We start from the raw sequence: 57,671 nt of genomic DNA, 5'->3' as shown, positions 1-57,671 counted from the left end.
AGTGAGCTGAGTAATGTTTCAGTAAAGTCGACTTGAGCTTGATCAACAGTAATATGTATTTGTAACCACTTCACAGGAATAACCTAATTTGTTTTTTCAAAAGGATATTGTAGCGGAAGGCAATCGGTTTCGCCTACCAATGTACAAAATAAAAAGGATGCCAGCGCGACATCCTCGGGTGAAAAAAGTACTTAACTGTTTGCCACCACAGGCTTGGGTTCAGCAATCGGCACAAAGCGGTTTAATAACATGCCAAAGATGGCAGCGAAGATATACATGAAAATAGAATAGACTGCCGCCGGCATGGCCACAGTTGAACTGGCCATAACGGTTAAGGCGATGGTCATGGCGAGGGTGCTGTTATGAATCCCGATTTCAAAGGCACTGGCACGGGCCTGGGCGCTATTAATCCCAAACAGGCGTGGGACGAAGTAACCAATCACCAGGCTGGAAATACAAAACAGCGCGGTAGCCAGGCCAATATCACCAATATAATTCAGGATATTGTGTCGCTCCTGCACAATAGCCCCGATGATAATTAAAATCAGAAAGATCACTGCAAAAATCCGTAACGGTTTATTCAGTTTCTCGGTCAGTCGCGGGGCATAATGACGAATTAGCATACCGATAATCACCGGCACAATAATAATCCCGAATACCTGCAAGATTTTACTGAATTGCAGGCCAATGCTTTGGTCAGCCTGTAAAAAGTGGGCAATTGCGAAATTAACGATAATGGGTAAGGTCAGTGCTGCAATGACCGAGTTAATTGCAGTTAAAGTAATGTTGAGCGCCAGATCACCCTTAAATAAATAACTGAACAGGTTGGCGGTACTGCCACCCGGCGAAGCAGCCAGTAGCATCATGCCGACGGCCAGTAACGGCGGTAGTGCCAGAATTTTACATAATAAAAAGGCTATCCCGACTAGCAGTACCAGCTGGCAAAATAGTGCAACCAGGACCGCTTTGGGATGTTTGGTGACGCGCGCAAAATCTTTGGGAGTGAGTTCCAGCCCCAGCCCAACCATAATAATGGCCAGCGCCAAGGGCAGCATAATGGTAATAATGCCTGAATCCATATAACCTTCCTGTCAAATTTATCCTTGTGTGAAAAGATAGTTGCTTCATGCAAAATATCTTTTACTGTTTATTCAAATTACTCTATGACTTTCTGTTTTACCGAATTTAACGGCATTCGTCTAGCCAGTAAATGTCCAAAGATCAAGGCAAACATATACATGAAGATGGTGTAAATAGCGGCAGGAATGGCAATCTGGGTGCTTTGCAGTACCGACAGTGCCAGGGTTAAAGATAGCGCGGTGTTATGAATACTCATAAAGAAACCACAGGAGCGCGCCTGCTGTTCGGGAATGTCCATTAGTTGTGGCAGCACATAACCAGCCACCAAGCTGATAAAAGCGTACAGGGCGGTGGCCAGTCCAACCTGTTCCATATACTGCGCCAGCTGATAGCGCTCCTGAAAGAGCGCGAAAAAGAACAGGGCAAAAATAAAATATACCGACATGCGCCGAATCGGTTTACTCAGCCGTTTGGCCAGCTCTGGAAAAGACGAGCGAATGGCCATTCCCAGACAGACTGGTACTAAAATTAGCAGGAAGGTATAGGCAATCCGCTCAATTGGCATGTTGATTTCGGTCTGATCGGCCATGAAATAGCGCATGGCAATACTAATCACAAAAGGCAGGGTTAAAATGGCCATCACCGAATTGATGGCGACCACGACAATATTTAAGGCCACATCACCTTTATAGACATAGCTGAACAGGGCAGAGGTGGAACCACTAGGGGTAGCTGACAGCAACATTAACCCCACTGCCAGCAAAGGAGGTAGTTCTAAAAACAGGCAGAGAATAAATGCCAGTCCAACCAGCAAGACCTGCCGGGTAAACAAGGCAATAAAAATGACTTTCGGTTGCTGATTGACCCGAATAAAATCTTTAGGGCTGAGTAGCAAGCCCAAACCCATCATTAATACCGCCAAGGTTAGCGGTAGAAAGAAGGTAAAAATGCCGCTTTGCATGGCATCATCCTATTTAATTCTTATTTTCCCCAGTTTCAGTGTAATTGAGTTGAGTTTTAAATCAACCATAAAAATAATAAAAACAGCCATTTACTTGGTAATAAATGGCTGTTTTCTTGATTGAGTTCACATATTTTGGCTAGATGTGAATAGGGTTGGAGTTTACATTTGAGCAGGACGCGGCGGGGTAAATCCAAGGGCACATTTACCACGAACTTCTGCACCGGAAATGGTTGCCGTGGTTGCATTCATGTCTTGGCCACAGGTGGTATACAGTGCAGCTTCATCACCCTGAATATCGAGTTTTCTGTCTGCCGGGAAGAACTGTGGCTGGCAGGTGCCGTTCCAGATAATGCCACGATAGGCAAAGCTGACAGCAGCACCTTGAGATTTGCCTTTACAGACATTCTGATAGCGCTGAGAATCGTACACTTTTTCAACTTTGTCATTTGCCTGTACAGCTGCAAATGGAGATAAACATAAACCGCAGAGGATGGATGAGAGGAGTATCTTCTTATTCATAATTCGTACCTGTGCTTGTTTGTAATGAGTACATGATTTAGGATAAAAAATAATCAAAATAAAACAACCTATATCTGGTTAATTTTTAATATGAAATGTTTTTATTTGCGGTATATCTGCAACGTTCATTTACATTGCCAGGCAATCAATCAGGTGAAAAACCACGAGAAAATCCAAATAAAATAGACTTAATCTGTCAACTTATACGCCGGCTTTTGCTATAATATTCTGTCATTTCTTTTTATCTCTCAATTTACCACTATGCATTATCCTAAAGTTTACGATGTCATTGTTATCGGCGGCGGTCACGCGGGTACGGAAGCGGCTTTGGCTGCGGCGCGTATGGGCCGACAAACCTTGCTCTTAACTCATAACATTGAGACTTTGGGGCAGATGAGCTGTAACCCGGCCATTGGTGGTATTGGTAAATCGCATCTGGTGCGTGAAATTGATGCTTTGGGCGGTGCAATGGCATTGGCTGCCGATAAAGGTGGGATTCAGTTCCGTATTTTAAACTCACGTAAAGGTGCAGCAGTGCGTGCCACACGTGCACAGGCTGACCGGGTTCGCTATAAAGCTGCCATTCGTGAGACTTTGGAAAACCAGGCCAATTTGGATATTTTCCAGCAAGCGGCAGATGACCTGATTGTAGAAGGCGATACCGTTAAAGGTGTGGTCACCCAAATGGGCATTCGCTTTGATGCCAAAACGGTAGTGCTGACTGCCGGAACATTCCTGGGTGGTGTGATTCACGTCGGTCTGGAAAAATCCAGCGGTGGTCGTGCCGGTGATCCACCCTCTATTTCTCTGGCACACCGTTTACGTGAATTACAGCTGCCGGTAGGCCGTTTAAAAACCGGTACACCACCACGTATTGATGCACGTTCAGTCGATTTCTCGGTGATGACCGCGCAACCGGGTGATTTTCCGTCTCCAGTGATGTCATTTATGGGCGATGCCTCGATGCATCCTGAACAGGTCAATTGTTATATCACCCATACCAATGAAAAAACCCATGACATTATCCGTGGCGGTTTAGACCGCTCACCAATGTATACCGGCGTGATTGAAGGGGTAGGTCCACGTTACTGTCCTTCGATTGAAGATAAAATTCACCGTTTTGCCGACAAGGATTCGCATCAAGTCTTCTTGGAGCCTGAAGGTTTAGATACCCATGAGTTGTATCCAAACGGGATTTCAACGTCACTGCCATTCGATGTGCAGTTTGAACTGGTGCGCTCAATCCGCGGTATGGAAAATGCGCATATTCTGCGTCCGGGTTATGCGATTGAATACGATTACTTTAACCCGCAAGCATTGAAATTCACCTTGGAAACCAAAGCCATTAATAACCTGTACTTTGCCGGTCAAATCAACGGTACGACAGGTTATGAAGAAGCGGGTGCGCAGGGTTTGCTTGCGGGCTTGAACGCTGCACGCCGTGCCTGGGATCAGGAACAGTGGACGCCAAAACGTGATGAAGCGTATATGGGCGTACTGGTTGATGACCTGATTACCTTGGGAACCAAAGAACCGTACCGTATGTTCACTTCACGTGCTGAATACCGTTTAATGCTGCGTGAAGATAATGCGGATCAGCGTTTAACTGCAATTGGTCGTGAACTGGGTCTGGTGGATGATGCACGCTGGAATGCTTACTGTGAAAAAATGGATGCAGTTGAGCGTGAGAAAGGCCGTTTACAGCACTTGTGGGCTGCGCCAAACAACCCGATGGGTAAAAAATTCGTCGAAATGACGGGTGCTGATCTGTCCAAAGAGTGTTCTGCAATTGACCTGCTAAAACGTCCAAACATCACTTTTGCGCAAATTGCCGAACTGACTGGTTCAGAAGTATCGCAGCAAGTCGGTGACCAGATTGAAATTGCGGTGAAATACGAAGGGTATATCAACCGTCAGCATGAAGATGTAGCGCAGATGAAACGTCTGGAAGAAACCAAAATCCCGGCTGATTTTGATTATGACGGCGTATCTGGTCTGTCGCGTGAAATCACCATGAAGCTGAAACAGGTATTGCCGGAAACTCTGGCACAGGCCAGTCGTATTCCAGGCGTGACTCCTGCGGCAGTTCAATTGGTGATGATCACCATTCGTAAAAATGCCCAATCCCGTAAATCTGCTTAAAAGATCCTAATTTGTGAAAAAGCCCGCGGTTGAGATCGCGGGCTTTTTTATGTGCTGAATAAATAAAGTGGAAATTGAGTTTAAGAAAAAAACAGATTTAAGCTGCAGATCTTATGATTTCACAGATGATATTGGAGCCGTTACAGTGATCTTATCCAAACAGAGAGGAGTGCACGATGACCTTAAAAACCATTCGTTATAATACGGCTGAATTGGCATGCTAACAGTAATCGCATCCTGTTCAACTTCCCTAAAAATCAGCAGCGATAACAAAAAAATTGAAAAAAATGATAAGCAAATGTTAGGTCCCGGACTTGGGACCTTTTTTATTCATTGACTTGATGCACAGCGTCAGACACTTCTGCCGGTTCAATCTGTACCAGTTTTTTGCCAAAACTGCGCAGCCACCACACCAGTTGCGAGGTAAATGGTACATTGGAAATGACCTGATACAAGCCATTGTCCAGCTGGATAATCTGCTGGTCTTTGCTTAAACGGGTTTCTTCAAAATAATGCGCATCGGCTTCTGACATGGTCAGTTTCAACTCGATATTTTCAGTCGGCTTGCTGTAATCGACTCTAAAGCCCAGCGCGCCGGATTCAATATAGGCATCAATATCAAAATTAACCGGATGCAGGGCGCGGGAATTTAATACCTCCGCCGATTTAAAGCGATGCAGGGCAAAGGTCTGAATATCGGTTTTGTCGTGTCGGGTGCAAATCAGATAAATCACTGCACCTTTTTGTACCAGCGCCAGCGGATTCAGAATATAGGTCTTTTCTTCCGAAGCGGTGGTACGTGGATGGTAAACACATTCCAGCTGTTTATCCTGCAATAAGCCTTCATAAATGGCCTGTTGTGCGCTTTTATCGACCACTGGCGGAATCAGCGGCTGAATGGCCGGCACAATCCGCACCCGGTTAATCCACTGGCGGACATTGTTCTGGGTCGACAGGCTGCGCCGTGCCAGATCAAACCACGGAGTCATTTCCTCAATCAGGCTAGGTGGTAACAGATGTTTGAGATGTTCTTCCACCATCATAAAGGTGACTGCCTGTGAGCTGGTCATGTGCGGCAGGCTTTGTAGCGGTGCATCGGAGCGCCAGCGCCAGCCTTGCGGGACGGTGCCATTATTTTCAATCGGGAAGCGCTGCGAAATCTGGTTTAAATCACGCTGGATGGTACGCAGGCTGATATCAATGCCTTCACGTTGCAGAATTTCCTGTAATTCACGGGTGCCCATCCATTTTCCGGTAGAAAGGCGGGACAGGATTTGCCACTGGCGATAGAGGCTATTGGACGTTTCTTTTTCTTGTGTCGACATATTGGAATCAGCGCTGAGATAAATATTGGAGAGTACATGGCTATAGTCCACACAATAAGAAATGTCATGCTTTTTGGCAAGTGGCAGGCACGAGGTCTGGCGATAAATTGATACAAGATGAAGCAAAATAAGATTTGTTTTATCTGTACAGATCGGCGATAAAGAAAGAGTGAATGCTAAGTCACAATTATTGGCACTGGAATTGCTTATATAAAATTGGAAAGGATAACAATGATGAGGTTTGTATGCTGAAAGAAAATCAAGATACAAATTCAATAGATACAATAACATCAGACCATCTTTTAGAGCGGGTGCAGGTCTCGGTGACCGATATTTCGCTGCCGCAGCAAAAATCATCTGTATTATTCGAACAATTGAAATCTGAATTTTTTAATGAATTGTCGGGCGAACAGAGCCTTGCCGATAGTGCCGCGCAGAAAATCGAACAATGGCTGACCCAGCACAGTTTAGAAGAACTGACAGCACTGAATGATGCCGCCAAAGCACATTTTCTGTATCAGGGAATTACCTTTACCGTGTATGGCGATCAGGAAGGCACCGAGCGCACCATTCCTTTTGATATTATTCCGCGGGTTATGGCCCGGCAGCAATGGAATACAGTGGCCTTGGGCTGTGCCCAGCGTACCCGGGCGCTAAATCTGTTTTTACATGATGTTTATCATCAACAGGATATTCTAAAAGCCGGTATCGTACCGGAACTGCAGGTGCTGACCCACGAAGCCTATCAGCCAAATATGCTTGGTCATGGTCTGAAGGGTAAGGTCTATAGTCAGATTAGTGGCATTGACATTATCCGTGATCAGCACGGTGAATTTTTTGTGCTGGAAGACAATTTACGAACGCCATCGGGTGTGTCTTATATGCTGGAAAGCCGCAAGATTAGCCAGAAACTGATTCCAGAGCTGTATCAGCAGAATAATATTCAGGGCATTGAGCATTATCCACAGCTTTTAAAAGAAATTCTGGCCGAAAATGCCTATGTCGATCAGCCTTTTATTGTGGTGCTGACACCGGGGCGTTATAACAGTGCCTATTATGAACATGCATTTTTAGCCCGTGAGATGGGTGTACCTTTGGTAACATCGAGTGACCTGTTTGTATTAAATGACAAGGTTTATGTGAAAACGGTGCGGGGCAAACAGCAGGTTGATGTAATTTATCGCAGGGTAGATGATGCATTTTTAGACCCGCTCTGTTTCAGACCGGACAGCACCTTGGGTGTACCGGGCCTGATGTCGGCCTATTTACAGCATCACGTCGTCATCGCCAATGCGCCGGGTACCGGGGTGGCCGATGACAAATCCATTTATCCTTATGTCGATAAAATGATTCATTTCTATTTGGGTGAACAACCAATCTTAAATAATGTCCCGACCTATCAGTGCCGCGAAGCAGATGATCTGGCCTATGTGCTGGAACATCTGGAACAGTTGGTAGTGAAAGAAGCACAAGGTTCAGGTGGATATGGCATGCTGATTGGTCCTCAAGCCTCTGAGGAGCAACTGGCCGAGTTTAAAATGAAAATTCTGGCCGCACCGCAAGCCTACATTGCCCAGCCGACCCTGAATCTGTCGGTGAGTCCGACCTTAACCGAACAGGGCATTGCCGAACGGCATATTGATTTACGTCCTTTTGTGCTCAGCTCGCCTTATCGTACTGAAATTGTTCCCGGTGGCTTAACCCGTGTGGCCAAGCAGGCCGGTTCGCTGGTGGTCAATTCATCTCAAGGTGGTGGCATTAAAGATACCTGGGTGGTTGATCCCTTACATTCATAACAACTCCCAAGGAGAATCATGTGATTTTACTGAGTCGTAATGCACAGCAGATTTTCTGGTTGGGTCGTTATTTGACCCGCATCCAGTATTTATGCAGTCAGTTTCCATTTAAATATAATGATGATGCCTTGCAGTATGCACACGCCTTCTGTTTGCCAGCCTTTGATGCGGCATCTTTAAATGAGCTGATTCTAAATCCGGAACAGCCCGCCTCTTTTCATCAGCAGTTTCAGTATGCCAAAGATAATATTCAGGATTTACGCGGGGTCTTGTCGGCACATGCCTATGCCGAATTAAACCAGTACATTAAAAATGCCAAAGAAAATCCGGCCTATATCTGTGATGTGGTCGGAGATTGTCATGAAGTCTTAGAAGCTGAAGCATCTGATATTTTTCTGTTCTTTAAATTGGGCCAGCATCTCGAGCAACTGGACCGGCAATTGCGCTTAAAGCAGGATATTCAGGGCACGGTCTATTATATTGAAGTGGTGGTGGGATTATTGACCCAAGCCGGCTGGGATTCTTTATCCGAAATCTGGATGAAGCTGAAGCAGCAGCCCGACAGCATGCATTTTTACCAGTTTAGTGACCATATCCAGCAACTGTTCGAGGCCGATGCATGAGGCTCATGATTAATCACCAGACCCATTATCATTATTCGGCACCGGCCTGTAACAGCATTCAATATATTAAAATGACTCCGCCAAACAATACCCATCAACAGGTCCATCATTGGGCGATTAGTGTGCCGGGTGAGTCCGAGATTAAACAGGATGCTTTTCATAATATCTGGATGACCAGTACCCAGCGCTTCAGCTATCAAAGTCTGAGTATTATGGCGCAGGGCATTGTCGAGTTGCGTCCGCAGATGCGATGGGGCCTGCAAGATCAGCTGAATCCCTATCTATTTTTACAACCAACAGCCAGCACGCTGTGCAGCCCTGAAATGCAGTGTTTTGCACGGCAGTATGTGTTGCAGGTGAATCGTGACAACCTGATCCGTTTGTCAGAAGCGATTTTAAGCCATATGCCATACCGTCCGGCCCAAACTTCGGTGCAGACCACCGCCATTGAAGCCTTTCAGGCCAAACAGGGCGTCTGTCAGGACCATGCTCATGTACTAATTGCCATGTGTAAATCTTTAGGCATCCCGGCACGTTATGTTTCCGGTTATTTATATAGCAGCAACAGTTCACATCTTGCCAGCCATGCCTGGGTAGAGGTATTTTTAGAACAGCACTGGTACTGTTTTGATGTCAGCAATCTGGCCTTTCAGCCAGACTCGCATGTCTATCTGGCCGTCGGGCGGGATTATTGGGATGTGGCACCGGTCCGTGGCGTAAGAGAAAAAGGCGGCATCGAGTATATGCAGACCATGGTGCAGGTTCTGGCCTGCTAAGTAATGGATGACAATTAAAAGGATAATGCTATGACGTATTGCTGTGCGCTGCGTTTAAAAGATGGTCTGGTGTTTATTAGTGATTCGCGTACCAATGCCGGGGTCGATCACATTTCGGTATTTCGCAAGCTGTATACCTTTGGCGTGGAAGGTGAGCGCCTGATTACCATTCAGACCTCGGGCAACCTGGCGACCACGCAGGCAGTCATCGGGCATTTAAAAAATCATCTGACTTTAAACCAGGAACCGCATTTATACAGTGTCAAAACCATGTTTGAAGTGGCAGAATTGGTGGGTTGTTTGCTGAAAAAAGTCATTCAGGATGTCACTGACGATAAAGACGAGCAGCATAATTATTATTGCAATTTGCTGGTGGGTGGACAGATCAAAGGCGAGCCGATGCAGCTGTATCATATCTATCCACAAGGCAATTTTATTTGCGCCACGCGCGATACCCCATTTTTCCAGATTGGGGAAAGTAAATATGGCAAACCAATTCTTGACCGGGCCTTACGTTATGATATGTCATTAGAAGATGCCTTGCGCTGCGGCCTGATTTCTTTTGATTCTACTTTACGTTCTAATGTGTCCGTGGGGATGCCGCTGGACTGTATGGTCTATCATAAAGACAGCCTGCATATTCCTTTGGGCAAACGCATTTACGAAGAAGACCCGTACTTTGAATATATCAGCAAGCAGTGGTCGGATACTTTAAGACGCGGGTTGCAGGAATTGCCGGTGCCAACCGAAGATTATTTGACTTAAAAGCTCAGTCCCTTTATTTTAATCAAGTTTTCCTTGAATGATAAATCCTTAAGAAAATCAAAAAATATTCGTACAGATCATGATAAGGACTTGAATATGTTTCAGCTTTGCTATGCCAGCCAGAGTACCTCGACGGCTGAAAATTTACTGCAAGATTTACGCAATATTCTGACCGAAGCGCGCAATGCTAATACCCAGCATCAGGTATCGGGTGTGCTGTGCTATGCAGAGGGTTATTTTTTTCAATGTCTGCAAGGTGATGAACAGGCTGTTCAGGAAATTTTTGCCGGAATTATTGGCGATCCTCGTCATCAGAATATCCAGATTTTTACCGAGAATCATGTCGCCCAGCAGCGTTTTCAGGATTGGGCCATGAAATATGTGATGCGTAATAGCGAGATCAAAACCTATTTCCAGCAACTCGGTCATGCACAATTTTTACCGCATCAGTTAAATGCCACACAGGTTGATGGATTACTTCAGGTTCTATATGAAGCGCTAAATCATTCAGTGGTGGATGAGGTGGCTTAAATCTGCTGCCTGCGTAATAAAATGAATAAAAAAAGAACCTCCATTGAGGTTCTCTTTTATTGAAAAGATTAAATAACTTTACGGTCCGGACGCTGGGTTAAGCGGCACAACAGCTCATAACCAATGGTGCCATTGGCCGCTGCGACATCATCCACTAATCGTTGCTTGCCCCAAAGCTCGACTTCCGTGCCTAACTGAACATCCAATCCAGTTACATCAATAGCAATCATATCCATGGCAACACGACCGACTACAGCTGCTTTTTGGCCTTTAATAGCGACAAAATTCTGCGCAAAGAAGGCACGTGGATAGCCATCACCGTAGCCAATGGACACAATAGCCAGTTGCATAGCTTTATCGGCAGTAAAGGTCGAGCCATAACCCACCTGTTCACCGGCCTGAATCTCATTTAAGGCAATAATTTCTGCGCTAAAGGTCATCACCGGTTTTAAATCTAGTGCATAAATATCTCGGTCTGCAAACGGAGTTGCGCCGTAAAGCATGATACCGGGACGGACAAAGTCAAAATGCAGTTCCGGATATTTATAAATAGCAGCAGAATTACAGCACGAAGCTAAAATCGGTGCGCAGTCGTTTTTTACTTCCAGAAACTGACGGATCTGTTCATCATTCAGTGGATGATCAGCATCTGCATTGGCAAAGTGCATCGCCAGAACACAGGTAAAGCCGGCCGATTTTAATTGCTGAATGACCTCTTTAATCACCTCAAGTTTAAAGCCCAGACGGTTCATGCCGCTGTTGAGCTTAACCCAGACTTTCAGATTTTTAGAGATATAGGCATCTTTGTGCGCAATGAGCCATGTAACCTGTTCAGGCTGATGCACCACAATCTCGATATTCTGTTCAATGACAATTGGCATTTCATCTTCAGTGAACACGCCTTCAATCAAGGTGATGGGTTGCTGGAACCCCAGTTCACGAATTTCCAGTGCTTCTTGTAAACAGGCGACACCAAAGGCATCGCTGTCTTGTAAGGCTGCTAAGCAGTCTTTAACGCCATGTCCATAAGCATTGGCTTTGACCATACTGACAATTTTGGCAGTCGGGGCAAGTTGTCTGACACGGTTTAAATTATATTGAAGCGCAGCACGATCAATATAAACTGTAGCTTGGCGCACCCTTATTTACTCCTACAGGGTCATGGAAAGGCAATGATGGGTGAATTATTCATCATCATCGTACTGAGCATAAAACTCAGGGGAAAGGTTACTAAAGCGGGTATATTGGCCTTCAAAAGCCAGACGCACGGTGCCAATCGGGCCGTTACGCTGCTTACCAATAATAATTTCGGCGGTGCCGGCTTCTTTAGATTCCTTGTTATAGACCTCATCACGGTAAATGAACATGATCAAGTCGGCATCCTGCTCAATCGCACCCGATTCACGTAAGTCGGACATTACCGGGCGTTTGTTGGGACGGTTTTCCAGCGAGCGGTTGAGCTGGGAGAGGGCAATGACCGGACATTGCATTTCTTTGGCCAGGGCTTTCAAGCTACGCGAAATTTCTGAAATCTCGCCGACACGGTTATCGCCCATGCCCGGTACTTTCATCAGCTGCAAATAGTCGACCATGATACAGCCGAGTTTGCCGCCGTGCTGTTTGGCAATTCGGCGTGCACGCGAACGTACTTCGGTTGGAGGGAGCGCTGATGAGTCATCAATATATAAATGCTTTTCCTGTAGCTGTAAAATGGTACCGGTGACTTTGGACCATTCATCGCCGCTGAGTTTGCCGGAACGTAAATTCCCCTGATGCACTTTGCCATACGAGGAAATCAGACGCATGGCAATCGAATCGGCTGGCATTTCCATGGAGTAAACCAGCGCCGGCAGGTCGTTATTGAACAGTACGCTTTCGACCAGGTTCATGGCAAAGGTGGTTTTACCCATCGACGGACGGGCCGCAACAATAATCAGGTCGCCAGCTTGCATCCCGGAGGTTTTATTGTCCAGCTCGACAAAGCCGGTGGTCAGACCGGTAATGTTGCCATCCATTTGCGACAGTTCATTTAACTTGTCGAAGACATCGGCCACCACGGTATTAATAGCTTTCGGACCGGCATTTTTCTTGTTGTTATTGTGCTGCTCGGCAATCTGGAAAATATTGGTTTCAGCCAGGTCTAGAATTTCACTGACAGTGCGGCCTTTGGTGTCATAGGCATTTTGCAGAATTTCCGAGCTGACTTTAATCATGTTTCTTAAGGTCGAAAACTCTTTAATTTTAGCGGCATAAGTTTCTAGGTTATAGAAACTCGATGGTGAATCGGCCATCAGCTGCATGAGATATTCTTCACCACCAATGGCATCAAGCAGATTGTGCTTGATCAGCCAGTCATTGACCAGAACGGCATCATAAGGCGAGTTTTCTTTGGCCAGGGTATCAATGGCACGGTAAATATATTTGTGTCGGGTGGCGTAGAAATCGGATTCCTGTAATACATCTCCGACCTGTTCCAGTGATTCGGCCACGGTCATGAGGGCAGCCAGAACGGCCTGCTCAATGGCCAGGTTATGCGGCGGGGTGCGAAACTCTTTGAGTGCACCGGAATCGTTGCTGGAACTCTCTGTTTTAACTGGAGTTGGTTTGGTGTTGGCCAGCGCCTGTGACATATAATTCCCTGATTTTAATACGATGAATACCAAATAAAACCGGTGGTCTTATAGCATGAATTCAATAAACGGTGTAACCACAAATCATACGCGCTCTGGCAAAAAAAGCGAGCAGATTTTAAGAACGGATAGCTTGCAAAAAAGGTGAGGGGATTTTTACAGAAATAAAAAAAGAGCATGCCAAGGCATGCCCTTTTTTCTTGCGAGAAATTACTCAGATACGATAGTAACGAGAACTTCAGCAACAACATCATGGTGCAATTGGATTGCGATGTTGAATTCACCAGTGTGACGAAGCGCACCGTTTGGTAAACGAACTTCTGAACGGTCTACTTCTAAACCAGCGTTCGTTAACGCGTCAGCGATGTCACGAGTACCGATTGAACCGAATAATTTACCTTCGTCACCCGCTTTCGCAGTGATTACGATATTTACTTCGTTCAGTTGGTCAGCACGTGCTTGAGCAGCAGCCAATACTTCAGCTTCTTGCTTCTCAAGTTCAGCACGACGAGCTTCAAAAGCAGCAGTGTTTGCTTCAGTCGCAGCAACTGCTTTACCTTGAGGGATAAGGAAGTTACGGCCGTAACCAGCTTTAACTGATACTTTATCGCCTAATTTACCAAGGTTTTTAATGCGTTGTAATAAGATAATATCCACAGCTCAACCTCACTTATGATTGTCAGTGTAAGGGATCAACGCTAAGTAGCGAGCTTGTTTGATCGCAAGCGCTAATTGACGTTGGTAACGAGCTTTAGTACCTGTAATACGGCTAGGAACGATCTTGCCGTTTTCAGTGATGTACTGTTTTAAAGTATCGATATCTTTGTAGTCGATGTACGTAACGTTCTCAGCTGTAAAGCGGCAGAACTTGCGACGACGGTAAAAACGTGCCATTGATGTTCTCCTTATGCTTCAGCAGAGTCTTGGTTAACTTGTTGTGCTTCTTCACGTTGAGCTTTACGCGCACGTTTTTCTTCAGCACTCTTAGCCAGTAAAGACTCTTCAGTGATAGCGTTTTCACGACGGATGATTAAGCTACGAAGGATCGCGTCGTTATAACGGAACAATTCTTCAAGTTCATCAAGAGTCGTTTGACCACATTCAACGTTCATTAAAATGTAGTGCGCTTTGTGAATTTTGTTAATTGGGTAAGCCAATTGACGACGGCCCCAATCTTCTAAACGGTGAATTTGACCTTCAGCTTCTTTGATGTGAGTCAGGTAACGTTCTACCATACCCACAACTTGATCGCTTTGGTCTGGGTGTACCAAAAGTACGATTTCGTAGTGACGCATTGTCAGCTCCTTACGGTTTATGCAGCCCCTGACCAAATAGCCAGAAGCAAGGAGTCACAACCAGGGTTGTGTCGCAAAATTGCGAAGCGTGAATTTTAGTGCTTTTGCTAACGAAATACAAGCCATTGAACAATGAGCTTGATCACTTATTTCAACAAAAGAGTGAGGTGGAGGAATTGTGGTAATAAGCTTACTAATAGAGAGTAAGTATCTATAAATCAGAAAAAGAGATCGAAGAAAAGAAAACTGGAATTAGAAGGGGAGTCCCATCTTAAAAGATAGAGAGGGCTCTATCTTTTAAAAGAGGATGATTGAATTTGCAGGAGCTTGCGCAGTAATGCTGAAGCTTAAACTGATCACGGTAATTAAAATTACAGAGAACAGGAAAAAGCGTTTTGCCCACAGCTGATCATTTTCTGCTTTAAAGCCGAGGATGGCAATGTACAGCCAGTAAATACACAGGGCATTTAAAATCAGCAGATATAACCAGTTAGCATATCCAAATACAAATAAGGCATTCATGACCACTGTAAACAGAATCACATAAATTAGCGACTCTACTTTGGTGCGATACACAGAACGCGCCACAGGTAAAATTGGAATACCTGCATTTTTGTAGTCATCGATGCGGTAAATGGCAATGGCCCAGGAATGCGGCATTTGCCACAGTGCATAGCCCAGAAAAATAATCAGGGCAGCCAGGTCAAACTGGTTTGCAACCGCAGTATAACCAATAACCGGTGGGCTTGCGCCAGAAATACTACCAATAATGGTCTGATGAATGGTGGTGCGTTTGGTCCATAAGCTATAAAAGCCGACATAAACTACAAAACCAATCACGGCAAAAAGGAAAGCGTACGCATTTACCCCAAACCATAAAATGCTAAAACCCAGTACACCCAGCACTAAAGCAAACACTAAAGCAACCGGAACTGAAATGGTTTTTTTTACCATCGCACGATTTTGTGTACGTTGCATTTTTTGGTCGATGTCTTGGTCAATTACGTTATTAACCACACATCCAGATGCCACTACCAGGGTAGTGCCCAGAAGGGTAAGAAGCAGGAGAAGGAAATCTACAGAACCTTGAGTGGCTACAAAGTAGCCACCCAAAGTGGTAACGAAGTTACCGAAGAGAATTCCTGGCTTAGTCAGGAATAAATACTTTTTCAGCATGACAACCAGTTTAGATCATCATGTTGTAGTGAAGGTAGTTCATAATCCATACTGAACCGACTAACAGAATAGCGATACAGAGGATTGTATAAATAAACGCAATCACGTTCCAGCGTTGTTCTGAAGACGAGTTCATGTGCAGGAAGTAAACTAACTGTACAAGAACCTGAGCAACCGCAGTAATCGCAATAACTGTGACCAGCAGACCGCGGCTAAAACCACCTGCCATAACCATACCAAAAGGAATAACGGTTAAAATAACAGACAGGATAAAACCAACAGAGTACTGCTTGAAGTTACCGTGTGATGCGCCAGCAGCGTTGTGATCGTGACCCATTATAGAACTCCCATCAAGTAAACGACGCTGAATACACAGATCCATACGATGTCAAGGAAGTGCCAGAACAAGCTTAGGCAAGCAAGACGACGCATGTTAGGTAGAGTCAAACCATATTTCTTGATTTGAATCATTAACACGATCATCCATACCAGACCAGAAGTAACGTGAATACCGTGCGTACCAACTAAAGTAAAGAACGCAGATAAGAACGCACTAACGCTTGGGCCATGACCAGCGTGAACTAAATGATTGAACTCATATAGTTCCATGCCAATAAAGATCGCACCGAAGATCCATGTGATGCCTAACCAAGTTAAAACTTTAGCAACATCTTTTTTGTATGCAGCCAGGACTGCAAAACCAAAGGTTACTGAAGAGATCAGCAGGGCGAAGGTTTCAGTTAAAACGAAACCTAAAGACTCGCCAAAAAGATCTTTTGCACTTGGAGTACCAACTGGAACGTGGCTGCTTAATACAGCGAATGCAATGAAGAGTGTACCGAAAATGATCAAGTCACTCATCAAGTAAGTCCAGAAACCAAAGACAGTGATGTCAGTATCATCGTGATGATGATGCTCATCGTGTCCGTGGTTGTCGTGATGAAGTACCTCAGCCATTGTCTTAGTCCTTCTTCAAGTGTTTTTCAAGTAAGGCATAACGTTCGTTTTCAATGCGTTCTACTTCTGCTGCAGGAACATAGTAGTCCACTTTCTTCGTGAACGAGCTCACGATGAACGAAATGATAGACGCGATAAACGTTACAACTACTAACCACCAGATGTGCCAGATAAGTGCAAAGCCCATTACTGTGATAAACATAGCAATCACAAAGCCCGCAGCACGGTTGGTTGGCATGTGGATGTCTTCGTACTTCGCTGGTTTCGCGTAAGCTACGCCATTCTCTTTGTCAGTCCAGAAAGTATCAATGCCATTGATCTTTGGAAGATGCGCAAAGTTATAGAACGGAGCAGGAGATGAAGTCGCCCATTCAAGGGTACGGCCATCCCAAGGGTCGCCAGTGTGGTCAAGACGCTGGTTACGTTGCAAGAAGCCAACAATGATTTGCATCAAGAAGCATGCAATACCAATGGCAATCATTACCGCACCCACCATCGCGATCATGACATATGGGTCCCAATCTGGGTTGTCATATGTGTTCAGACGACGCGTCATACCCATGAAACCAAGGATATACAGCGGCATGAACGCAAAGTAGAAACCTAAGAACCAGAACCAGAATGCAGCTTTACCCCAAGTCTCATTCAGTCTCCAACCAAACATTTTTGGCCAGTAGTAAATGATACCTGCGAACATCGCGAATACTACACCACCAATAATTACGTTATGGAAGTGAGCGATCAGGAATAAAGAGTTGTGTACCAGGAAGTCCGCTGGTGGAACTGCCATTAATACACCTGTTAAACCGCCGATACCGAAAGTCACCAGGAAGCCAAGTGTCCAAAGCATTGGGGTAGTGTAGGTAATACGACCCTTGTACATGGTGAATAACCAAGAGAAGATTTTCACACCAGTAGGAATCGCAATAATCATGGTCATGATACCGAAGAACGCGTTAACGTTGGCACCTGCACCCATGGTAAAGAAGTGGTGAACCCATACAACGAAAGACAATACAGTAATTGCAACAGTTGCGTACACCATTGATTTGTAACCGAACAACGTTTTGCGAGCAAAAGTTGCAGTTACTTCTGAGTAAATACCAAATGCTGGTAATACCAAGATATAAACTTCAGGGTGACCCCAAGTCCAGATCAGGTTTACATACAACATTGGGCTACCACCCATGTCGTTTGTAAAGAAGTGGAAACCGAAGTAACGGTCAAGCGTTAACATTGCAATTGTTGCAGTTAACACAGGGAACGCAGCAATGATCAGTACCGCTGTGCATAAAGATGTCCAGGTAAAGATTGGCATGTCCATTAATTTCATGCCAGGCGCACGCATCTTGATGATGGTAACGAAGAAGTTAACACCCGTTAGAAGCGTACCTAAACCGGAGATCTGTAATGCCCAGATGTAGTAGTCCATACCTACGCCTGGAGAGTATTCAATACCTGACAGTGGAGGATAAGCCATCCAGCCTGTTGCAGCGAACTCACCAATCGCAAGTGAAACCATCATCAGACCCGCAGCACCAGCGAACAGCCAGAAGCTTAAAGAGTTTAATAATGGGAAGGCAACGTCACGAGCACCAATCTGTAAAGGTACAGAGATGTTCATCAAGCCTACTACAAGACCCATTGCCACGAAGAAGATCATGATCACACCGTGTGCGGTGAAGATCTGGTCGTAGTGCTCAGGGTGTAAATAACCTTCGCCACCACCTCGTGCAAGGAATTGCTGAAGACGCATCATGATCGCATCGGCGAAACCACGCAGCAGCATGACCACAGACACGATGATATACATGATACCAATTTTTTTATGGTCTACAGATGTGAACCATTCATTCCACAGGTAACCCCATTTCTTGAAGTAGGTAATACCCGCAACAAGAACGAGACCGCCCAGGATCATCATTACAACTGTAGCCTGTACGATTGGATCGTACGGAATTGCATCTAGTCCTAACTTACCAAACATGTCTTATTCCTCTACAGAAGCAGTCGCATGTTCAACGTTTACATGAGCTTCTGAAGCAGGCGCTTCAAGCGCAGTTTCAGCTTGAGCTGAATGGTCTGCACCATGGTAGTTACTCATGTATTTATTGATCACAGATTCAAACAAGCCTTGCTCTACAGAAGAGTAATAAGTCACAGGATGTGGCTGAGTCTTATAAGGACCTTCTGCTTCAGCAGTTGCAGCAAGTTTTTTCTCTAGTTCTGTTTTCGCGTTACGAACCATTGCATCAATTTGTTTCTGTGAACGGTTACCGTCACGTAAAGATGCAAATTCAGCTTGATCTAGAACTGTTTTTTGAACAGCTTCAGGATTGATCGTTGTGCCTTGTCCGGCTTTAACCGCAGTTACCCATTGATCAAAATCAGCTTCAGTTACAGAGTGAGCAAGGAAGCGCATTTGAGAGAAACCGTAACCTGAGTAGTTAGACGAGAAGCCGCGGTATTGACCGGTGCTGTTCGCTAATAGGTTCAGGTGAGTCTGCATACCCGCCATTGCATAAATCTGACCAGACAATGCAGGGATAAAGAACGAGTTCATTGTAAAGTTAGATGTTAAACGAAGGCTTACCGGCGTTTGCTCTGGGAAGCGAATTTCGTTAACAGTCGCAATGTTCTGTTCTGGGTAGATGAAGATCCATTTGAATTGTTCAGCAATAACCTGAACAGTTAATGGAGCCTTATCTGACTCGATTGGACGGTATGGGTCATACTTGTGGGAACCCCACCAAGTTAACCAAGCTAAAATACCAATAATAATAACCGGGATACCCCAAACCACGATTTCAATCGCAGTAGAGTGTGCCCATGTTGGTTTATAGTCTGCATCTTTATTTGATGCGCGATATTTCCAACCAAACCATAATGCCATGATGATTGAAGGAATCACCACTAATAGCATCAAGTAGATCGCAGTCATCATCAGGTTCGATTGACCTTCAGCAACTGGACCTTGCGAGTTTAGAAGTACCATATCACCACCACACCCGGTTAAGAGTGCAGCCATCGTAGATAAAGACAATACAGCTAAAATCGTTTGTCTCATTTTACAACCTCGGTGAAGAGTCCCATTCCCTAATTTAATTATGGGATAGCGATTATAGTGTCGCATGATTGATAAGTATTTTTTTGACGCAAAAATCCTTGTCAATCATGATACACCGCTACGTTGTAGGGCATTATGCCTGATATCGACAAACTAAGCTACTCAAAAAGCGGCTTTAAATGACTGTAATAAAAACCGATTTTATCACTCGGAATTAACTTTTTTACGAAATATTTTTATTTGTATATCAATGTAATGAATAAAAAAGGGATGAAATTTCATCCCTTTTTTGATCTTTTATTTTTCTTGCTTTACGACTTTGGTTTTGGCCAGTTTGTCATGCAAGGTCTGACGTTTTTCACCCAAAGCGAAGATATAATCGGCAATTGTAATAAACGGCATGAATAATAGATTCAAAATAATGAAAACCAGGGTACGCAGGGCGAACACGCGGGTCAGGCCTACTTTGCTATGGTCTTCGGCATCGATAATCTTGATTTTGGTTAAACGTTTACCAATACTCTGTCCACTTTTGGCCAGTAGAAATGCCTGAATCCCGAGCATAATCAGCAGGTAAATAGCCATCATTTGCCAGGCATCGGCAGGAATCAGGCGAAACAGATCCGACTGTAGTTGCACGGCCTGATCAGAGCTGGTGGCTGACTGCATTTTTTGTTGCAGTTCAGACAGTTGACCAAACTGGTCCTGCGTTAAAAAGAAAGATGGAATGGCGGCGGCCGGTAACCACAGCAACAGGTCAATAATTTTCGCCAGCGCACGGGTGCCGATAGAGGCCAGTTCGGTTTGAGCGGCTTTTGCTTGCGACTGGTTCAGGCTCGAATTGTTATAGCCTGTGGTATTCTGCGGCTGCTGAAATGGTGATGCTTCCGGTGCGGCCGGCGCAGGCTCGTAGCCTTCAGGTTGATATACAAGTTTACCTTGGGTGAGCTCACCTAAAGCTTTCCATTCTGTCATCCCTTGATGCCATGCAAGATCTGTCAGTAACACTTGCTGGCTGGCAAGCATCTGGTTCACTTGCTCCAGGGTATATGGACCGGCTTGTTGATTATTTCGTGCCAAGTAAATCTGCATAAAGTTTAAATCTCAAATCTATAAATAAAAAAGACCCAATGAATGGGTCTTTTTTAACATGTTTTATTAAGCTTGTTGAGCTTTTTCTTCAGCAAGGAAGAACCAGGTGTCTAATACTGAGTCTGGGTTCAGCGATACAGATTCAATCCCTTGTTCCATCAGCCATTTTGCCAGGTCAGGGTGGTCAGAAGGACCTTGACCACAGATGCCGACATATTTACCGGCTTTACGGCAAGCATGAATCGCCATCGACAGCAGAGCTTTTACCGCTGCATCACGTTCATCAAACAGGTGAGAAACAATACCTGAGTCACGGTCTAAACCAAGGGTTAACTGGGTCAAGTCGTTTGAACCGATTGAGAAACCGTCGAAGTGTTCAAGGAATTGCTCAGCCAACAGGGCGTTGGTTGGTAATTCACACATCATGATCACTTTCAGACCGTTTTCACCACGTTTCAGGCCATTTTGTGCCAGCAGTTCCATCACACGTTTCGCTTCAGCCACAGTACGTACAAATGGAATCATGATCTGTACGTTGGTCAAGCCCATTTCATCACGGACTTTTTTCAGTGCGCGACATTCAAGCTCGAAGCAGTCACGGAAGTTGTCTGATACATAGCGGCTTGCACCACGGAAGCCGAGCATTGGGTTTTCTTCTTCCGGCTCGTATAACTTACCGCCAATCAGGTTGGCATATTCGTTTGATTTGAAGTCAGACATACGCACGATGACTGGCTTGTCTGCAAACGCGGCTGCCAGCGTTGAAATACCTTCCACCAGTTTTTCAACATAGAATTCAACTGGAGAAGTATAACCCGCAGTACGTGCCATTACGGCTGCACGTGTTTCACGTGGCAAGCTGTCAATATTCAGTAATGCTTTTGGATGCACACCGATCATACGGTTAATGATGAACTCAAGACGTGCCAGGCCAATGCCTTCGTTTGGAATTTGCGCGAAGTCAAACGCACGGTCCGGGTTACCCACGTTCATCATGATCTTGAACGGCAGGGCAGGCATCGACTCGATTGAGTTACGTTGTACTTCAAAATCTAAAGCACCTTCGTAAATGAAACCGGTATCACCTTCAGCACAAGATACTGTCACTTCCTGACCGTCAGTCAAGACTTCAGTGGCATTACCACAACCCACAATTGCAGGAACACCTAATTCACGCGCAATAATCGCAGCGTGACAGGTACGACCACCACGGTTCGTGACAATGGCAGCGGCACGTTTCATCACTGGTTCCCAATCCGGGTCGGTCATGTCAGAAACCAGTACATCACCGTCTTGGACTTTGTCCATTTCTTTAATCGAGGTTACGATGCGAACTTTACCAGACCCGATACGCTGACCAATTGAACGGCCTTCACACAATACAGTGCCGCGTTGTTTCAGCAGGTAACGCTCCATGGTGCCCACGTTTTGACGACTTTTCACTGTTTCCGGACGCGCCTGAACAATGTAAATTAAACCGTCATCACCATCTTTGGCCCATTCGATGTCCATTGGTGCACCGTAGTGCTCTTCAATGATTAACGCCTGTTTTGCCAGTTCTTGCAGTTCGTGATCGTTTAAGGCGAACTGTTGACGGTCGGCTTTTTCAACATCAACCACAACCACAGATTTACCAGCCGCACCTTCTTCACCATAAATCATTTTCTGGTGTTTAGAACCGAGGTTACGACGTAGAACTGCGTGTTTACCTGCTCTTAACAGTGGCTTAGAGATATAGAATTCGTCCGGGTTGACCGCACCTTGTACCACCATTTCACCCAGACCGTAAGAAGCCGTAATAAAGACTGCATCACGGAAACCAGATTCTGTATCCAGGGTGAACATTACACCTGCGGCACCTGTTTCTGAGCGCACCATGCGTTGTACGCCAGCAGACAGGGCAACAACATCATGGTCAAAGTTTTGGTGTACACGGTAAGAAATTGCGCGGTCGTTGTACAAAGAGGCAAATACTTCTTTAATGGCAATCAGGACGTTGTCGATGCCACGGATGTTCAGGAAGGTTTCCTGCTGACCCGCGAAAGAAGCATCTGGCAAATCTTCTGCAGTAGCAGATGAACGAACGGCAACCGCGATGTCAGGGTTGCCGTTAGAAAGTTCTGCGAAAGCATCGCGGATTTCTTTTTCAAGTTCTGCCGTAAGCGGAGTGTCGACAATCCATTGACGGATTTTTGCGCCTGTCTCAGCAAGAGCATTGACGTCATCTACATTTAACGTTTTAAGCTCGGCTTGAATTTTAGCGTTTAGGCCACTTTGCTCGAGAAATTCACGATAAGCTTGAGCTGTTGTCGCAAAGCCACCTGGTACAGAGACACCAGCATTAGACAAATGGCTGATCATTTCGCCCAGAGATGAGTTTTTCCCACCTACGAGCTCAACGTCGTGTTTCCCTAATTTTTCTAGACCAATTACGCGCGCTTCCAAAGTTATTACTCCACTTTTGCAGTATTAATCACTATCTTGGCATGAAATTATATTGAATATGCTTAGCTTTTTGATTTAACTAAGCGACAGTCATGTAAGATCAGTTTACTATAAAGATTATATAGCACTAAGACAAATGTTTAAGGAGAATTTTAATGTCCGAAGGTAAACAAATTAAGCGGAGTGTGTTCTTTATTTCCGATGGAACCGCAATTACAGCCGAAACCTTGGGACACTCCCTTTTAGCGCAGTTTCCGAATGTCGATTTTGACATTCATATTATTCCCTATATCAGCTCGGAAGAAGCAGCCACCGATGTGGTGTCAGAAATTAACCGACGTGCTGAATTAGACGGTCAGCCGCCACTGGTATTTGATACGTTGGTCGATCCGTATGTGCGCGATATTATCAACACCGCCAATGCCGTCAATCTGGACGTATTTGAGGGGTTGATCAGCAAACTGGCCGATGAGCTGGGCACACAGCCAACCACGCTGGTGGGGCAGACCCATGCTGTAACTGATTCAGAATCGTATAAAGCACGTATTGATGCGGTACATTTTGCTTTGGACAATGATGATGGCGCACGTACCCGTCACTATGACAAAGCTGATCTGATTCTCATTGGCGTATCCCGTTCTGGTAAAACCCCAACCTCGATTTATTTGTCATTACAGTTTGGTATACGTGTGGCCAACTATCCACTGACCGAAGAAGATCTGGATGATAACCGTTTGCCAGCTGTGCTGCGTCCACACAAACATAAATTATTCGGGTTGATGATTGATGCCGAGCGTCTGGTGGCAATTCGTACCGAACGTAAAGCCAATAGCCGTTATGCCAGCTTTAACCAGTGCCAGATGGAATTACGCGCCATTGAAGGCATTTATATTTCTGAAGGTATTAAATACCTGAACGTGTCTGAAATGTCGATTGAAGAAATTTCCACCCGTGTCCTGCAAATGACCGGTCTGAAACGTCGTATTGGTTAAGTAATTGTTGTTAAAGCTGGAATACTGCAGGCTGCAGTATTCCAGTGGATATTGGACTGAAAATAAATTAAAAAACTAAAAAATCGGCCTAAAATCCTGTTTCATCCATTGCTCTCATCGGCTTGAAAATTAATAACACTTTTCTCTTAATTTACCGCTCTTTTAATTTACTTGTACCTGTATTTACTTTTCCGGATTGCGGTGGGTGGTAATAATCACATCGACCTTATATTCACTGCCATCAATGGTATAAATACTGTGTTCTGCAATTCGGGCAATGGGCCAGGTAATTAACTGGCAGTTGTCGCGTTGCAGCGCAGCATAATAACTGTCCGATTTAAAATAGGCGTGCTGGGTATCGGCAATATTCGGGGTTAGCTGACGTTTTAGCCAGGTATCTACCACCTGCGCATCTAAAAAGCGCAAGGCCAGAATATTCTTGACCCGGTTGTTAAACAGCCGGCGGTTTTTAAATACCAGCGGATGGCTGATTAAACGATGGATACCGCGTTCGGTACTCGGTAATACAAAATGCGGTTCAATCTGAAAGACTTTAACCTGACTGGCGACCTGGGCAATTTTGTCTAGCTGCGAGACACTGTCCTGATTGGCACCAATAATCGCCACGCTGCGTTGACTGAAGTCATGCTGTTTGCTGTCTTTGGCACTAATGCAAAGCCCCTGAAAGGCATGAAAGTCTGCTGCACAATTTTCAAATACGCTTTTGCCGGTATCCTGCTGTTTAACGACCATGAGGGCATCCTTTCATTCTTGGTTTTATCAATTTAGATGTTTTACTCTATTTTTAGTCAGCTCTTGCTGGAAGGTAAAGCGCTTTAACTATCTGGCCAGTCATTTCGGTCACGGTGACGAAAATATCAGTGCAGGATGGGGCGAGAATAGATTCACCGTCACAATAAAAAAAGCCTGTAAATCCACACGGTTTACAGGCTCCATTACAGCTCGATGAAACTTATTTGAGCTGCATCAGGTAGTCAAAGTTTTGCAGACGTTTTTCAGTGTCATAGACATCACAGGTAAAGATAAACTCATCGACTTCATAACGGCTCAACAACTGTTCTAAGCCGGCTTTGACAGTCGCTGGTGAGCCAATTTGACCCATGGCATAGAAGTTATCGACTGACATTTTTTCAGCCGGTGACCATAAACCGTCCATGCTGGCGACTGGCGCTTTTAGTTTCAGGCTCTGACCACGCATTAAACCTAAGACCCGTTGATAGGCACTGGTGGCCAAAAACTGCGCTTCTTCATCGGTGGCCGCCACGACCGTTGGCACGCCCATCGACACATAAGGCCGCTCTAGATATTCAGACGGCTGGAAGTTATCCCGATACAGTTGAATGGCCTGACCGAGCATCCGCGGCGCAAAGTGTGAGGCAAACGAGTAGGGCAGACCCAGTCGGGCCGCCAGCTGGGCACTAAACAGGCTGGAACCGAGTAACCAGACCGGAACATGGGTGCCTTGTCCTGGTGTCGCTACAATGCGTTGCTGCGGTTCAGGTTCTTTGAAATAGTGCAGAATTTCCAGCACATCTTGCGGGAACTGGTCTTCAGTTTCCTGACGGCCACGACGCAAGGCACGCATGGTGGTCTGATCGGTGCCGGGCGCACGACCGAGACCCAGCTCAATCCGGTCTGGATAGAGTGTGGCCAGCGTACCGAACTGTTCTGCCACCACTAAAGGGGCGTGGTTGGGCAACATAATCCCACCAGAGCCGACTTTTAAAGTCTGGGTGTTGGCCAGAATGTAGCCGAGCAGCACCGCTGTGGCCGAGCTGGCAATGCCGTCCATATTATGATGTTCAGCCAGCCAGAAGCGGGCATAGCCCAGTTTTTCTGCCCGTTGCGCCAGCTCTAGCGCATGATGCAGGGAAAATTGAATGGTTTTATCGTCACGAACCGGTGCCAGTTCCAGAATGGAAAATTGTGTGTCTTTTAAACTGCGCATTGGCGTTCTCTATTCACATATCTATGGCTCACAGCATACGTTGTGTCCCGATGTTTGTATATCGTTTTTTTTCGATATAAGGTTTCATCGTGTAAAACAACACAAGCACCCGAAGGTGCTTGTGATAGGTTCAGATTTTGAACTTTGAAATTAACGGCGTTTCCCGTTTTTATAATGACCCAGATGCAGGCCATTATCACCGCGGTAACGGTCATTATAACGATAGTCGTTGTAACGGTAGCCACGGCTGTCGTAGCGACGGTCATAACGGTCATCATAACGGCGATCTTCGCTGACTTTGGTGCCTAATACTGCACCGGCACCACCACCTAAGGCTGCGCCAATATAACCACCATTGCTGCCGGCCATGTTTTTACCGACACTATAACCACCAGCGCTACCTAAAGCGGCACCAATGGCTGCACCATTGCGGTCACGTTTATCGGCAGAGACTGCTGCACCACCGGCACCACCCAAGGCAGAACCAATTAACGCACCGGTTGAGCCGCCCATTTGCTGGCCAATGGCTGCACCGACCACACCACCTAAAGCGGAACCTACTGCGACACGGGTGTTGTTGTCGGCGTGTGCTGTACCCATCATAAGCGCTGAGCTGGCCAGTACTGTACTCAATAAAATTTTGTTGATCTTCATGGTTACACTCCAAAGAGCACATTCAATTTGTCTTGACTTTAATGTAGAAAAACTTTGAGAAAAGATCGTGGAGGGCACAGGTGTCAAAATGCTAATTTTGGTCAACGCTGTGTAATTTTTCTGTCGAATCTCTTCATAATTGCCTCCTCATCCATCTACTGAAAAAATGAAATCCCAGGCGTAAAAAAAGCATCCTGAAGATGCTTTTTTACAAGGGGAGAATTAACGACGACGTTTTTTCTTCCATTTACGTTCCTGGTAACGGTCGTATTCTTTATCTTTGGAAATCTTGTTACCCAGCGCTGCACCACCGGCTGCACCGAGCGCTGCACCAATATAACCACCGTTAGTACCGCCCATGTTCTGACCCACGGTATAACCCGCACCGCCACCTAAGGCACCGCCAATGGCAGATTCAGTACGATGGCGTTTGTTACTGGCTACAGCTGCGCCACCTGCACCACCTAAAGCCGCACCAATGGTTGCACCCGTGGTACCGCCCATGTTTTTACCTAAGGCTGTACCTGCGACACTACCTAAGGCACTGGCTGCAGCTACACGGGTCGCATTGTCAGCATGTGCATTCACCGTCATGAAAGAAGTGGCAGCAAGCGTTGCACTTAATAAAACAGCATTGAGTTTCATATTCACTCCATGTCCAAGAGCGGACTTTTTAATGTCATTTGATGGCAGTAAATGTAACAAAAGGATTCCCTGCAAATATGGAGAGGCACCTTCATAATTCAGTGCTTTGGTTTCGGCTTTGTATAAGTTGTATTAAAACTGTCGATTTTATCGGCAGCCCAGACTTTAAATTGAAAGAGGCTGGATGCATCTCTTGTACTCTGTAGCGTATTTGCCGGATTTGGCCATCAACCGCGCAGTTTCTGCTACGAATAAAGATGTTATTTGCCGGCCAGAATCGTTAAACTATGGCAATTTTTTGATTTCGCTGGCCTTATTGAATTAGGGCGACAGCCTGTATATTGAGATAATTTGCACAATGAAAGAATCGTTACGTTTACGATTAGATCAACTTTCTGACCGTCACGAAGAATTAACGGCACTCTTGGCCGATGCTGAAGTCATTTCCGATAACAAACGCTTTCGCCAGCTGTCGCGCGAACACAATGACCTGAGCGAAATTACCGAAGTCTGGGGCAAATATACCCAGGCCGAAGCCGATATTGAAACGGCTGAAGCAATGCTGTCCGATCCTGACTTTAAAGAGATGGCGCAGGAAGAGATCAAGGAAAACAAGGCGCTGATTGAACAGCTGGAAGCGGATTTAAACATCCTGATGATTCCTAAAGATCCGAATGATGCCAACTCGGCCTATCTGGAAATTCGTGCCGGCACCGGTGGTGATGAAGCGGCAATTTTCTCCGGCGATTTATTCCGCATGTACAGCAAATATGCCGAATCTCAAGGCTGGCGTATTGAAGTGCTGTCAGAAAACGAAGGCGAACACGGCGGTTATAAAGAAGTCATCTGTCTGGTTAATGGTGACGGAGTCTATGGCCGCCTGAAATTTGAAAGTGGCGCACATCGTGTCCAGCGTGTTCCGGCAACTGAATCGCAAGGCCGTGTACATACGTCCGCCTGTACCGTGGCTATTTTGCCTGAAATTGATGTCGATACCACGGTGGATATTAACCCGGCAGATTTACGTATTGATACCTACCGCGCATCGGGTGCCGGTGGTCAGCACGTCAACAAAACTGACTCTGCGGTGCGTATTACCCATATTCCAACCGGCACGGTGGTGGAATGTCAGGAAGAGCGTTCGCAGCACAAGAACAAAGCCAAAGCCATGGCCTTATTGGCCTCGCGTCTGGAAAATGCCAAACGTGCCGCAGCAGATGCCGCCACTTCGGAAATGCGTCGTGACCTGGTCGGTTCCGGCGACCGTTCCGAGCGTATTCGCACCTATAACTATCCGCAAGGGCGGATGACCGATCATCGTATTAACTTAACTTTATATAAGTTAGATGCAGTGATGGAAGGTGATTTAACCGAATTGCTGGACAGCCTGCACCGTGAATATCAGGCCGATCAGCTGGCGTTACTTGCCCAGCAAAATGGTGGCTAATGAAAATTGCCGATGCACTGGCCATTCGTGGCGTAGCAGACAGCTACGAACGTCAGGAAAATCTCTGGCTACTGGAGCATATTCTGGGTTTATCGGCTTTGGCGCTGAAATATCAGGCCGATCGAGAATTAAGCCCAGAACAGGAACAGCAATATCTTGCGGGTATTGCCCGGATTGAAGCAGGTGAACCCTTGGCCTATGTCACCGGTTCACAGCCGTTCTGGACACTGGATTTAAAAGTTACGCCAGATACCTTGGTGCCACGACCAGATACCGAAGTGCTGGTAGAAAGCTGTTTGCAGCTGGATTTACCGGCACAGGCGGCGATTATCGACTTGGGTACCGGCACCGGTGCGATTGCCTTGGCTTTGGCATCGGAACGTCCGGATTGGCAGGTGACTGCAACCGATATCTATCCGCCGACTCTGGCGGTTGCCAAAGAAAATGCGCAGACGCATAACTTGGAGCGGGTAGAGTTTAAGCTGGGCGCCTGGTTTGCTGCTTTAGGCGTTTCTGCCGAGCCGAGGTTTGATCTGATTGTGTCGAATCCACCGTATATTGCGGCTGATGATGTACATATGAAAGATTTGGCCACCGAACCTGAACGGGCCTTAGTGGCGGCCAAGCAGGGCTTATCTGATCTTGAGATTATTATTCAGCAAGGCAAGCACTGGTTAAAACCGCAAGGCTGGATTGCTGTAGAGCATGGTTATGATCAGGCAGCGGCTGTGCAAAATATCTTTAACGACGCCGGTTTTGTTGCGGTACGCACCATTCAGGATTATGGCGGCAATGATCGGGTGACCATCGGGCAACTTGGCGTTTAAGTCAGGTTGCCTTTAATTGCCTGAATGGCTGGAGGTAATTCTTCACCCAAGGCACTCAGCATTTCCCGTTCAATCAGCCGGACCATGGCACTCAGTGGCAGGTCATTGTCTTGCAGGCCAAATGGCTCTTCCAGCTGTTCGCTTAAGGCATCCAAGCCCAAAAACAGATAGGCAATCAATCCCACCAGAATGGGGGTCCAGATACCTAAATTCGCCTCTAAACTAAAGGGCAGAATAAAGCAGAAACAGTACACAGTACGGTGTAGCAGTACCGAATACGAAAACGGCAATGGTGTGGTCAGAATCCGGTCACAACCAGCCTGAATATCCCCCAAGGCAATAATGTGCTTGTTTAGACCATGATAGACAATATCTGACAGTTCGCCGCTGTGCAGGGCCTTGACCAGATCTTTTTGAATCTGTTCCAGAATAAACTGGGCGGCATTAATATGTCCAAACAGCGCCTGATAATCGGCCGGGCTTAAATTGACCTTGTTATGATAAAAATCAATTGGCTCGTTTTGCGTTCGCAGCCGATTTTTCAGTAAATTGCTAAACAGCATTACCCGATACATCAGCACCTGACGTTCGGCGGGCGGCAACACATAGGAATCTCGGGCAAGATGGCGTGAGGTGGCAATCAGCTGCCCCCATAATTTACGGCCTTCCCACCAGCGTTCATAACTGGCGGTATTTCTGAAACTGAGGAAAATCGACAGGATAATCCCGAAAATGGTAAAGCCAATCGCGGGCACAGCCGGCGCCTGTACATAATGATGCGAGGACAGATAGACCAGCACGGTGGAAATGAACACCACCATCATTAAGGCCGGCATGACCTTAGGCAAGATGGTGCCTGACCATGCAAAAAGTAATGCGAAACTGTTGCTTTTATCCCGAATAATCATAGTGCTTCTGCCCGGATGCTCAGCCGTAGTGTTCCATAGCCGGACAAGGCAATGCAAGCCGTATACGTTGGGATGATTCAGTATAATCCAGTCAAAAAAAGTGACGCCGTAGCGTCACTTGAATAGAGCGTTGGGTAACTGCTCAAGATTTACATTGGATAATCTTGCAGACAGTCAGATACTTCCACTTGAGCCAGGCTATCGGTTTCTAAAGCCAGACACAGCGCTACAATTTTTGCCGTTTCGCTCAGGTTTTCATCTTTAAGTGCTAAGCCTGCTTGTAAGGCGTGCAGATCTTCCTGAGGAATATCTAAGGCTTGTGCCGCTTCTAGCGCATCTTCACGATCAAAAAATGCCGCCATCGCATTACGTAACTGATCTTCAGAGGTGTTGAGAATGCCTTGATTCAGCAATTCATCAAGTTGCTCTGAAGGAGTAGAAAGTGCGTGATTAAAATTTTGAACCAGATTTTGTGCAAGCACATCAATCATCTTAAGCATGGGAACCTCTAAAGATGGAGTACAACAAGGAGGAGGAGGGATTACAGCCAAAATTGCATAGAATCTATGCGATAAATTGAGTGAAAATTAATCTATTTTGGTGTGATTGGCAATGCTGTTACGATGAATGACCGGTTCAAATACTGCACTTGAAATGCCAAGTGCTTCATATTGCAACTTATATTTAAAAGTTCTGAGTTAAAAATATCAGCATAAATAACGGCTAGCTTTGATTCTGCCGGTAGGCCCCCGGATTTAAGCCAGTCCACTTTTTAAAGGCTCGGTGAAAGGCACTTGGATCATGAAAATTCAGCCGTTCACTAATATCTTGTAGCGATAGCTCGGTTTTCGAGAGCAGTTCAATCGCGGTATCGCGGCGGATTTCATTTTTCAGTTGCTGATAGCTGGTACCTTCCTGTTTTAAACGGCGCTGAAAAGTGGCGCCTGACATATTCAGTTGTCGGGTCAGTTCATGCAGTTCCAGCCATTCACTTGGCGGACGCTGCATCAGTTGTTTGCGAATCATCGTGCTTAACGCATGCGGATTTTTAAAACGCACCAGCAGGTTATACGGGGTTTGCTGTAAAAAGCGTTTCCAGCTGCGCTCATCCTGCTTGATTTTTAGACCCAAAGCCTGCGCATCAAAATAGATTCGGTTGTCGGGTTGTTCATAGCGAATGTTTTCACAAAAGCGCACCCGATAATCTGCATCATCGCTTGGAGCCGGGCATTTTAGTTCGATTTTTTGAATGGCAATGCGCTGTCCACTGAGCCAGCAGATCAGGCTATGCACCAGCATTAAATAAGTCGCATAACTGAACATGGCTTTGGGCTGCGCCCGATCATGAAGGGTCAGCACAGCAGCATCTTTGTTGAGCTGCAGTTCCCCGCGCAGATCATCCAGAATCAGGTTGAAAAACTTTAGAATCTCTTTCAGTGCGGTTTCAATGGTATCGGCAGAGTAGACCCATTTGGACAATAAACGATAACTGCCACGGCGCAGCGGATGGCTGTCCATACCAAAAAACTCATCATTCATGGCATCGGCCAGGGCAATCCACAGCTGCCCATATTGCAGCACCGACACCCGCGCTTTGGCCGAATGCATCAGCTCCAGCGGAATACCGGCCCGGGTCAGAATGGAGTGAATTTCCACCCCTTGCTGCTGGGCGGCTTGCAGTGCTTCATGCACCAGTGCAATAGAAATGGTGCCTTTACTATAATGCAAATGGGATGGCGTCATCGCGTGTCTATTCAATTTAAAATTATGTTAAAAATGCTATTGTTCAAAGGCATCATGCAGGATGCTGTATTTGGAAATTGTACTCAAGCTGGAGTCTGATTACTCTGCATCTTAAGTCGAGTATGTGTCATTGATAACAAAACTATTTGGGAAAATAAAATGAAGATTCAAGGAAAAGTATGTGTGGTTACCGGTGGTGCATCTGGTTTGGGCGCTGCTACTGCACAGTATCTGGTGGAGCAGGGGGCCAATGTCATTCTGGTCGATATGAATCAGGAGCTGGGTACGCAAATGGCACAGCAATTGGGTGAAAAAGCCCAGTTTAAGGCGCTGGATGTGACCGATGAAGCCGCGGTAGAGCAATTCTTTGCCGAGATTGAGCAGCACTATGGCCAGTTAAATGGTCTGGTCAACTGTGCCGGCATCGCACCTTCAGCCAAAGTGCTGGGCAAAGAAGGCTTACATAGCTTAAGCATGTTCCAGAAAGTGCTGGACATTAATGTCAGTGGCAGCTTTAACATGATTCGTTTTGCTGCGCAGCTGATGGCCAAATATCAACTGCAAGCTGGTGAAGAAGAGCGCGGTGTAATTGTCAATACCGCTTCAGTGGCGGCGTATGAAGGACAGATTGGTCAGGCGGCCTATTCTGCGTCCAAAGGTGCGATTGTGGCGATGACCTTGCCGCTAGCGCGTGAACTGGCCCGTGAATCGATCCGCGTGATGACCATTGCACCGGGGATTATGGAAACACCAATGCTGAAAGCCTTTCCACAGCATGTGCAGGATGCCTTAGGACAGATGGTGCCATATCCACCGCGTCTGGCTAAGCCACATGAATTTGCCCAGTTGGTAGGACAGATTTTTGAAAATGGCTATTTGAATGGTGAGGTGATTCGTCTGGATGGTGCGATCCGGATGCAGCCTAAATAAGTACAATGCTTAAAAAAGCAGCCCTTTGCTGGGTTAAATAAATAGCCTAAGTAAATAAAAATAAGATAAACCCATCTGGTCTGGTTGTCGTGCTGATGCTGCAGCTAGACCATCCCCCAAGTTTTTAGATCAGCCAGCGTACTTCAGCCGAATCCAACGTAATGAGAACGAGAAAGCAATGATTTTAAATGAACAACAAAAAATGGTTCAGGACATGATGCGTAGCTATGCGCAGGAGAAATTGAAACCGACCGCGGCCGAACGCGATAAAACCGCACAGTTTCCGGCACAGGAACTGAAAGAGCTGGGCGCTTTAGGTGCACTGGGCATGACCGTATCGGAACAGTGGGGCGGTGCCGGTCTGGACTATATTTCGCTGGTGCTGGCTTTAGAGGAAATTGCCGCAGGAGATGGTGCGATTTCGACGATTGTGAGTGTGCAAAACTCCTTGCCGTGCGGCATCATCCAGCGCTATGGCACTGAAGCGCAAAAACAGCATTATCTGACCAAACTGGCGACCGGTGAATGGTTAGGCTGTTTTTGCCTGACCGAACCGCAAGTCGGTTCCGATGCCAGTGCCATCGAATGTAAGGCTGAACGTGATGGTGACAGCTGGATATTAAATGGCACCAAGCAGTTTATTACCACCGGTAAACACGCCCAGCTGGCTTTAGTCTTTGCCGTGACCGATAAATCTGCCGGCAAAAAAGGCATTTCCTGCTTTTTGGTCCCGACCGAGAACCCCGGATATATCGTGTCGCGCTTAGAAGACAAAATGGGGCAGCATTGTTCCGATACGGCCACCATTGTACTGGATCAATGCCGTATTCCGGCTGATCATCTGCTGGGTCAGGAAGGCGAAGGCTATAAAATTGCCTTGTCCAATCTGGAGTCAGGCCGGATCGGAATTGCCGCACAATCGGTAGGGATGGCGCGTGCCGCTCTAGATGCCGCTGTGGAATATGCCAATGAACGTAAAGCCTTTGGGGTCGAGATCGTGCAACATCAGGCCGTGGCTTTCCGTCTGGCCGATATGGCCACGCAAATTGAAGCGGCGCGTCAACTGATCTTGCATGCAGCCAGCTTAAAAGATTCCGGTTTGCCATGTTTAAAAGAAGCCTCAATGGCCAAACTGTTTGCCTCGACCATGGCAGAACGCGTCTGCTCCGATGCTATCCAGATTCATGGCGGTTATGGTTATGTGTCCGACTTTCCGGTGGAACGGATTTACCGCGATGTCCGGGTTAGCCAGATTTATGAAGGTGCTTCGGATATTCAGCGTTTGGTGATTGCCCGGGCTGTGACCCAGCCTTAAACCGGCGTTGATACAGCAATATGTTCAAACACGGCATCACGATTGAGGCCAATGGAAATTGCAGTCGCGCCGTCCTTATGCTGAACTGAAGCATAAGATGTTATTCATCATCTAACCCATCTCCCATGTGAAGACCACTTTGCATGGGCACAACCTAAAAACAGCAGTATAAGAAATAACCCTGCAGTCGGATGGACTGCAGACCATCAGCCCGATGGCATGAAAACAACAAGGAACACGTCCTGCAATACGGATGTTTTTGCAGATCAATCGCCCCGAAGGATAAGAGGTTGCCCCCATGAAAACGTTGCAAGACGCCTATCAAGATTTTAATTTGGAACAACTGATTGCTACCCAGTTACAGGGAACGGCACAGGCGCTGAATGCCTATACCGAATGCTGTGGTCGATATTGCGGACAGCAGCACACCGCTTTGATCTGGGAAGGTAAGCAGGGTGAATCAGCCCGTTGGAGCTTTGATCAGCTGGCTGAGGCTTCGGGCAAGCTGGCCAATTATTTTCAGGCCATGGGTTTAAAAGCAGGCGACTGTATTGCCGGTCTGCTGCCACGTACTCCGGAATTACTGATTACCGTATTGGCCACCTGGCGGATGGGCGCGGTCTATCAGCCGCTATTTACGGCCTTTGAATCGAAAGCGATTGAACACCGGCTGGAGGCTGCCAATACCCGCTTTATTGTGACCCATACCGAGCAGCGCGCCAAACTCAGTTCGTTGCAACAGATTGGTATATTAACCGTCGGTGCCGAAGCCGCTGGAACAAGTGATGCCGATTTCTGGCAGCAGCTGAATCAGCATTCTGCCAGTTTTGAGCCGGTACTGCGCAGCTTTGATGATGACTTCCTGATGATGTTTACTTCCGGTACTACGGGTCTGGCAAAATCGGTACCGGTGCCTTTAAAAGCCTTGCTGGCCTTTAAAGGTTATATGCAGCATGCGGTGGATTTACGTGCTGAAGATTCGTTCTGGAATCTGGCCGATCCGGGCTGGGCTTATGGGCTGTATTATGGCATTACCGGGCCGCTCAGTCTGGGGCATAGTATTATCATGGATGAACGACCATTTAGTGTCGATCATGCACTGGAAGTCATTCAAAAATATCAGGTCAGCAATTTGGCCGGTTCGCCAACAGCCTTTCGTATGTTCTTTGGCTTTAAAGAAAAATTTGCCGGTGTACCTAAAACCTTGCGCGTTGTCAGCAGTGCCGGTGAGCCACTAACCCCAGAAGTTATTCACTGGTTTAAACAGGATCTCGAGGTCAATGTTTACGATCAGTACGGACAAACTGAACTGGGCATGGTGATTGCCAATCATCATGCGCTGGAACATCACAAAAAAGTGGGCTCGGCCGGTTATGCCATTCCGGGACATCGTTTTGCGGTATTAAATGCACAGCATCAGGAAGTTGCCGCGGGTGAAATTGGCACGCTGGCGCTGGATGAATCACAATCTCCATTAATGTGGTTTAAAGGCTATGCCGGACATAACCGTAAATCCTTTGTGGGCCAGTACTATTTAACCGGTGATACGGTGCGTTTAAATGAGCTGGGCGGAATTGATTTTATTGGGCGTGCAGACGATGTCATTACAACTTCGGGCTATCGGGTCGGACCGTTTGATGTCGAAAGCACCTTGCTGGAATGTGAGGAAGTGCTGGAATCAGCCGTGGTGGGTAAACCGGACCCGGCGCGTACTGAAATCGTTAAAGCCTTTGTGGTGCTAAAAGCACAATTTGCTGCAAGTCCGGCACTGGAACAAAAACTACAGCATTATGTGCGTTCACGTTTATCCAAACATGCTTATCCGAAAGAGATTGAATTTGTCGAGGCTTTACCCAAAACCTCCAGCGGCAAGATTCAACGCAATATCCTTAAGCAGCAGGAAATTGATAAACAGATACTGTTGGAAAAAGTCAGTTAAGAGGAGATAGAAGACAATTAAAATTATTTAATTTATGTAATTTGTATGTCATTACATTTGGTTTCTTGATATTGATTTTTATCAGTTTTATTTTTATCTATAAAAAGTCACGCAAGAATCTGCAAAATACAGGTCAAAGCGTGACTTTTTTTATGGCTATTTCAAGGCGTATATGTGGCTGTTATAAATCCATTTTCTGGTGTTCAGAATTGGGTTCACCAGTTTTACCGGTCAGATTGCCTTTCAGTACTTTAAATAACTGGGTGACTTTATTGTCGGTGACATTCCAGTATTCGGCACTAATCGCTTCTGCCACCAGAACACGCACCGAAGGATCATCCTTGCCGTTAAACCAGTTTTCCGCCCATGGATTCCAGAGCTGATCAATCAGGGCACGATCTGTACTGATTTGTGCATGTGCACTCATCGACACATAAATCCCGTCTGAGGGTTTGGAGAACGCCAGACCAATCTGGTTACGGCCGCTGGTCACAGCTGTAACCAGATCATTGCTGTCACGCAAAATAAAATACAAATTCTGACGTTCATGCAGCTTTTCAGAATTGAGCATGGTCATTGGCTGTGCATGAATTTCTTGGGTTTCGGTGTGGTGACTGATCATGGTGAAGCGTACATCTTTAATCAGTTCCCATAATTTGTCGCGGTTATGTTGATCGTTCATGTGCTTTGCTCCTGATGTCAGTAAATGCGCTTTTACGCAAAAGAACTCATTCACAAGCAGAGTAAAACGATTTTTGTGCTTCGCGTAGCGGTCTCACCTAACTCATACAGATTCAGGGTAAAACAATATCTGCGCTCAACAAAAGCGCATCAGGCAAGACAGTTGTTTACATATCATCCAGACCAAGAGGTCATATATAAAACGAAGGGCGGCGAAAACCAAAAAAACGGTGGGTAAGGCTGTTAAAAAAAATCAATCGAATTACACTATAGCCAGCAAAAAACAGGAAGATAAATGGTGACACTTGAGGATAACTGGCAGGAACTGAGCGATGCAGAAATGCATTTATATAGTCGCCAGATTTTGCTGGATGGCTGGGACATCGAAGCGCAGGAAAAATTAAAACTGGCCAATGTGCTGATTGTCGGCTGTGGTGGTATCGGCTGTAGCAGTGCTGAACTGTTGGCGCGCGCCGGGGTCGGAAAAATCACCCTCATTGATGCAGATACGATTGAAATCAGTAACCTGCAACGTCAAATTGCCTATAGCGCAGAAGATTTAGGCTTCTATAAGGCCGACATTCTGGCCAAGCGTCTGCAAAAGATTAATCCGCATATTCAGGTACAGGCCATCACAGCCAAACTGGATGACAGCAATGCTATCGGACTGATTGCCCAGCAGGATCTGGTTTTAGATGGCTGCGATAATTTCAGTACCCGCTATCTGGTCAACCGTGTTTGTGTGCAGCATCAGGTGGCGCTGATTAGTGCCTCGGCCATTGGTTTTCAGGGCCAGTTGTTTATGGTAGAAGGTGATTCGGCCTGCTATGAATGCCTGTTTCCAAAAGAAGATCAGGCCAATGAAAGCCTGCGCTGCGCCGATTCTGGTGTGCTGGCCACGACTCCGAATGTGATGGCCAGTTTACAGGCGCATCATACCTTGATCTATTTAGGTCTGGGAATTGCTGCGTTAAAACAGAAGCTGCTGCTCTGGGATGGGCTGAGTTTAAAACAGCGCCTGCTGGCGTTTGAAAAAGACCGAAATTGCCCATGCTGTCAGGCAAGATAAATCTATCTGACATCAATTTTTTGCTACACTGACTCAAATTTAATTTCATCGAAGACATTATGAAAAACAATATCTGGTTAGATGGCCTTCGTTCCGTGGCGCGTATGGGCGAAACGGCGGTCGTGGCGGCCAAAGCCGGCCTGAAATATGCGACTGAAAAACCCAGCAATGCCAAACTGATGCGTGAAACCTTTGAATCGCTCGGTTCAACCTATATCAAGCTGGGACAGTTTATTGCCAGCACGCCGTCTTTGTTTCCACGTGAGTATGTGGAAGAGTTTCAGGGCTGTTTAGATCAAACTCCATCATTGCCGTTTAGCTATGTACAGCAGGTGCTGGCTTCAGAATTCGCCGGGCGTGATTTAGGCGAAATTTTTGCCTCGATTGATGAAACCCCGCTGGCTTCGGCTTCCATTGCCCAGGTGCATGCTGCCAAGCTGGTCTCGGGCGAAGATGTGGTGATTAAAGTCCAGAAACCGGGTGTGGAAACCATTTTATATACTGACCTGAATGTGCTGCACTGGGCCACCAAGCTGCTGGAAAAAGCCGTACCAAAAGTAAAATTCGCCTCTCTGGCCGATATTGTCGAAGAAATTAAAGTCCGTATGGTGCGCGAAGTCGACTTTATTGAAGAAGCCAAAAACCTGGATGATTTTGTCAATTATCTGAACCTGACCCAGAATCAGGCTGCAACAGCGCCGAAGGTTTATCATCAGTATTCCACTCGCCGGGTGTTGACCATGCAGCGTCTTTTCGGGGTGCCTTTAACCGATTTTGAAGTGGTAAAACAGTATGCCAAAGACCCGTCGCAGGTGTTAATTACCGCCATGAATACCTGGTTTGGCAGCCTGATGATGTGTAACAGTTTCCATGCCGACCTGCATGCTGGCAACCTGATGCTGCTGGAAGATGGCCGCGTCGGTTTTATTGATTTTGGTATTGTCGGGCAGCTGAAGCCTGAAGTCTGGACGGCCTGTATCGCCTTTATGGATGCCTTGCAGAATACCGACTACACGCTGATGGCGGAAAACATGCTGAAAATGGGCATGACCGATACCCAGATTAACACCCAAGTGCTGGCGCAAGATTTGGAACGTCTGTTTAGTGGTGTACTGCTGGCCGATCCACAGGAAATCCTCAGTTCAAATCCGGCCGATTTAAATGACATCATGATGGATATGGTGGCGGTTGGTGAACGTCATGGCATCCGTTTCCCGCGTGATTTCGCGCTGCTGTTCAAGCAAATGCTGTACTTTGACCGTTTCATGCGTATCCTGGCGCCGTATACCGACATTTATGCCGACCAGCGCTTGCAGATGGTACAAAGTATGGACCCAAATCTGCTGCTCAAACATTAATTTATAGACATCGCCCAGCTTTTATATAACAAGCAAGCTGCTGCTACATCGCAAAGCGACACACGTGATGCTGATGTAGCAAGCAGGTGATGATTCACGTTATACACGCCCGAGTAATCCGATGGACGCAATTATTATTGAAGGCTTAAAGGTCGAAACAGTGGTGGGCTGTTTTAACTGGGAGCGTCAGATTATCCAGCCTTTGCTGCTGGACTTAAGCATTCAGTGCAGTCTGGAGCAGGCTGCCTGTTCTGATGAACTGGAAGATACCCTGAACTATGCCGAAATTTGCGAAATTTCTGCGCAAGTGATTCAGGCCGCTCAGCCAAAATTGATTGAACATGCAGCAAAGCTGGTGCTGGATGCACTTTTTGCTCACTATCCTACAGTTGAATCGATTATGATTAGCATCCGCAAGCCTGCCATTATCCCGCAAGCCCAATCTGTAGGAATTCGTCTTGAACGCCACCGAAACGATTTTCGCCCTAGCACTGGCGAGTAATTCTCATCCTGAACAGCATTTTCAACAGGCATTTGCTGCGCTGTCGCGTTTGGGGCGTTTGCAGTGTTCCTCGATTTATCTGATTCCGTGCCGGGATGGGATTGGTGCGGATTACTGGAATGCCGCCTGTCTGCTCAAGAGTGAACACAGTGTCGAGCAGATTCTGGCCTTGCTAAAACAGTTAGAAGCAGATTCCGGGCGGGTACGACCTTCACATCAAATCAGTTTAGATGTGGATTTAATTGCTTGGGGGACAAGCCTAGAGCAAATGCAATTTAATCCAAAGAAATTACCGCTGGCGCTGGATGTAAAAATCCCGATGTTTGAGCTGTGGCACAATGCGGCATTTGCCCACCAGCCCCATCCATTTCCTGTGATTCAATGTTCAGCGTGAAGATGACATGACTCATCAGCAAGCCCGGTTTTATACCGGGCTTTTTAAATTAAGTAGATAAATTGGTCGTGTTGATTTTACTTAAGCTTGCACACGCATGATAAAATAGCCTACGAGGATGCAGGCTGTTTTTGGAATCTTTCATCAAACATGATGAAGATAAAACGCTTAAATATAATAACTAGTCTTGGTCATCAGTTTTGAAATACCGGTCATAGCAATACGTACAGGCGCAGGGAGATCAACCCCGCCTGCATTTAGCGCCGTATCACGATGATGCAGCTCATCCTCGTTCATTTGTTCCAGAATTTTGCGCGAGCGTTCATCATGTGCTGGCAATTGACGAATATGATCTTCTAAATGCAGGCTGACCTGACGCTCAGTTTCAGCGACAAAACCTAAGCTATATTTGTCTCCGGCAATTCCGGCAATAGCGCCCATGCCAAAAGATAGTCCGTACCAGACCGGATTGAGCAGGCTGGTATGGCTATCCAGTTCTTTTAAACGGTCTTCACACCAGGCCAAATGATCCTGTTCTTCAATGGCGGCCTGTTCCATTTCGCGGCGTACATTCGGGAGCTTCGCTGTCAGTGCCTGACCATGATACAGCGCCTGCGCACAAACTTCACCACTATGATTGACCCGCATTAATCCCGCCACATGACGCGCTTCACTCACTGCTAATTGAGTTGGAGTATTTTGCCCAGGATTATCGCGCTGAGCCGAGGTGACGCCCGGAACCAGGCTGCGTAAGGCCTGATCAAATGAATGAATAAACTTGTCGAGACCGGTGTAATGACGCATGAATTTAATCCTCCAGAGGGTCTGCTGCAGTATCAAGCATAGACTTGAGTTTAAACAAGAGCCAGATGGTGAATATGGCGCTTAAAACAGCAGTAATGCAAAACAGAATTTTAAGGTCAATTTGCAGCACGCTTAAAATAATAATCGAGAAGATGGCTGAAGAAACCATAAAAATCGCATTTAAAATGTTATTGGCTGCCACCACCCGGGCACGATGCGAGCGCGGTGAATAGGCCTGCATCATGGCATATAGGGGCACAATATAAAAACCACCGCTAATACCGAGCAAGGTCACGGCTAGCATCACATGATAATAACTCCAGCCTTGCTGAAAGACTTCACTTAAGCCCAGCAGTTCGCCAGTTTGTGGTGGTACAAAGGCCAGGGCGGCGGCCAGATAAAATGCAAATACGGTTAAACCGACTGCACCAATCGGCACCATCTTGATATTTACCTCGGTACCGCCAATTTTACGACAGAGTAATGAGCCGACACCAATCCCGACCGAGAAGAAAGTTAGCAATAAGCTGACCACATTTTCAGAAGCATGCAGATTTTGCTGGGTCAGCTGCGGAATTTGGGTCAGATACGTCGCGCCGTAAAACCAGTACCAGGAATTACCGAGTAAAATCAGAAAAATCAGCGGCAGGTTTTTGGCATATTTTAAGGTTTGAATACTGGTACGGAAAAAGTTCCAGTCCACCTGTAACTGCGGTGCAGCAATCGGCTGTTTTAAAATAAAACGGCTGGCAAGATAACCGACCACGGCAATAGCCAGCACGGTCAGGCTGATCCAGAGTAAATTACCAGCGGAGAGGGAAATCACCGCGCCGCCTAGAATCATCCCGACCAGAATGGCAATTGAGGTGCCGGACTGGAACAGCGCATTTCCCGACATCAACTCATTCGGTTTCAGGATTTCTGGCAAAATCGCATATTTGATGGGACCAAAAAAGGTCGATTGGGTACCCATTAAAAACAGGGCAAACATCAGCAACCATAAGTTGCCAATCAGGAAGCCGACCGTGGCCAGTAACATCACCGCAATTTCCAGCAGTTTTAAATAACGCACCAGCTGCGAGCGTTCATATTTATCGGCAATTTGTCCGGCTGTGGCCGAGAAAATAAAATAGGGCAAAATGAACAGCAGTGCTGCCAGATTATTCAGGGTGCTGATACTGCCAGATTGCTGACTGATCCAGCCATAGGTAATCACCAGCAGCAAAGCCTGCTTAAACACGTTGTCATTCAGCGCGCCCAGAAACTGGGTACAGAACATGGGCAAGAAGCGTCGTGTGGCTAGCAAATTTTCATTTTTTTCCATAAGAAGTGGACTTCATTAGTTTTATTAAGAAATGTGACCAATTGATATAATTGCCCGAAAATCATGTATGATATTTTGCAGTGTTTTCACTGTTGAAAAAATCCAATAAATTAGAGTCTGTTAGCGAACATTTCATTGCGGATTTTTCCATTAAAAAGATTAAATTTAGAGTTTTCTATGCTTGTGAACCGAACTTTTAAAAAGTCTGCGCTGTCTAACAGTATGCATGCCATAATTCAGTGGAGGCATTCCAGACAACTTTGTCTGAGCATCTTTTTAAGTTTAGTCGCACAGCAGGGCTTTAGTCAAAATCCTCCCGCAGTGGCGGAACCGGCGAGCGATCCGGTCGCATCGGCCGACATGAAACAGGAAATTCGCGATCTGGCGCTCAGCCAAGGTAAAGATACCCCTGAAGAATTAGAAAAAATTGAAAATTTTCAGGCGCCCAGCACTGAGCCGGACAGCCTGGAGATGTTGCAACAGCAGAAAAATAGCAATGAACCGATAGCCGCTTTTCAGCCAATTGAACTGGAAAATCTGGATGATTTGCCGGTAATGCCGGTCGATGCCAATATGGCTGCAGAAATTTTCCAGATCGCTGAACAGGCCAAACAGGAAGCACGCCAGTATCGCGCCGAGCAGAATACCGAAGTACTGATTAATGATGCCACCCAGCAGGAACTGGCCGAAATTAACCAGTCTCCGGTCAATGTCGATCAGCTCATGGACAGTATTCGCGCCGACAGCCAGATTGTGGTGGAAGCCAATACCTCCGGCCGAACCCTGACTGAATTGGGTCTGAATACAGAAGTGGCCGATGCCGATAAACCGGGCTTTTTTCGGCGCTTGCTGTATAAGGTACGTCCACCGCGTGAGTTGAATACTGCACGGGTGCCCCGGATTAGTGCCGATGTAGTCATTACCGGCGCCGAAAATAGCGGTGAAGTTTCCGCAGAGGCCTATGCTACGGCACTGGAAAATCTGCGTGCCAATGTGCGCGGCAAACTGTCCAGTTTTACCCAGGAATCTTTTGCCGATTTTCCCTCGGCTTTACCGCAGCTGCGTTCTTTATCCAATCAGGCGGCACAGGCCGTCGGCTTTTATCATGCCGAATTCAAGTTTGAAAAGCTGAATGACAGCCGGGTGCGGGTTCTGGTCACGCCAAATACACCGGTGCGTGTGCAGGAACAGAATATTGAATTTAGCGGCCCCGGTGAAAATCTGGCACAGTTCCAGGTAATTCGCGTCCTGCCCGATCAGGATGTGGGCGATGTATTCCACCACGGTCTGTATGAAGAGACCAAAACCCGGATTAATGATGCTGCCTCCAATAACGGTTTCTTTGATGGCTATTGGCGCCTGCATGATGTGAAAGTAGCGCAGCCGCAAAATACTGCCGATATTAATCTGCGCTATGAAACCGGCGAGCGTTATACGCTGGGGCCAGCCCAGTTCCGGATGAGTGATCCGAGCAAGGAATTTCCTCTGGATATGGATATTCTGGAAAGCATGGTGCCGTGGGAAGATGGCGCCGATTACACCTTCTGGCGGGTCAACGGTCTGGCCAATAACCTGACCAACTCGCGTTATTTTAACTATACGCTGGTCGATACCATGCGTCCCGATCCACTGGAACGCCCAACAGAGTTGCCACCGGATATTCAGGCCCTGGTTGATCAGCGCAAACTTTCCGCTGAAGATTTCCAGCCGGTTCAGGACCAGAAAGATTTAAGCTCGACTGAAGAAGTGACCCAGTCAGTGGTGGATGAAGACCAGTTTGCCGGCACTCAGGAAGCCGAGCAGAATGAAAACATCCGTCAGCTACGGGTCGAACAGGAAACTCAACAATCAGAAGAAGAGCGGCTAAAAGAACAGGCACGTCTGGAGAAGAAAATTCCGGTGATTGTGACCTTGAACGCCGACAAGCTGAACAGTGCAGAAGTCGGTGCCGGTTATGGCACAGATACCGGAATGCGTGTACGTGGTCAGTATCGCCGGGCCATTGTTAACCGTCGTGGTCACTCCTTCGATGCCAACCTGGAACTATCTGAAATCCGCCAGTCTTTAGATGGCCGCTATAGCATTCCCTATAATCATCCACTGAATGACTATATTACTTTGGTGGCCGGTTATGAACGTGAAGAGCGTAGCGATGTATCTGCCGGCAATGACCTGTTAATTGAATCGGCAGTGGCCGGCGCCGACCGGATTATTAAAAATCCGCGTGGCAGCTGGCAACATGCTTATGGTCTGCGTTACCGTCTGGACCGTTTAACCCAGAACGGTGTGGTCGATATTGACAAGATTCCTGATGCCTTTATTGGTAATGGTTCCACCGAACAGCAGTCTTTACTGTTCGGTTATGAACTGTCGCGCACCGACAGCAGCCCGCGTGTCAATCCGACCCGTGGTTTCAAGCAGATTTATAAAGTTGAACTCGGCAGTGAAAGCCTGTTGTCCGATGCCGATATGGCAATCTTAAATGCCGGCTGGCGTTTTATTTATTCTCTGGGTGAAAATAACGATCATCAGTTTGTCGGTCGTGCCGATTTGGGTTATATCGTGACCGAAGATTTTAGCAAAGTGCCTTATAATCTGCGTTACTTTGCTGGTGGGGATCAGACCATTCGCGGTTTTGACTTTAAGAGCCTGTCTCCACAAATTGATGGCTTTAAAATTGGTGGACAAGCACTTGGGGTGGGCTCGCTGGAATATAACTATCAGTTCAGGGAAGGCTGGCGTGCCGCAATTTTTAGCGATTTTGGTAATGCCTATGATGCTGATTTTAGCAATCCGACCGAATACAGTGTCGGTTTAGGGGTACGCTGGGCATCACCGATTGGCCCGATTCGGGTTGATGTCGCCTCGGGTATTTCGGATGAGAATCATCCAATTCGTCTGCATTTCTTTATTGGCTCGCAATTATAAAATTAAGATTTAGAGAGAACTATGGCTGAAGTTGAACAGCAACCAAATACACCCGCGCCTGTACCCAAAAAGCGCAGAATAGTCAGAAGTGCCTTGTTGTCACTGCTGTTTATGGTGGTGTTGCTGGTATCGGCTTTGGCAATCATGTTCTCGACCGACCGTGGCAGTAAATTCCTGCTTGACCGGGTGCTGGAACGTCAGCAGATCATTCAGTATGAATATGAAGGCGGGAACTTATTACGCGGTATTATTCTGCGCAATATTCTGGTTACGCTGAAATCGGTGGATGTCAAAATTGACCGCGCTGATGTCATGCTGGGCTGGCGCGCCGTGCTGAATAAGGAAATCCATTTTACCCATGCCGATGTGCGAAATCTGCAAATTACCACCAAAGGGCCACCAAGTGATGGACCATTCAAGTTTAATGAAATCCGCCTGCCTTTTGTACTCCGGCTTGATCATGCCGATCTGGACCGTTTGCTGATTCAGACTTCAGGCGGTAGTAAAGTCAATTTTTATGATGTAATCCTGAACGATGCGCTGTGGTCAGGCACCAAACTGGAATTTGAAAATTCCAGTATGCGTATGGATTATCTCTCGGTCAAAAATGCCAGCGGCGATATGGATTTTTATGGCAAATATCCGCTGAATGCCATTGGCGATGTGAATTTACCTTCGTTAAACAACAGCCTGAATATTCATGATATTAAAGTCGTCGCCAAAGGGTCTTTAGATACCGTTCAGGCCGGGGTGGCGACCTATACGCCCGATTTGCTCACCGGTTGGGTGGTGCTGCATCCGATGCGTAAAAATGTGCCCATGTTTGGCGAGCTGCAGTTCAATCAATACCATTGGCCGCTGTTACAAGATTGGGAGCTGTATACAGAAGACGGCACAGTCAAGTTTAAGGGTGATATTAAACGTCTGGATTTAGATGTCGCTACCGATCTGACGGGTAAAGATATTCCAAAAGGACAATATACCGCGCTCATGCACACCGATCTGGTCAATCAGCTGAACATCAGCAACTTAAATGGCCAGCTGATGCAGGGCGCCGTGAATGTGGCTGGTGTGGTCGGCTGGAACGAGCGCGTCAGCTGGGACCTCACCGGTCGCCTGGACAAGATTAATCCGAAAGACCCGCTGATTCCGCAAGTGGTGCAGGATTTTCTGCCGCCAAGTCTGGATGCTCAAGTTGCCTCTAAAGGCCATTTAGAAAATGGAACCCATCTGACGGCGCAGGCCGATTTTGACCGCTATGAAACCTGGAACCTGAAACTGGATCAGAATGCGCCAAAAAACCGCCAGCCAAACCCCATGGTATTGGATGTGCGCTGGAACAATATTGACCGCGCGATGCCTTATATTGGCTGGTTATCCAGTGAATCGGGTGATGTGCAGATGGCCCTGGTCGAAGGCCAGCAAAAGATTTTTGTCGCAACCCAGGTGGCACAGCATGAGCAGGGCGCTTTACCGGCGGGTATGTACAAGGCCGAGCTGAATCTGAAGAACAATAATCTGGATGTACCTAGCTTTAGCTATAACGCCGGCGCCAGCACCGTAACGGGACGTGCGCTGATTGAACTGCCAACCGACAAGCGCCAGCTAAAGTGGAATGCTACGTTAAACGCGGACAATTTTAATCCGCAAATTATTGCTGATGCTGCTCCGGTCAATCTGCTGAATGGCCGTTTGCAGGCCAATGGTTTTGCCCGTCCAAACCAGCAGATTATTCATTTAAACAATATTGATTTACGCGGTCGTCTGGCCGAGCAGGATGAAACGGTGCATCTGACCGGGAACAGTACCGTGGCCTTGCTGTTTCATGATGAGCGTGCGGGTGGCGGCTTCAAGAGCTTTGCGGTCAATTATGATGGCGCACTCAACAGCAGTCTGCTGCAAGCCAGTCAGGGCAGTTTAAAGCTAAAACTGTCCGGTACACCAGAGCTGATCAAGATTTCAGACCTGCGTCATGATGGTGTGGCCGGGCAGATTCTGGCCAATGGTATGCTGAACCTGAAAAATGGCATTGGCTGGAACCTGAACGCCTCTTTAATCCGCTTTAAGCCGCATTATTTTGTCTCGAGTGTGCGCGGCGAGCTGTCAGGCAATGTACGTACCCAAGGGGTTTGGTCAGATCAGCTTAAACGCATCAACATTGAAAAGCTTAATCTGGCCGGCATGATCAACAATAAACCGGTGCGTGGTACTGGTAATCTGGCCCTGTTAATGGATGCCAATCAGCAAGGTTTCCTGCCACAGCAGTTTGAGGCCAATAATTTATATCTGGCCTATGCCAAGAACCAGATTCAGGCTACTGGTAATGCACAAAACCTCAGAATCAAACTGAATGCACCAGCACTGTATGAACTGTATGCCGGTTTGCGTGGCCGTGCTTATGGCTATTTAAATGTGCAGTCGCAACCACGTTTGCAGGCCACCGCCAATCTGGTGGTCGATGATTTTGGTTTAAATAACCTGTTTAGCGTGCGCAAAATGCGTTTACGCGGTGAATTGCCGACCTCGGAAAATACTCCAACCTTGCTCACAGCCAGTCTGGAAAATTTACGTAGCGGCAACCGTGAAATTCAAAAAGGCGAGATTTCACTGGCCGGTACCCGTCAGGCGCATTTGCTGAAAGTGAAAGCAGAAAACCGTTTAAGTAGCTTCTATGTACAGCTAGCCGGCGGTTTTAATGCCGAAAATAACTGGTTAGGTCAAATCCAGAAGGGTGATTTTGACTCCTTAAGAACCCGTCTGGTACAGCGTCAGAATGCTTCGGTCATCTTCCAGACCAAAACCAGCGATCTGTTTGTGGGTGCGCATTGCTGGATGAGCCAGCAAAGCCAGTTGTGTTTTGACCAGCCTATTCGGGTCAATAAAAACCGTGGCAATCTGTCCTTTGTAACGCGCAATGTCGACCTGAATGATTTTGCCGCCTTTATGCCGGAAGGTCTGGCGATTACCGGTAAAGTCAATGGACATGCCAAAGCGTCCTGGGCACAAGGTCAGCGTCCAAAAATTGATGCACGTCTGGTAACCCGCAATGGGGTCATTGGTCTGGCAGGTGATGACCCGCAAGAGTTGGGTTCGACCTTAAGCTATGATCAGGTCGCTGTAGTGGCTAAAAGTATTGCCGAAGGTCTGCAAATTCGACTGGATGTGAAAACCCCGGAAATTGGTGCCGGTTATGCCAATGTTATTATTGATCCATATACCGAGCGTAAGCCGATGCGCGGTGAAATTGCCTTTAATGAAGTGCAGTTAAAAGTCTTTAAGCCGTTTATTGCCGATGTGCGTTCTATGGCCGGGGTATTGTCCTTTGCCGGTAAGGTCGGTGGTACGTTAACCCAGCCATTACTGACCGGTGAAATGCGTCTGAAAGATGGTGCCATCAGCATGATTTCCCTGCCGGTGAACCTGACCAATGTGCAGCTGTACTCCTCGATTCGACAGGATTCGGCCACAATTAATGGCGCATTTAACAGCGGTCAGGGTGTGGGGCATTTAACCGGTCATGTTGACTGGAAAGGTGTACCAAAAATTCAGCTGAACTTAAAAGGGGATAATCTGCTGGTGCGTCAGGCACCGCTAATTACTGCCATTGTGACGCCGGATTTATCCATGGAGGTTTTCCCGACCCAGAAACGTTTAAGCTTAAATGGCAAGGTCGATGTGCCGCGTGCGTTAATTTCCATGCCTGAGGCTTCTGATCCGGTGGTGAACCTGTCTTCAGATGTGCGTGTGGTGCATGAAGGGCAAGACCAGCTGGCCGTATTACGCTCTGCACGTCCTTGGGATATTCGTGCCGATCTGGAACTGAATCTGGGTGATCAGGTCATCTTCCAGGGCTTTGACAGCCGTATTCCACTGGTGGGCCGTCTGTATCTGAGTCAGCGTGGTCTGGAAACCGCCATGCGCGCCAATGGTGCAATTGGGGTTAGCCAGCGCGTCAAGATTGAAGCCTATGGCCAAAGTCTGGATTTAAACCGTGCCATCGCCCGTTTTAATGGACCATTAGCCAATCCGAGTCTAGATATTGATGCCAACAAGAGCGTACAGGGCAGCGTGGTCGGGGTGCGGGTAACTGGAACCGCTTCGGGTCCGAATATTCAGGTCTATAACGATGCCGGCCTGTCCGAGCAGGAAGCGCTGAATGCCCTGATTACCGGTCGGATTAACGAAGGTGCCAGCGGTTTAAGCCAGACCGACAGCTTCCGCTCCGATGTCAACAATACCATTGCGGCGGCAGGTATCAGTCTTGGTTTAGGCGGCACGCGAGCCCTGACCAACCAGATTGGGCGTACCTTTGGTTTAAGTGGGTTGGCCTTAGATGCTCAAGGTACAGGTGATGATACCCAGGTCAGCCTGACCGGTTATATCACTCCGGATCTGTTTATCCGTTATGGCGTGGGCGTGTTTACCCCGGTGAACAAGCTGACTTTGCGTTATCAGATGAACAAACGTTTGTATCTGGAAGCCAGCCAGTCGCTGGAACGTGCCGTGGATATTTTCTATAACTGGCGTTTCTAAACCGTGTGATTTTAACTTGAAAATGCGCTCAACACGGGCGCATTTTTTCTGGCCGATTTCTCATTCACGATAACTTTGATTATCATAGCGGAAATAGGAGAGTATGCATGAACAAACTATTCGCTTTGGCTGCCGTAATTGCATTGGCCGGCTGTGCAGAGAAAAAGCCCTTAACCCCGGAAGAGCAGTGGAAAGGTTACTGTACCAGTGTTGGTAATGCAGCACGAACCATCATGCTGGATCGTCAAAATGCCATTGAAAAAGATCAGGCACTGGCTCATGCGGACAAAGTAGAAGATGAAACCACACGCAAATTTATTTTTGAGATTATTGAAACGGTCTATGCCATGCCTGAGCAGGAAGTAAAGAGTGATGTAGATGCCGCGCGTGAGAAAATTAAAGCGCAATATACAGAAAAATGTCTGGCTACGCCGTATGACGAAATGCCGGATTATCGACGTTTTTAAGTCATGAACCCAAAATGCCAGATGACATATTTGTAATCTGGCATTTTTTTGTGCTCACTATTTCTGCATATAGATAACAATAATCAAAATTCGCTGCGATGATCTATTTTTTTAAGCGGATATTTAACCTAATTTTCCTTCCTCTACTTATTTCTAAATAGCCTAAGCAATATAAATATATATTGTGACACTTTTCTTTAGCACCAATATAGAAAAGCTTATCTTTTTAATGAATAATGGATTTAACAATAGCCAGAAGAAAGGAGCACATCATGGACGTGATTGGTTATCTGCATCATGCAGATTTGCTCTTGGAAGATGAACAGGGCGTGACCATTATTGGCAATAGCAACTATGTGCTCAGTATTGGAGATAAAGTCTATTTTCAACAACTTATTGATGCTGACAGCAAGCGTTATCAGGTCAATATCTCCTTTGCCAGTGCCGGGCATAGTACCCTGCATGAAGATGAAATTCAGGTCAAATTTGAGGGCAGTCGCGAACATCTGCAGCAATATTTAAACAGTACAACGGTACACTAAGGTTGAATAGTAATTGGAACCCGGAAAAGGCAGCATAGTGTTGCCTTTTTTCTATTTAGAATTCGGTTAAAGTGGATTAAAAGCAGCAATGACGGGTCTAAACGTGCTCCGCTTGATTATTGTATAAACAATATGAACATCATTTAGTTATAAAATAATGAGCATCACAAAGAAACACCTTCCTTGCATTAACTTTTAACTGGAATTTTAGTAAAATTTTGCAGTCCATATTACTTGTGAAGCTTTGAACAAGCTGGAATTCACAGGTAATTTTTTAAAAAAGAGGAATAACACCGTGCTAGAAGCTTACCGCCAACACGTTGAAGAACGTGCCGCACTCGGAGTCCCACCGAAGCCACTTGATGATGCTCAAACCGCTGCATTAGTTGAATTATTAAAAAACCCGCCAGCTGGTGAAGAAGCTTTCTTGGTTGATTTGCTTGAAAACCGTGTTCCAGCGGGTGTAGACCAAGCTGCTTATGTAAAAGCTGCTTTCCTGTCTGCTGTTGCAAAAGGCGAAGCGACTTCTCCATTAGTTTCTAAAGAACGTGCGGTTTACTTACTAGGTACTATGCTTGGTGGTTATAACGTAGCGCCTTTAGTTGAACTTCTGGAAAATGCTGAACTTGGTGGTTTAGCGGCTGACGCTCTGAAGAAAACCCTGCTTGTATTTGATGCATTCCACGACGTTGCTGAAAAAGCAAAAGCGGGTAATGACAATGCGAAAGCAGTACTTCAATCATGGGCTGAAGCTGAATGGTTCACTAGCCGTCCAGACGTTCCAGAAGAAATCAAACTGACTGTTTTCAAAGTAACAGGCGAAACGAATACTGACGACTTGTCACCTGCACAAGACGCGTGGAGCCGGCCAGACATTCCATTGCACGCAAATGCAATGCTGAAAAACGTTCGTGATGGTATCAACCCAGAAGTTCCTGGTGAAGTTGGTCCATTAAATCAAATTAAAGAACTGATCGCGAAAGGCAACCAGGTTGCTTACGTTGGTGACGTTGTTGGTACAGGTTCTTCTCGTAAATCTGCAACGAACTCTGTGCTTTGGTTCTTCGGTGACGAACTTCCACACATTCCAAACAAAAAAGACGGCGGTTACTGCTTAGGCGGTAAAATTGCTCCGATTTTCTTCAACACCATGGAAGATGCGGGTGCATTACCAGTTGAGATCGATGTTTCTAACATGAACATGGGTGATGAAATCACACTGAAAATCGATCACGCTGCTGCAAAAGTAACTGCGTTCAAAAACGGCGAACAAATTGCTGAATCTGAACTGAAAACTCCAGTACTTCTAGACGAAGTACGTGCCGGTGGCCGTATTAACCTGATCATTGGTCGTGGTTTAACTGGTAAAGCACGTGAAGCTTTAGGTCTTGAGCCATCTTCTTTATTCCGTACTCCAGTACAACCTGCCGACTCTGGCAAAGGCTTCACTTTAGCGCAGAAGATGGTTGGTCGTGCATGTGGTCTTCCAGAAGGTCAAGGCGTTCGCCCTGGTACTTACTGCGAACCGAAGATGACCACTGTTGGTTCTCAAGATACAACTGGTCCTATGACTCGTGACGAGTTAAAAGACCTGGCTTGCTTGGGCTTCTCTGCTGACCTGGTAATGCAATCTTTCTGTCACACAGCTGCGTATCCAAAACCAGTTGACGTGCAAATGCAACACACACTACCTGACTTCATCATGAACCGTGGTGGTGTATCTTTACGTCCAGGCGACGGTATTATTCACTCTTGGTTAAACCGTATGCTTCTTCCAGATACAGTAGGTACTGGTGGTGACTCGCATACTCGTTTCCCAATTGGTATTTCATTCCCGGCAGGTTCTGGTCTGGTAGCGTTCGCTGCTGCGACTGGTGTTATGCCACTGGATATGCCTGAATCTGTACTTGTGAAGTTCAAAGGTAAAATGCAACCTGGTATCACTCTACGTGACCTGGTACACGCGATTCCTTACTACGCAATTAAAGAAGGTGACCTGACTGTAGAGAAGAAAGGTAAGAAAAACATCTTCTCTGGTCGTATCTTAGAGATCGACTTAACAGAAATGGAAACAGACTTAACTGTTGAGCAAGCATTCGAATTGTCTGATGCTTCTGCTGAACGTTCTGCTGCAGGCTGTGCGATCACGCTTTCTGAAGAGAAAGTTGCTGAATACCTACGTTCTAACATCACCATGCTGAAGTGGATGATTTCACAAGGTTATGGCGATGCTCGTACTATGGCGCGCCGTGTTGAGAACATGGAAAAATGGTTAGCGAACCCATCACTGCTTAAAGCTGATGCTGATGCTGAATACACTAAAGTGTATGAAATTGACCTTGCTGACATCAACGAACCTATCCTGTGCTGCCCGAACGATCCAGATGATGCGAAACTGCTTTCTGACGTTCAAGGCGACAAGATTGATGAAGTATTCATCGGTTCTTGTATGACGAACATCGGTCACTTCCGTGCAGCTGGTAAACTTCTAGACAAAGTTCCTGGTGGTTCTTTATCTACTCGTCTATGGTTGGCTCCTCCAACGCGTATGGACGAACACCAGTTAATGGAAGAAGGCTTCTTCAACATTTATGGTAAAGCTGGTGCGCGTACTGAAATGCCAGGTTGTTCATTATGTATGGGTAACCAAGCACGTGTTGCACCGAACACGACTGTAGTATCTACATCTACACGTAACTTCCCGAACCGTTTAGGTCAAGGCGCGAATGTATACTTGGCTTCTGCTGAGCTTGCATCTGTTGCTGCGGTTCTTGGTAAATTACCAACTCCAGAAGAGTATCAACAATACGCTTCTCAAATCGACAGCATGTCTGCTGACATTTACAAGTACTTGAACTTCGATCAAATGTCTGAATATACAGATGCTGCTGAAAAGGTAGATACGAAGAAAATTGCTGCTGCTCAATTGTCTTAATTAATTGATAATTAAGCAATAAGCGGTATAAGATAAGGGCTGAGTAATCAGCCCTTATTTTTTGAGTATTTAAATGCAAGAATACATTGATAAGTTAATAAAGCAGACTGTAGAAATTATTAATAAAAATAAAGCTCATGGGGATTTTTTTAATTTATTGATGTTATCAGGTGTTGGGAGTAGTGAAGTATTTACACATACACCTATTCTTAAAGAATTATTAGATCCAAACGGAACACACGGGCAAAAGGATTTATTTTTAAAAAGTTTCATTAGTTATTTTAAGTTGGATTTTGAGATAGATAATTTCTTTTCTATTAAAAGGGAATTTAGGTGTGCGCAAGGTCAAATTGATTTGTTGTTAGAGAATAAAAATAAGGCGATAATAATAGAAAATAAGATTTATGCAGGGGATCAAAGTAAACAGTTAAATAGATACTATGATTATTGTATTGAGAAGAAAAAAGCACCTTCAATCATATATCTTACTTTACAAGGCAATAAACCTTCTCAATCATCTTTAGGTAAAATAATAAATAAGGATGATAAATACTTTTTAATAACTAACAATGAAATAAATTCTATAGATTTGCAATGTTTGAGTTATAAAGAAGATATAACAAAATGGCTTGAAAATCATATTTTATATTTGGTTAAAGAAACTCCTAATATAGAGTCTGCAATTAGACAATATTTAAATTTGTTAAAAATTTTGACTGGCGAATTGATAACAGTAAATAAGGAATTGAAAAAGATGTTAGTTGATATAACACCTGTTGAATTAGAAGCAATCAGAAAGCTATCTACTCAATTTAATAGTAGCGCATATCGTGGCGAATTGCTTTTTAAATTATTTGAATATGTTGAAAGCAAATTTTTAGAAACGGGAAATTTTGAAAAATCATCAGAATTTAAGAGTATCCACTACACAGCTAATAATTGTAAAAAGTGGTTTAAGCAAATTAGTAATTCAAATCCTGCTGCAGAAAGGGATGTTATAGGCTGTGTATTGAAAAGTAAGAAAAGGCCAGACATTAATTTTATATTTGTAGCTGCAACAGATTATTTTCACTATGGAATTGCTTTATCTGAAGAAAGTTCCACTAAATTGGAAGATATATTAAAACTTAATCCGACATGGGGAGAGCCTAAATATTGGAAAAAGATTCCTAACGGATGGGTTAGTAAAGCTATAGGTGATTTAAGAGGCTTTTCGGGCGATGCCTTTAAATTATTATCAATCAAAGATAATAAGGATTTAAATGATTTTATTAATGATTGTTTAAGTGAGTTGGATCTATTAATTCATTTATGAAAATAGGTATATTTTGGTACTTTCAAAACCAAATCATTGGCATTGAACACAATTTTAATCAATCAGATCAAAAATTCCTTGGTCTGATTGATATTACATACAATGATGTTGAGTATTGGAAAACATTAAAACACACTTTTCCAAATCTACAAGAATTTGAATAGGCTTTGTTGCACAAAGATTTCATAACTATATGATTTTAAAAGTTTTGATTATTTTTTGATCCAAAATTAAATTTATTTAAATCAGATGCTTACATATTTATGCAACAAAGCCATTTGAATATGAAAATGTTCCACCTATGAAAGTCATATATAATGTCAAAAAAAAACTATGTCTATATGAACATTAAATTACTCAAAGCAGCGATAGCAAAATTGGATGCTGCATTTTTTAACTAGATTTTGAGTTTGCTATTTGGATGTAATCTCCGCACTTTATAACTTAAACTTTACAGTTGGCTCATTCGATCGTTCAATCCACGTATATTTAAATAAATGAAAAGTTGAAGTAAATACATGGCAAAAAAATCCCGCTTCCTCTGTATTGGTGGTTTCCTCAATGGAACCCAAGTCAAAGACCAAGGTGACAGCTTTATCTGTGTCGAAGAAGGTAAAAATGTCACCTATACCAAAAAGGAAATTTTCCATCAAGATGCTTGGGATCATGATTATTATGTTTGTGAAAGTACGACAGACCAGCAAGCACACAATTGGGTTTATGATATTCCATCGTATTAATTGAGTCTATTTAGGACATAAATTAAACAATTACTAGAAACAATAACTTGCATAACATTTCTAAAATTGATTTTTCATACTGTTTTCCTAAAACTGTATGAAAATAAAGCTAATAGGGAATGTTATGAATTATGAAATCGATGCCTTTGGCACCTTGGTGATTGCAGTATTTTTTCTTTTTATTGGGCGGTATCTTGTTAGTAAAATTAGCTTCTTTAGAAACTATAACTTACCTGAGCCTGTAATCGGCGGTCTAATCGCAGCGATTACAGCTTTTATTCTCTATAAATTTTTTAATATCAGTGCCACATTTGACTCAGAAATTCAAACCATTCTGATGCTGATGTTCTTTACCTCTGTTGGTTTAAGTGCAGACTTTACCAAGCTCAAAGAAGGTGGGAAATCACTGCTGATCTTTCTGGTCTGTGTCATTCTATTTGTAGTTGTACAAAATGCGGTTGGCATGAGTTTAGCCACAGCACTTGGGCTTGATCCATTGATTGGTCTGATTGTCGGTTCTGTTACCTTAACGGGTGGACATGGTACTGCCGGTGCTTGGGGTGAAGTGCTTGAAACTCAATATGGAATACAGGGGGCAATTGTCCTCGGAATGGCAAGTGCTACTTTTGGTTTGGTTATTGGTGGGCTTGTGGGTGGTCCGGTTGCCAAATTCTTGATTAAACGAAATCAGTTGGCAGAGACAGTAGCGCAAGAGACCAATGAACAACAACTCGATACTAGCATCAACACCGCACCCTTCGAATATCCAAAGAAAAACCGGTTGATTACAGCCAGTAATGCAGTGTCGACTTTGGGGATGTTTGCACTATGTATATTTGTTGCGAATGAAATGACAGAGATCAGTCAGGGAAGATGGTTTGAACTACCGACCTTTGTCTGGGCTTTAGGGACAGGGGTGATTGTACGTAACTTCCTAGAGCATGTACTGAAAGTCGATATTTTCGACCGTGCCATTGATGTATTCGGAAATGCGTCATTATCCCTGTATTTATCTATGGCTTTACTGTCACTGCAACTCTGGTTACTGGCCGATTTGGCAGGCCCGCTCATTACCATTTTGTTTGCGCAGACAGCGGTACTGATTTTATTTACCGCAATTGTGACCTTTAGGATTATGGGAAAAAATTACGATGCAGCCGTATTGGTAGCAGGGCATTGTGGTTTTGGTATGGGAGCAACCCCGACTGCGATTGCCAATATTCAGGCAGTTACCAATAGCTATGGTCCATCGCACAAAGCCTTTTTAATCGTACCGCTGTGTGGTGCATTTTTTATTGATATTGTGAATGCTGTGGTGATTCAGAGTATCATTGCATTTTTCGGTTAAATTTTAATACGACTTCAAAATCATATAGACATTAAAAAGCCCCATGGTTAGGTAATGCCAGTCAGTTAAGAGATTGACTGGCTTTTTCTTGGGTATTTTTGAGGTTTTCCTTTTACAACCCTTGGATAACTCCTCACTCTTCTCTCAGGTATAACATACCGATTAGATTTCTCCATTAA

General features: G+C 45.7%; 51 protein-coding genes (1 of these 51 running past the window's edge). 24 read left to right on the top strand and 27 right to left on the bottom strand.

The window, feature by feature from the left end:
• The 4 genes from prmA to FTU50_RS08525 all read right to left on the bottom strand — a co-directional run.
• Positions 1–74, bottom strand: the 5' end (the start) of a protein-coding gene (gene prmA, locus FTU50_RS08540) for a 50S ribosomal protein L11 methyltransferase (RefSeq protein WP_104470423.1). It extends 829 nt beyond the left edge of the window; 74 of the gene's 903 nt are visible here — the first part of the coding sequence; it begins with the start codon at positions 72–74; its stop codon lies off the left edge, out of view.
• A gap of 117 nt (positions 75–191) precedes the next feature.
• Positions 192–1,079 carry a bile acid:sodium symporter family protein gene (locus FTU50_RS08535; RefSeq protein ID WP_075166887.1) on the bottom strand — a complete coding sequence of 296 codons (888 nt, stop codon included), beginning with the start codon at positions 1,077–1,079 and terminating at the stop codon, positions 192–194.
• Between the two features lie 77 nt (positions 1,080–1,156).
• Positions 1,157–2,041: a bile acid:sodium symporter family protein gene (locus tag FTU50_RS08530; protein ID WP_075166886.1), complete on the bottom strand. Its 885-nt coding sequence runs from the start codon at positions 2,039–2,041 to the stop codon at positions 1,157–1,159.
• 162 nt (positions 2,042–2,203) lie between these two features.
• Positions 2,204–2,563, bottom strand: coding sequence for a hypothetical protein (locus tag FTU50_RS08525; RefSeq protein ID WP_045794918.1), 360 nt, complete (start codon positions 2,561–2,563; stop codon positions 2,204–2,206).
• A gap of 261 nt (positions 2,564–2,824) precedes the next feature.
• Between FTU50_RS08525 and mnmG the strand changes: the two genes are divergently transcribed.
• A complete protein-coding gene (gene mnmG, locus FTU50_RS08520) occupies positions 2,825–4,705 on the top strand; it encodes a tRNA uridine-5-carboxymethylaminomethyl(34) synthesis enzyme MnmG (protein WP_180069670.1) in 1,881 nt (626 codons plus the stop codon).
• Positions 4,706–5,031: 326 nt separating this feature from the next.
• On the opposite strand, the gene FTU50_RS08515 is transcribed toward mnmG, so the two are convergent.
• On the bottom strand, positions 5,032–6,030 hold the full coding sequence (locus FTU50_RS08515; protein ID WP_016659102.1) for a YafY family protein: 999 nt from the start codon (positions 6,028–6,030) through the stop codon (positions 5,032–5,034).
• Positions 6,031–6,275: 245 nt separating this feature from the next.
• Between FTU50_RS08515 and FTU50_RS08510 the strand changes: the two genes are divergently transcribed.
• The 5 genes from FTU50_RS08510 (at position 6,276) to FTU50_RS08490 (ending at position 10,521) form a co-directional block, all read left to right on the top strand.
• Positions 6,276–7,826: a circularly permuted type 2 ATP-grasp protein gene (locus FTU50_RS08510; RefSeq protein ID WP_180069666.1), complete on the top strand. Its 1,551-nt coding sequence runs from the start codon at positions 6,276–6,278 to the stop codon at positions 7,824–7,826.
• 20 nt (positions 7,827–7,846) lie between these two features.
• Positions 7,847–8,449, top strand: a complete 603-nt coding sequence (locus FTU50_RS08505) for an alpha-E domain-containing protein (protein WP_045794921.1) — start codon at positions 7,847–7,849, stop codon at positions 8,447–8,449.
• On the top strand, positions 8,446–9,225 hold the full coding sequence (locus FTU50_RS08500; protein ID WP_104499056.1) for a transglutaminase family protein: 780 nt from the start codon (positions 8,446–8,448) through the stop codon (positions 9,223–9,225). Before FTU50_RS08505 ends, FTU50_RS08500 begins: the two co-directional genes overlap by 4 nt.
• Before the next feature lie 30 nt (positions 9,226–9,255).
• On the top strand, positions 9,256–9,990 hold the full coding sequence (locus FTU50_RS08495) for a proteasome-type protease (RefSeq protein ID WP_104471041.1): 735 nt from the start codon (positions 9,256–9,258) through the stop codon (positions 9,988–9,990).
• Positions 9,991–10,086: 96 nt separating this feature from the next.
• Positions 10,087–10,521, top strand: a complete 435-nt coding sequence (locus tag FTU50_RS08490) for a BLUF domain-containing protein (protein ID WP_104490494.1) — start codon at positions 10,087–10,089, stop codon at positions 10,519–10,521.
• Positions 10,522–10,589: 68 nt separating this feature from the next.
• On the opposite strand, the gene alr is transcribed toward FTU50_RS08490, so the two are convergent.
• The 12 genes from alr to ppsA form a co-directional block, all read right to left on the bottom strand.
• Positions 10,590–11,660, bottom strand: a complete 1,071-nt coding sequence (gene alr / locus FTU50_RS08485; protein ID WP_016659097.1) for an alanine racemase — start codon at positions 11,658–11,660, stop codon at positions 10,590–10,592.
• A gap of 45 nt (positions 11,661–11,705) precedes the next feature.
• Positions 11,706–13,151 carry a replicative DNA helicase gene (gene dnaB / locus FTU50_RS08480; protein ID WP_005178744.1) on the bottom strand — a complete coding sequence of 482 codons (1,446 nt, stop codon included), beginning with the start codon at positions 13,149–13,151 and terminating at the stop codon, positions 11,706–11,708.
• Positions 13,152–13,361: 210 nt separating this feature from the next.
• A complete protein-coding gene (rplI, locus tag FTU50_RS08475; RefSeq protein ID WP_005178742.1) occupies positions 13,362–13,808 on the bottom strand; it encodes a 50S ribosomal protein L9 in 447 nt (148 codons plus the stop codon).
• A gap of 9 nt (positions 13,809–13,817) precedes the next feature.
• Entirely contained in the window at positions 13,818–14,045 is a 228-nt protein-coding gene (rpsR, locus tag FTU50_RS08470; RefSeq protein WP_004719336.1) for a 30S ribosomal protein S18, read from the bottom strand.
• Positions 14,046–14,056: 11 nt separating this feature from the next.
• A complete protein-coding gene (gene rpsF / locus FTU50_RS08465) occupies positions 14,057–14,446 on the bottom strand; it encodes a 30S ribosomal protein S6 (RefSeq protein ID WP_005178734.1) in 390 nt (129 codons plus the stop codon).
• Between the two features lie 297 nt (positions 14,447–14,743).
• Positions 14,744–15,622, bottom strand: coding sequence for a heme o synthase (gene cyoE / locus FTU50_RS08460; RefSeq protein WP_180069663.1), 879 nt, complete (start codon positions 15,620–15,622; stop codon positions 14,744–14,746).
• A gap of 10 nt (positions 15,623–15,632) precedes the next feature.
• On the bottom strand, positions 15,633–15,962 hold the full coding sequence (locus FTU50_RS08455; RefSeq protein ID WP_171065104.1) for a cytochrome o ubiquinol oxidase subunit IV: 330 nt from the start codon (positions 15,960–15,962) through the stop codon (positions 15,633–15,635).
• Positions 15,959–16,579 (bottom strand): cytochrome o ubiquinol oxidase subunit III, encoded by a 621-nt coding sequence (gene cyoC / locus FTU50_RS08450; protein ID WP_005178726.1) that lies wholly within the window; start codon positions 16,577–16,579, stop codon positions 15,959–15,961. Before cyoC ends, FTU50_RS08455 begins: the two co-directional genes overlap by 4 nt.
• 4 nt (positions 16,580–16,583) lie before the next feature.
• Positions 16,584–18,566: a cytochrome o ubiquinol oxidase subunit I gene (gene cyoB / locus FTU50_RS08445; RefSeq protein ID WP_168370578.1), complete on the bottom strand. Its 1,983-nt coding sequence runs from the start codon at positions 18,564–18,566 to the stop codon at positions 16,584–16,586.
• 3 nt (positions 18,567–18,569) lie between these two features.
• Positions 18,570–19,646 (bottom strand): ubiquinol oxidase subunit II, encoded by a 1,077-nt coding sequence (gene cyoA, locus FTU50_RS08440; protein ID WP_005178724.1) that lies wholly within the window; start codon positions 19,644–19,646, stop codon positions 18,570–18,572.
• Positions 19,647–19,943: 297 nt separating this feature from the next.
• Positions 19,944–20,738 (bottom strand): RDD family protein, encoded by a 795-nt coding sequence (locus tag FTU50_RS08435; RefSeq protein WP_180069660.1) that lies wholly within the window; start codon positions 20,736–20,738, stop codon positions 19,944–19,946.
• A gap of 66 nt (positions 20,739–20,804) precedes the next feature.
• On the bottom strand, positions 20,805–23,183 hold the full coding sequence (gene ppsA / locus FTU50_RS08430; protein WP_005178721.1) for a phosphoenolpyruvate synthase: 2,379 nt from the start codon (positions 23,181–23,183) through the stop codon (positions 20,805–20,807).
• Positions 23,184–23,338: 155 nt separating this feature from the next.
• Here ppsA and FTU50_RS08425 point away from each other — a divergent pair, with 155 nt between their 5' ends.
• Positions 23,339–24,175: a pyruvate, water dikinase regulatory protein gene (locus FTU50_RS08425; RefSeq protein WP_005178719.1), complete on the top strand. Its 837-nt coding sequence runs from the start codon at positions 23,339–23,341 to the stop codon at positions 24,173–24,175.
• Positions 24,176–24,358: 183 nt separating this feature from the next.
• Here the strand turns inward: FTU50_RS08425 and FTU50_RS08420 are convergent, their stop codons facing one another.
• The 4 genes from FTU50_RS08420 to FTU50_RS08405 form a co-directional block, all read right to left on the bottom strand.
• Positions 24,359–24,928, bottom strand: coding sequence for a hypothetical protein (locus FTU50_RS08420; RefSeq protein WP_005178717.1), 570 nt, complete (start codon positions 24,926–24,928; stop codon positions 24,359–24,361).
• 220 nt (positions 24,929–25,148) lie between these two features.
• Entirely contained in the window at positions 25,149–26,144 is a 996-nt protein-coding gene (locus tag FTU50_RS08415) for an LLM class flavin-dependent oxidoreductase (protein WP_075166876.1), read from the bottom strand.
• 150 nt (positions 26,145–26,294) lie between these two features.
• Positions 26,295–26,798 carry a glycine zipper domain-containing protein gene (locus FTU50_RS08410; RefSeq protein WP_045794933.1) on the bottom strand — a complete coding sequence of 168 codons (504 nt, stop codon included), beginning with the start codon at positions 26,796–26,798 and terminating at the stop codon, positions 26,295–26,297.
• 222 nt (positions 26,799–27,020) lie between these two features.
• Entirely contained in the window at positions 27,021–27,443 is a 423-nt protein-coding gene (locus FTU50_RS08405) for a glycine zipper domain-containing protein (protein ID WP_005178713.1), read from the bottom strand.
• Between the two features lie 358 nt (positions 27,444–27,801).
• On the opposite strand from FTU50_RS08405, the gene prfA reads away from it, so the two are divergent.
• Both prfA and prmC read left to right on the top strand, forming a co-directional pair.
• The gene (gene prfA / locus FTU50_RS08400; protein ID WP_005178710.1) at positions 27,802–28,890 is read left to right on the top strand and encodes a peptide chain release factor 1; all 1,089 of its coding nucleotides are present in this window, start codon (positions 27,802–27,804) and stop codon (positions 28,888–28,890) included.
• Positions 28,890–29,717: a peptide chain release factor N(5)-glutamine methyltransferase gene (gene prmC / locus FTU50_RS08395; protein WP_160232423.1), complete on the top strand. Its 828-nt coding sequence runs from the start codon at positions 28,890–28,892 to the stop codon at positions 29,715–29,717. The genes prfA and prmC overlap by 1 nt, the downstream gene beginning before the upstream one ends.
• Here the strand turns inward: prmC and FTU50_RS08390 are convergent.
• The 3 genes from FTU50_RS08390 to FTU50_RS08380 all read right to left on the bottom strand — a co-directional run bounded on the left by FTU50_RS08390 (position 29,714) and on the right by FTU50_RS08380 (position 32,368).
• On the bottom strand, positions 29,714–30,625 hold the full coding sequence (locus FTU50_RS08390; protein ID WP_075166874.1) for a bestrophin family protein: 912 nt from the start codon (positions 30,623–30,625) through the stop codon (positions 29,714–29,716). The two genes, prmC and FTU50_RS08390, sit on opposite strands and share 4 nt — an antisense overlap.
• A gap of 149 nt (positions 30,626–30,774) precedes the next feature.
• Positions 30,775–31,125: a hypothetical protein gene (locus FTU50_RS08385; protein WP_005178707.1), complete on the bottom strand. Its 351-nt coding sequence runs from the start codon at positions 31,123–31,125 to the stop codon at positions 30,775–30,777.
• A 223-nt stretch (positions 31,126–31,348) separates the two neighbouring features.
• Positions 31,349–32,368 carry an AraC family transcriptional regulator gene (locus tag FTU50_RS08380; protein ID WP_016659091.1) on the bottom strand — a complete coding sequence of 340 codons (1,020 nt, stop codon included), beginning with the start codon at positions 32,366–32,368 and terminating at the stop codon, positions 31,349–31,351.
• Positions 32,369–32,527: 159 nt separating this feature from the next.
• On the opposite strand from FTU50_RS08380, the gene FTU50_RS08375 reads away from it, so the two are divergent.
• From FTU50_RS08375 to FTU50_RS08365, 3 genes are all read left to right on the top strand, one after another.
• Positions 32,528–33,298: a 3-hydroxyacyl-CoA dehydrogenase gene (locus FTU50_RS08375; protein WP_005178702.1), complete on the top strand. Its 771-nt coding sequence runs from the start codon at positions 32,528–32,530 to the stop codon at positions 33,296–33,298.
• A 178-nt stretch (positions 33,299–33,476) separates the two neighbouring features.
• Complete coding sequence (locus FTU50_RS08370) at positions 33,477–34,613, top strand: acyl-CoA dehydrogenase family protein (RefSeq protein ID WP_104470433.1); 1,137 nt, start codon at positions 33,477–33,479, stop codon at positions 34,611–34,613.
• 298 nt (positions 34,614–34,911) lie between these two features.
• Positions 34,912–36,552, top strand: coding sequence for an AMP-binding protein (locus FTU50_RS08365; protein ID WP_168405500.1), 1,641 nt, complete (start codon positions 34,912–34,914; stop codon positions 36,550–36,552).
• A 181-nt stretch (positions 36,553–36,733) separates the two neighbouring features.
• Here the strand turns inward: FTU50_RS08365 and FTU50_RS08360 are convergent, their stop codons facing one another.
• Positions 36,734–37,234: a pyridoxamine 5'-phosphate oxidase family protein gene (locus FTU50_RS08360; protein WP_005178694.1), complete on the bottom strand. Its 501-nt coding sequence runs from the start codon at positions 37,232–37,234 to the stop codon at positions 36,734–36,736.
• A 294-nt stretch (positions 37,235–37,528) separates the two neighbouring features.
• On the opposite strand from FTU50_RS08360, the gene FTU50_RS08355 reads away from it, so the two are divergent.
• The 4 genes from FTU50_RS08355 (at position 37,529) to FTU50_RS08340 (ending at position 40,556) form a co-directional block, all read left to right on the top strand.
• Positions 37,529–38,302 carry a HesA/MoeB/ThiF family protein gene (locus FTU50_RS08355; protein ID WP_180069658.1) on the top strand — a complete coding sequence of 258 codons (774 nt, stop codon included), beginning with the start codon at positions 37,529–37,531 and terminating at the stop codon, positions 38,300–38,302.
• A 59-nt stretch (positions 38,303–38,361) separates the two neighbouring features.
• Positions 38,362–39,660 (top strand): AarF/ABC1/UbiB kinase family protein, encoded by a 1,299-nt coding sequence (locus FTU50_RS08350; RefSeq protein ID WP_016659087.1) that lies wholly within the window; start codon positions 38,362–38,364, stop codon positions 39,658–39,660.
• 121 nt (positions 39,661–39,781) lie between these two features.
• A complete protein-coding gene (gene folB / locus FTU50_RS08345) occupies positions 39,782–40,162 on the top strand; it encodes a dihydroneopterin aldolase (RefSeq protein ID WP_016659086.1) in 381 nt (126 codons plus the stop codon).
• The gene (locus FTU50_RS08340; RefSeq protein WP_005178682.1) at positions 40,119–40,556 is read left to right on the top strand and encodes a 2-amino-4-hydroxy-6-hydroxymethyldihydropteridine diphosphokinase; all 438 of its coding nucleotides are present in this window, start codon (positions 40,119–40,121) and stop codon (positions 40,554–40,556) included. Before folB ends, FTU50_RS08340 begins: the two co-directional genes overlap by 44 nt.
• 168 nt (positions 40,557–40,724) lie before the next feature.
• On the opposite strand, the gene coq7 is transcribed toward FTU50_RS08340, so the two are convergent.
• Together coq7 and FTU50_RS08330 are read right to left on the bottom strand one after the other, a co-directional pair.
• Positions 40,725–41,360, bottom strand: coding sequence for a 2-polyprenyl-3-methyl-6-methoxy-1,4-benzoquinone monooxygenase (coq7, locus tag FTU50_RS08335; RefSeq protein ID WP_005178679.1), 636 nt, complete (start codon positions 41,358–41,360; stop codon positions 40,725–40,727).
• Between the two features lie 4 nt (positions 41,361–41,364).
• The gene (locus FTU50_RS08330) at positions 41,365–42,684 is read right to left on the bottom strand and encodes an MFS transporter (RefSeq protein ID WP_016659084.1); all 1,320 of its coding nucleotides are present in this window, start codon (positions 42,682–42,684) and stop codon (positions 41,365–41,367) included.
• Positions 42,685–42,861: 177 nt separating this feature from the next.
• Between FTU50_RS08330 and FTU50_RS08325 the strand changes: the two genes are divergently transcribed.
• The 8 genes from FTU50_RS08325 (at position 42,862) to gltS (ending at position 57,492) form a co-directional block, all read left to right on the top strand.
• The gene (locus FTU50_RS08325; RefSeq protein ID WP_180069655.1) at positions 42,862–45,612 is read left to right on the top strand and encodes an autotransporter assembly complex family protein; all 2,751 of its coding nucleotides are present in this window, start codon (positions 42,862–42,864) and stop codon (positions 45,610–45,612) included.
• Between the two features lie 21 nt (positions 45,613–45,633).
• Positions 45,634–50,145 carry a translocation/assembly module TamB domain-containing protein gene (locus tag FTU50_RS08320; protein WP_180069652.1) on the top strand — a complete coding sequence of 1,504 codons (4,512 nt, stop codon included), beginning with the start codon at positions 45,634–45,636 and terminating at the stop codon, positions 50,143–50,145.
• A gap of 107 nt (positions 50,146–50,252) precedes the next feature.
• A complete protein-coding gene (locus tag FTU50_RS08315) occupies positions 50,253–50,612 on the top strand; it encodes a hypothetical protein (RefSeq protein WP_168390645.1) in 360 nt (119 codons plus the stop codon).
• 272 nt (positions 50,613–50,884) lie between these two features.
• On the top strand, positions 50,885–51,154 hold the full coding sequence (locus tag FTU50_RS08310) for a hypothetical protein (RefSeq protein ID WP_005178664.1): 270 nt from the start codon (positions 50,885–50,887) through the stop codon (positions 51,152–51,154).
• Positions 51,155–51,449: 295 nt separating this feature from the next.
• Complete coding sequence (locus FTU50_RS08305) at positions 51,450–54,089, top strand: bifunctional aconitate hydratase 2/2-methylisocitrate dehydratase (protein ID WP_104488916.1); 2,640 nt, start codon at positions 51,450–51,452, stop codon at positions 54,087–54,089.
• A gap of 73 nt (positions 54,090–54,162) precedes the next feature.
• Complete coding sequence (locus FTU50_RS08300; RefSeq protein WP_016659079.1) at positions 54,163–55,404, top strand: PD-(D/E)XK nuclease family protein; 1,242 nt, start codon at positions 54,163–54,165, stop codon at positions 55,402–55,404.
• A gap of 518 nt (positions 55,405–55,922) precedes the next feature.
• Positions 55,923–56,144, top strand: coding sequence for a hypothetical protein (locus tag FTU50_RS08295; RefSeq protein WP_016659077.1), 222 nt, complete (start codon positions 55,923–55,925; stop codon positions 56,142–56,144).
• A gap of 124 nt (positions 56,145–56,268) precedes the next feature.
• Positions 56,269–57,492: a sodium/glutamate symporter gene (gene gltS / locus FTU50_RS08290; RefSeq protein ID WP_168408127.1), complete on the top strand. Its 1,224-nt coding sequence runs from the start codon at positions 56,269–56,271 to the stop codon at positions 57,490–57,492.
• The last annotated feature ends 179 nt before the right edge of the window (positions 57,493–57,671 follow it).

The organism is Acinetobacter sp. YH12112 (genome assembly GCF_013418945.1).
Taxonomy (GTDB): Bacteria; Pseudomonadota; Gammaproteobacteria; order Pseudomonadales; family Moraxellaceae; genus Acinetobacter; species Acinetobacter indicus.
The sequence above is the reverse complement of the archived record's forward strand: the minus strand, read 5'-3'. Positions and strand labels throughout refer to the sequence as shown.

Bases quoted from the DNA above. Each gene is read 5' to 3' on its own strand.
- FTU50_RS08535 (WP_075166887.1), bottom strand. From the start codon at position 1,079: ATGGATTCAGGCATTATTACCATTATGCTGCCCTTGGCGCTGGCCATT.
- FTU50_RS08530 (WP_075166886.1), bottom strand. From the start codon at position 2,041: ATGCAAAGCGGCATTTTTACCTTCTTTCTACCGCTAACCTTGGCGGTA.
- FTU50_RS08525 (WP_045794918.1), bottom strand. From the start codon at position 2,563: ATGAATAAGAAGATACTCCTCTCATCCATCCTCTGCGGTTTATGTTTA.
- mnmG (WP_180069670.1), top strand. From the start codon at position 2,825: ATGCATTATCCTAAAGTTTACGATGTCATTGTTATCGGCGGCGGTCAC.
- FTU50_RS08515 (WP_016659102.1), bottom strand. From the start codon at position 6,030: ATGTCGACACAAGAAAAAGAAACGTCCAATAGCCTCTATCGCCAGTGG.
- FTU50_RS08510 (WP_180069666.1), top strand. From the start codon at position 6,276: ATGCTGAAAGAAAATCAAGATACAAATTCAATAGATACAATAACATCA.
- FTU50_RS08500 (WP_104499056.1), top strand. From the start codon at position 8,446: ATGAGGCTCATGATTAATCACCAGACCCATTATCATTATTCGGCACCG.
- FTU50_RS08495 (WP_104471041.1), top strand. From the start codon at position 9,256: ATGACGTATTGCTGTGCGCTGCGTTTAAAAGATGGTCTGGTGTTTATT.
- FTU50_RS08490 (WP_104490494.1), top strand. From the start codon at position 10,087: ATGTTTCAGCTTTGCTATGCCAGCCAGAGTACCTCGACGGCTGAAAAT.
- dnaB (WP_005178744.1), bottom strand. From the start codon at position 13,151: ATGTCACAGGCGCTGGCCAACACCAAACCAACTCCAGTTAAAACAGAG.
- rpsR (WP_004719336.1), bottom strand. From the start codon at position 14,045: ATGGCACGTTTTTACCGTCGTCGCAAGTTCTGCCGCTTTACAGCTGAG.
- rpsF (WP_005178734.1), bottom strand. From the start codon at position 14,446: ATGCGTCACTACGAAATCGTACTTTTGGTACACCCAGACCAAAGCGAT.
- cyoE (WP_180069663.1), bottom strand. From the start codon at position 15,622: ATGCTGAAAAAGTATTTATTCCTGACTAAGCCAGGAATTCTCTTCGGT.
- cyoC (WP_005178726.1), bottom strand. From the start codon at position 16,579: ATGGCTGAGGTACTTCATCACGACAACCACGGACACGATGAGCATCAT.
- cyoB (WP_168370578.1), bottom strand. From the start codon at position 18,566: ATGTTTGGTAAGTTAGGACTAGATGCAATTCCGTACGATCCAATCGTA.
- cyoA (WP_005178724.1), bottom strand. From the start codon at position 19,646: ATGAGACAAACGATTTTAGCTGTATTGTCTTTATCTACGATGGCTGCA.
- FTU50_RS08435 (WP_180069660.1), bottom strand. From the start codon at position 20,738: ATGCAGATTTACTTGGCACGAAATAATCAACAAGCCGGTCCATATACC.
- FTU50_RS08425 (WP_005178719.1), top strand. From the start codon at position 23,339: ATGTCCGAAGGTAAACAAATTAAGCGGAGTGTGTTCTTTATTTCCGAT.
- FTU50_RS08420 (WP_005178717.1), bottom strand. From the start codon at position 24,928: ATGGTCGTTAAACAGCAGGATACCGGCAAAAGCGTATTTGAAAATTGT.
- FTU50_RS08415 (WP_075166876.1), bottom strand. From the start codon at position 26,144: ATGCGCAGTTTAAAAGACACACAATTTTCCATTCTGGAACTGGCACCG.
- FTU50_RS08410 (WP_045794933.1), bottom strand. From the start codon at position 26,798: ATGAAGATCAACAAAATTTTATTGAGTACAGTACTGGCCAGCTCAGCG.
- FTU50_RS08405 (WP_005178713.1), bottom strand. From the start codon at position 27,443: ATGAAACTCAATGCTGTTTTATTAAGTGCAACGCTTGCTGCCACTTCT.
- prfA (WP_005178710.1), top strand. From the start codon at position 27,802: ATGAAAGAATCGTTACGTTTACGATTAGATCAACTTTCTGACCGTCAC.
- prmC (WP_160232423.1), top strand. From the start codon at position 28,890: ATGAAAATTGCCGATGCACTGGCCATTCGTGGCGTAGCAGACAGCTAC.
- FTU50_RS08390 (WP_075166874.1), bottom strand. From the start codon at position 30,625: ATGATTATTCGGGATAAAAGCAACAGTTTCGCATTACTTTTTGCATGG.
- FTU50_RS08385 (WP_005178707.1), bottom strand. From the start codon at position 31,125: ATGCTTAAGATGATTGATGTGCTTGCACAAAATCTGGTTCAAAATTTT.
- FTU50_RS08380 (WP_016659091.1), bottom strand. From the start codon at position 32,368: ATGACGCCATCCCATTTGCATTATAGTAAAGGCACCATTTCTATTGCA.
- FTU50_RS08375 (WP_005178702.1), top strand. From the start codon at position 32,528: ATGAAGATTCAAGGAAAAGTATGTGTGGTTACCGGTGGTGCATCTGGT.
- FTU50_RS08370 (WP_104470433.1), top strand. From the start codon at position 33,477: ATGATTTTAAATGAACAACAAAAAATGGTTCAGGACATGATGCGTAGC.
- FTU50_RS08365 (WP_168405500.1), top strand. From the start codon at position 34,912: ATGAAAACGTTGCAAGACGCCTATCAAGATTTTAATTTGGAACAACTG.
- FTU50_RS08360 (WP_005178694.1), bottom strand. From the start codon at position 37,234: ATGAACGATCAACATAACCGCGACAAATTATGGGAACTGATTAAAGAT.
- FTU50_RS08355 (WP_180069658.1), top strand. From the start codon at position 37,529: ATGGTGACACTTGAGGATAACTGGCAGGAACTGAGCGATGCAGAAATG.
- FTU50_RS08350 (WP_016659087.1), top strand. From the start codon at position 38,362: ATGAAAAACAATATCTGGTTAGATGGCCTTCGTTCCGTGGCGCGTATG.
- folB (WP_016659086.1), top strand. From the start codon at position 39,782: ATGGACGCAATTATTATTGAAGGCTTAAAGGTCGAAACAGTGGTGGGC.
- coq7 (WP_005178679.1), bottom strand. From the start codon at position 41,360: ATGCGTCATTACACCGGTCTCGACAAGTTTATTCATTCATTTGATCAG.
- FTU50_RS08330 (WP_016659084.1), bottom strand. From the start codon at position 42,684: ATGGAAAAAAATGAAAATTTGCTAGCCACACGACGCTTCTTGCCCATG.
- FTU50_RS08325 (WP_180069655.1), top strand. From the start codon at position 42,862: ATGCTTGTGAACCGAACTTTTAAAAAGTCTGCGCTGTCTAACAGTATG.
- FTU50_RS08320 (WP_180069652.1), top strand. From the start codon at position 45,634: ATGGCTGAAGTTGAACAGCAACCAAATACACCCGCGCCTGTACCCAAA.
- FTU50_RS08315 (WP_168390645.1), top strand. From the start codon at position 50,253: ATGAACAAACTATTCGCTTTGGCTGCCGTAATTGCATTGGCCGGCTGT.
- FTU50_RS08310 (WP_005178664.1), top strand. From the start codon at position 50,885: ATGGACGTGATTGGTTATCTGCATCATGCAGATTTGCTCTTGGAAGAT.
- FTU50_RS08300 (WP_016659079.1), top strand. From the start codon at position 54,163: ATGCAAGAATACATTGATAAGTTAATAAAGCAGACTGTAGAAATTATT.
- FTU50_RS08295 (WP_016659077.1), top strand. From the start codon at position 55,923: ATGGCAAAAAAATCCCGCTTCCTCTGTATTGGTGGTTTCCTCAATGGA.
- gltS (WP_168408127.1), top strand. From the start codon at position 56,269: ATGAATTATGAAATCGATGCCTTTGGCACCTTGGTGATTGCAGTATTT.